47 protein-coding genes (1 of these 47 running past the window's edge) are annotated in these 57,671 nt (G+C 62.8%); 33 read left to right on the top strand and 14 right to left on the bottom strand.

Annotated features, from left to right (window positions below):
- The 19 genes from P4U43_RS05540 to nrdR form a co-directional block, all read left to right on the top strand.
- A protein-coding gene (locus tag P4U43_RS05540) for a UDP-N-acetylmuramoyl-tripeptide--D-alanyl-D-alanine ligase (RefSeq protein WP_277357824.1) crosses the window boundary here: on the top strand, nt 1–755 show its 3' end. It extends 769 nt beyond the left edge of the window; 755 of the gene's 1,524 nt are visible here — the last part of the coding sequence; its start codon lies off the left edge, out of view; it ends in the stop codon at nt 753–755.
- On the top strand, nt 752–1,855 hold the full coding sequence (gene mraY, locus P4U43_RS05535) for a phospho-N-acetylmuramoyl-pentapeptide-transferase (RefSeq protein WP_056547130.1): 1,104 nt from the start codon (nt 752–754) through the stop codon (nt 1,853–1,855). The genes P4U43_RS05540 and mraY overlap by 4 nt, the downstream gene beginning before the upstream one ends.
- Nucleotides 1,837–3,417: a UDP-N-acetylmuramoyl-L-alanine--D-glutamate ligase gene (gene murD / locus P4U43_RS05530; RefSeq protein WP_277357823.1), complete on the top strand. Its 1,581-nt coding sequence runs from the start codon at nt 1,837–1,839 to the stop codon at nt 3,415–3,417. The genes mraY and murD overlap by 19 nt, the downstream gene beginning before the upstream one ends.
- The gene (ftsW, locus tag P4U43_RS05525) at nt 3,417–4,787 is read left to right on the top strand and encodes a putative lipid II flippase FtsW (protein WP_277357822.1); all 1,371 of its coding nucleotides are present in this window, start codon (nt 3,417–3,419) and stop codon (nt 4,785–4,787) included. Before murD ends, ftsW begins: the two co-directional genes overlap by 1 nt.
- Before the next feature lie 17 nt (nt 4,788–4,804).
- Nucleotides 4,805–5,920 (top strand): undecaprenyldiphospho-muramoylpentapeptide beta-N-acetylglucosaminyltransferase, encoded by a 1,116-nt coding sequence (murG, locus tag P4U43_RS05520; RefSeq protein ID WP_277357821.1) that lies wholly within the window; start codon nt 4,805–4,807, stop codon nt 5,918–5,920.
- Nucleotides 5,917–7,320, top strand: a complete 1,404-nt coding sequence (murC, locus tag P4U43_RS05515; protein ID WP_277357820.1) for a UDP-N-acetylmuramate--L-alanine ligase — start codon at nt 5,917–5,919, stop codon at nt 7,318–7,320. The genes murG and murC overlap by 4 nt, the downstream gene beginning before the upstream one ends.
- Nucleotides 7,317–8,219: a cell division protein FtsQ/DivIB gene (locus tag P4U43_RS05510; RefSeq protein ID WP_277357819.1), complete on the top strand. Its 903-nt coding sequence runs from the start codon at nt 7,317–7,319 to the stop codon at nt 8,217–8,219. Before murC ends, P4U43_RS05510 begins: the two co-directional genes overlap by 4 nt.
- Before the next feature lie 178 nt (nt 8,220–8,397).
- On the top strand, nt 8,398–9,597 hold the full coding sequence (gene ftsZ, locus P4U43_RS05505; protein ID WP_056547145.1) for a cell division protein FtsZ: 1,200 nt from the start codon (nt 8,398–8,400) through the stop codon (nt 9,595–9,597).
- A 3-nt stretch (nt 9,598–9,600) separates the two neighbouring features.
- Nucleotides 9,601–10,317, top strand: a complete 717-nt coding sequence (locus P4U43_RS05500) for a polyphenol oxidase family protein (RefSeq protein WP_277357818.1) — start codon at nt 9,601–9,603, stop codon at nt 10,315–10,317.
- A complete protein-coding gene (locus tag P4U43_RS05495; protein WP_277357817.1) occupies nt 10,310–11,059 on the top strand; it encodes a YggS family pyridoxal phosphate-dependent enzyme in 750 nt (249 codons plus the stop codon). Before P4U43_RS05500 ends, P4U43_RS05495 begins: the two co-directional genes overlap by 8 nt.
- Nucleotides 11,060–11,171: 112 nt before the next feature.
- Nucleotides 11,172–11,687, top strand: a complete 516-nt coding sequence (locus tag P4U43_RS05490) for a cell division protein SepF (RefSeq protein ID WP_056547770.1) — start codon at nt 11,172–11,174, stop codon at nt 11,685–11,687.
- Nucleotides 11,688–11,744: 57 nt separating this feature from the next.
- Complete coding sequence (locus P4U43_RS05485; protein WP_056547155.1) at nt 11,745–12,038, top strand: YggT family protein; 294 nt, start codon at nt 11,745–11,747, stop codon at nt 12,036–12,038.
- 152 nt (nt 12,039–12,190) lie between these two features.
- Entirely contained in the window at nt 12,191–12,847 is a 657-nt protein-coding gene (locus tag P4U43_RS05480; RefSeq protein WP_056547157.1) for a DivIVA domain-containing protein, read from the top strand.
- A gap of 120 nt (nt 12,848–12,967) precedes the next feature.
- Nucleotides 12,968–13,570 (top strand): signal peptidase II, encoded by a 603-nt coding sequence (gene lspA / locus P4U43_RS05475; RefSeq protein WP_277357816.1) that lies wholly within the window; start codon nt 12,968–12,970, stop codon nt 13,568–13,570.
- Nucleotides 13,554–14,492, top strand: coding sequence for an RluA family pseudouridine synthase (locus P4U43_RS05470; protein WP_277357815.1), 939 nt, complete (start codon nt 13,554–13,556; stop codon nt 14,490–14,492). Before lspA ends, P4U43_RS05470 begins: the two co-directional genes overlap by 17 nt.
- A 56-nt stretch (nt 14,493–14,548) precedes the next feature.
- On the top strand, nt 14,549–18,118 hold the full coding sequence (gene dnaE, locus P4U43_RS05465) for a DNA polymerase III subunit alpha (protein WP_277357814.1): 3,570 nt from the start codon (nt 14,549–14,551) through the stop codon (nt 18,116–18,118).
- Nucleotides 18,119–18,143: 25 nt separating this feature from the next.
- Complete coding sequence (locus P4U43_RS05460; protein WP_277357813.1) at nt 18,144–18,665, top strand: hypothetical protein; 522 nt, start codon at nt 18,144–18,146, stop codon at nt 18,663–18,665.
- Between the two features lie 46 nt (nt 18,666–18,711).
- Nucleotides 18,712–20,073, top strand: coding sequence for a histidinol dehydrogenase (gene hisD / locus P4U43_RS05455; protein WP_404800707.1), 1,362 nt, complete (start codon nt 18,712–18,714; stop codon nt 20,071–20,073).
- Between the two features lie 169 nt (nt 20,074–20,242).
- Complete coding sequence (nrdR, locus tag P4U43_RS05450; RefSeq protein ID WP_277357811.1) at nt 20,243–20,743, top strand: transcriptional regulator NrdR; 501 nt, start codon at nt 20,243–20,245, stop codon at nt 20,741–20,743.
- Between the two features lie 52 nt (nt 20,744–20,795).
- Here the strand turns inward: nrdR and ppgK are convergent, their stop codons facing one another.
- Both ppgK and map read right to left on the bottom strand, forming a co-directional pair.
- Nucleotides 20,796–21,623 carry a polyphosphate--glucose phosphotransferase gene (gene ppgK, locus P4U43_RS05445; protein WP_277357810.1) on the bottom strand — a complete coding sequence of 276 codons (828 nt, stop codon included), beginning with the start codon at nt 21,621–21,623 and terminating at the stop codon, nt 20,796–20,798.
- 75 nt (nt 21,624–21,698) lie between these two features.
- Nucleotides 21,699–22,577 (bottom strand): type I methionyl aminopeptidase, encoded by an 879-nt coding sequence (gene map / locus P4U43_RS05440; protein WP_277357809.1) that lies wholly within the window; start codon nt 22,575–22,577, stop codon nt 21,699–21,701.
- Nucleotides 22,578–22,642: 65 nt separating this feature from the next.
- Here map and P4U43_RS05435 point away from each other — a divergent pair, with 65 nt between their 5' ends.
- On the top strand, nt 22,643–22,807 hold the full coding sequence (locus tag P4U43_RS05435) for an SPOR domain-containing protein (protein WP_157359053.1): 165 nt from the start codon (nt 22,643–22,645) through the stop codon (nt 22,805–22,807).
- A 15-nt stretch (nt 22,808–22,822) separates the two neighbouring features.
- Here P4U43_RS05435 and panB read toward each other — a convergent pair whose 3' ends face one another.
- A complete protein-coding gene (panB, locus tag P4U43_RS05430) occupies nt 22,823–23,686 on the bottom strand; it encodes a 3-methyl-2-oxobutanoate hydroxymethyltransferase (RefSeq protein ID WP_277357808.1) in 864 nt (287 codons plus the stop codon).
- Nucleotides 23,687–23,876: 190 nt separating this feature from the next.
- Between panB and glnA (P4U43_RS05425) the strand changes: the two genes are divergently transcribed.
- Both glnA (P4U43_RS05425) and P4U43_RS05420 read left to right on the top strand, forming a co-directional pair.
- Entirely contained in the window at nt 23,877–25,217 is a 1,341-nt protein-coding gene (glnA, locus tag P4U43_RS05425; protein ID WP_056547176.1) for a type I glutamate--ammonia ligase, read from the top strand.
- 18 nt (nt 25,218–25,235) lie between these two features.
- Nucleotides 25,236–28,253 carry a bifunctional [glutamine synthetase] adenylyltransferase/[glutamine synthetase]-adenylyl-L-tyrosine phosphorylase gene (locus P4U43_RS05420; protein ID WP_277357807.1) on the top strand — a complete coding sequence of 1,006 codons (3,018 nt, stop codon included), beginning with the start codon at nt 25,236–25,238 and terminating at the stop codon, nt 28,251–28,253.
- A gap of 86 nt (nt 28,254–28,339) precedes the next feature.
- Here P4U43_RS05420 and glnA (P4U43_RS05415) read toward each other — a convergent pair whose 3' ends face one another.
- A complete protein-coding gene (gene glnA, locus P4U43_RS05415) occupies nt 28,340–29,764 on the bottom strand; it encodes a type I glutamate--ammonia ligase (RefSeq protein WP_277357806.1) in 1,425 nt (474 codons plus the stop codon).
- Nucleotides 29,765–30,069: 305 nt separating this feature from the next.
- Here glnA (P4U43_RS05415) and P4U43_RS05410 point away from each other — a divergent pair, with 305 nt between their 5' ends.
- Nucleotides 30,070–30,507: an RDD family protein gene (locus P4U43_RS05410; protein WP_277357805.1), complete on the top strand. Its 438-nt coding sequence runs from the start codon at nt 30,070–30,072 to the stop codon at nt 30,505–30,507.
- Here P4U43_RS05410 and P4U43_RS05405 read toward each other — a convergent pair.
- From P4U43_RS05405 to lipB, 3 genes are all read right to left on the bottom strand, one after another.
- Entirely contained in the window at nt 30,504–31,277 is a 774-nt protein-coding gene (locus P4U43_RS05405) for a DUF4191 domain-containing protein (RefSeq protein WP_277357804.1), read from the bottom strand. The two genes, P4U43_RS05410 and P4U43_RS05405, sit on opposite strands and share 4 nt — an antisense overlap.
- Nucleotides 31,278–31,367: 90 nt before the next feature.
- On the bottom strand, nt 31,368–32,369 hold the full coding sequence (lipA, locus tag P4U43_RS05400; protein ID WP_056547190.1) for a lipoyl synthase: 1,002 nt from the start codon (nt 32,367–32,369) through the stop codon (nt 31,368–31,370).
- Nucleotides 32,366–33,088: a lipoyl(octanoyl) transferase LipB gene (gene lipB, locus P4U43_RS05395; protein ID WP_277357803.1), complete on the bottom strand. Its 723-nt coding sequence runs from the start codon at nt 33,086–33,088 to the stop codon at nt 32,366–32,368. Before lipB ends, lipA begins: the two co-directional genes overlap by 4 nt.
- Before the next feature lie 104 nt (nt 33,089–33,192).
- Between lipB and P4U43_RS05390 the strand changes: the two genes are divergently transcribed.
- A complete protein-coding gene (locus P4U43_RS05390; RefSeq protein ID WP_277357802.1) occupies nt 33,193–34,983 on the top strand; it encodes a serine/threonine protein kinase in 1,791 nt (596 codons plus the stop codon).
- Between the two features lie 32 nt (nt 34,984–35,015).
- The gene (locus tag P4U43_RS05385) at nt 35,016–38,426 is read left to right on the top strand and encodes a S41 family peptidase (RefSeq protein ID WP_277357801.1); all 3,411 of its coding nucleotides are present in this window, start codon (nt 35,016–35,018) and stop codon (nt 38,424–38,426) included.
- 76 nt (nt 38,427–38,502) lie between these two features.
- Here the strand turns inward: P4U43_RS05385 and P4U43_RS05380 are convergent, their stop codons facing one another.
- From P4U43_RS05380 to P4U43_RS05365, 4 genes are all read right to left on the bottom strand, one after another.
- On the bottom strand, nt 38,503–38,934 hold the full coding sequence (locus tag P4U43_RS05380; protein ID WP_056547199.1) for an OsmC family protein: 432 nt from the start codon (nt 38,932–38,934) through the stop codon (nt 38,503–38,505).
- 154 nt (nt 38,935–39,088) lie between these two features.
- Nucleotides 39,089–40,882 (bottom strand): 2-oxoglutarate dehydrogenase, E2 component, dihydrolipoamide succinyltransferase, encoded by a 1,794-nt coding sequence (gene sucB, locus P4U43_RS05375; RefSeq protein ID WP_277357800.1) that lies wholly within the window; start codon nt 40,880–40,882, stop codon nt 39,089–39,091.
- Nucleotides 40,883–41,010: 128 nt separating this feature from the next.
- Nucleotides 41,011–42,393: a dihydrolipoyl dehydrogenase gene (gene lpdA, locus P4U43_RS05370; protein WP_277357799.1), complete on the bottom strand. Its 1,383-nt coding sequence runs from the start codon at nt 42,391–42,393 to the stop codon at nt 41,011–41,013.
- Between the two features lie 172 nt (nt 42,394–42,565).
- Entirely contained in the window at nt 42,566–44,116 is a 1,551-nt protein-coding gene (locus P4U43_RS05365) for a leucyl aminopeptidase (protein ID WP_277357798.1), read from the bottom strand.
- A 288-nt stretch (nt 44,117–44,404) separates the two neighbouring features.
- Between P4U43_RS05365 and P4U43_RS05360 the strand changes: the two genes are divergently transcribed.
- The 4 genes from P4U43_RS05360 to P4U43_RS05345 all read left to right on the top strand — a co-directional run bounded on the left by P4U43_RS05360 (nt 44,405) and on the right by P4U43_RS05345 (nt 49,719).
- Complete coding sequence (locus P4U43_RS05360; RefSeq protein ID WP_277357797.1) at nt 44,405–45,463, top strand: proteasome assembly chaperone family protein; 1,059 nt, start codon at nt 44,405–44,407, stop codon at nt 45,461–45,463.
- A complete protein-coding gene (locus tag P4U43_RS05355) occupies nt 45,453–46,796 on the top strand; it encodes an MFS transporter (protein WP_277357856.1) in 1,344 nt (447 codons plus the stop codon). Before P4U43_RS05360 ends, P4U43_RS05355 begins: the two co-directional genes overlap by 11 nt.
- Before the next feature lie 96 nt (nt 46,797–46,892).
- Nucleotides 46,893–48,146 (top strand): DUF4192 domain-containing protein, encoded by a 1,254-nt coding sequence (locus P4U43_RS05350; protein WP_277357796.1) that lies wholly within the window; start codon nt 46,893–46,895, stop codon nt 48,144–48,146.
- 328 nt (nt 48,147–48,474) lie between these two features.
- Nucleotides 48,475–49,719 (top strand): RNA polymerase sigma factor, encoded by a 1,245-nt coding sequence (locus P4U43_RS05345; protein ID WP_277357795.1) that lies wholly within the window; start codon nt 48,475–48,477, stop codon nt 49,717–49,719.
- 124 nt (nt 49,720–49,843) lie between these two features.
- On the opposite strand, the gene P4U43_RS05340 is transcribed toward P4U43_RS05345, so the two are convergent.
- Entirely contained in the window at nt 49,844–50,068 is a 225-nt protein-coding gene (locus tag P4U43_RS05340) for a DUF7455 domain-containing protein (RefSeq protein WP_056547219.1), read from the bottom strand.
- Nucleotides 50,069–50,319: 251 nt separating this feature from the next.
- On the opposite strand from P4U43_RS05340, the gene P4U43_RS05335 reads away from it, so the two are divergent.
- Nucleotides 50,320–52,416, top strand: a complete 2,097-nt coding sequence (locus tag P4U43_RS05335; RefSeq protein WP_277357794.1) for a DNA gyrase/topoisomerase IV subunit B — start codon at nt 50,320–50,322, stop codon at nt 52,414–52,416.
- A gap of 69 nt (nt 52,417–52,485) precedes the next feature.
- On the opposite strand, the gene P4U43_RS05330 is transcribed toward P4U43_RS05335, so the two are convergent.
- Both P4U43_RS05330 and P4U43_RS05325 read right to left on the bottom strand, forming a co-directional pair.
- The gene (locus tag P4U43_RS05330) at nt 52,486–53,478 is read right to left on the bottom strand and encodes a M56 family metallopeptidase (protein ID WP_277357793.1); all 993 of its coding nucleotides are present in this window, start codon (nt 53,476–53,478) and stop codon (nt 52,486–52,488) included.
- A 5-nt stretch (nt 53,479–53,483) separates the two neighbouring features.
- Nucleotides 53,484–53,855 (bottom strand): BlaI/MecI/CopY family transcriptional regulator, encoded by a 372-nt coding sequence (locus tag P4U43_RS05325; protein ID WP_056547226.1) that lies wholly within the window; start codon nt 53,853–53,855, stop codon nt 53,484–53,486.
- Nucleotides 53,856–54,066: 211 nt separating this feature from the next.
- Between P4U43_RS05325 and P4U43_RS05320 the strand changes: the two genes are divergently transcribed.
- The 3 genes from P4U43_RS05320 to P4U43_RS05310 form a co-directional block, all read left to right on the top strand.
- Nucleotides 54,067–55,641 carry a cytochrome ubiquinol oxidase subunit I gene (locus P4U43_RS05320; RefSeq protein ID WP_277357792.1) on the top strand — a complete coding sequence of 525 codons (1,575 nt, stop codon included), beginning with the start codon at nt 54,067–54,069 and terminating at the stop codon, nt 55,639–55,641.
- A 39-nt stretch (nt 55,642–55,680) separates the two neighbouring features.
- Nucleotides 55,681–56,703, top strand: a complete 1,023-nt coding sequence (gene cydB, locus P4U43_RS05315) for a cytochrome d ubiquinol oxidase subunit II (protein ID WP_277357791.1) — start codon at nt 55,681–55,683, stop codon at nt 56,701–56,703.
- 32 nt (nt 56,704–56,735) lie between these two features.
- A partial coding sequence (locus P4U43_RS05310; protein ID WP_277357855.1) for an ABC transporter transmembrane domain-containing protein occupies nt 56,736–57,671 on the top strand: 936 nt, incomplete at its 3' end.

Genomic DNA, 57,671 nt, shown 5'->3' with positions numbered 1-57,671 from the left:
TTGACGAGCCGGGCAGCAGTGTCGTCCGTGCTGCGGATGTAACGCTCTCCGTCGAAGGTAATCCGTGTTTCACCCTGCACCTCCCGGACGGTGGTCGTCACGAGGTTCGGCCGCTGCTGATCGGACGGCATCATGTCGCCAACCTCCTCGCGGCCGCTTCCGCTGCCCACCTCCTCGGGATTCCGGGGGATCGAATCGCTGCCGGACTGTGCACCGCCCGGGCGGTCAGCCGCTGGCGGATGGAGCGTACCGACAGGCCGGACGGCGTGACGGTGATCAATGACGCCTACAACGCCAACCCGGAGTCGATGCGTGCGGCGCTTGCGACGCTCGCCGAGCTGGGGCGCGGCCGTCGCACCTGGGCAGTACTCGGTGAGATGCTCGAGCTGGGCGAGGACTCCATCACTGCCCACGATGCACTTGGCAGGGTGGTTGTCCGGCTCAATATCTCCAAGCTGCTGGTTGTCGGGTCCGGGGCCAAAGCACTCCACACCGGAGCAGTGCTGGAAGGATCATGGGGAGACGAAGCGGTCTTCGTTCAAGATGTCTCCCAGGCCGAGGAAATCCTCGATCGGGAACTGCAGCCGGGTGACCTTGTCCTCGTGAAATCCTCGAATGGTGCCGGTCTCCGCCATCTGGGTGATCGGCTAGCATTGGCGTCAGACAACTCGTCGGCGGTGCCAGAAGCAGCCCCGGGATCACAGGCTGAATTGAATGGACCCGGTCCAATGAACCAAGGGGGGCCCTCGCTGTGATTGCGCTGTTGATTGCCTCCGCCTCCGCATTGCTTCTTGCACTTGTCGGCACACCACTTTTCATCAGGCTCCTCGTCCGAAAGAGCTACGGCCAGTTCATTCGCGACGACGGCCCAACGGCCCACCATACAAAGCGCGGGACGCCCACCATGGGCGGTGCCGTCATCGTCGGATCGGTTGTTCTCGCTTACTTCGCCACACACCTGATCATGATGGCGGCGGGTGGCTCCGACGGGCCGACCGTGTCCGGTCTCCTGCTGCTGATGGTCACCGTAGGCATGGGAGTCGTCGGCTTCTTCGACGACTACATCAAGATTTCAAAGCAGCGAAGCCTGGGACTCAGCGCACCGGCGAAGATCATAGGGCAAACCCTGGTGGGTGTTTTGTTTGCCGTGCTGGCCCTGAACTTCCCGGATGAGAATGGACGCACGCCGGCGTCGACTGCTATCTCCTTCGTCAGGGATACAGCAGTCGACCTGGCATTCGCCGGTTCGATTATCGGCGCCATCCTCTTCGTTCTGTGGTCCATTCTCATCATTACCGCCGCAACGAACGGCGTGAACCTGGCGGACGGCCTGGACGGACTGGCCACCGGTGCATCAGTCTTTGTCTTCGGCGCTTACATGCTGATGGGCATCTGGCAGTTCAACCAGAGGTGCGCATCGCCGGAGGTTCCAACCAACATCTGTTACGAGGTCCGCGACCCCCTGGACCTGGCGCTGATCGCCGGTGCGATGTGCGGAGCTCTGGTGGGATTCCTCTGGTGGAACACCTCACCGGCCAAAATTTTCATGGGAGACACCGGATCGCTCGCGATCGGCGGAGCAATTGCGGGATTCGCTATTCTCTCCCGCACCCAGCTTCTCCTGGTCATCATGGCGGGGCTGTTCGTCATGATCACGCTGTCCGTGATCATCCAGGTAGGCTTCTTCAAACTGTCCGGAGGCAAGCGGGTCTTCAAAATGGCGCCGCTCCAGCATCACTTCGAGCTCAAGGGGTGGCAGGAAGTCACGGTGGTTGTGCGGTTCTGGATCCTTGCCGGACTGTTCGTCGCTGTCGCGCTCGGTATCTTCTACGCTGAATGGGTTGTACTTCTGTGAGTGGTACAGGTGCCCAGGAGAGCTCTGACCGCCTTGAAAGCCTGACGTCGTGGGACGCTGACTGGGCAGGGCTACGCGTCGTGGTAACGGGGATCGGCCTGTCCGGTTTCTCTGCCGCTGACACGCTGATCGAACTCGGTGCACGGGTTGTGGTGTGCGACTCCTCGGATTCCGAAGAGAACAGGGCGAAGGCGGACACCCTTCGCATCGTCGGGGCAGTGGACGTCCTGCTCGGGGCCGAGGCCGCTGCTACGCTCCCACAGGTGGACGGCGAAGCGCCCGAACTGGTGGTGACCTCTCCCGGTTGGCGTCCTGATCAGCCCCTGCTCGCTGCGGCCGCCGCTGCCGGAATCCCGGTATGGGGTGATGTCGAACTCGCATGGCGCGTACGAGTGCGCCGGGGCAGGTCCACCGCTGAGTGGTTGACCATCACCGGAACCAATGGCAAGACAACCACTGTCACCTTGGCGGAATCGATGCTCCGCGCCGGAGGCCTTCGCGCCATCGCCGCGGGGAACGTCGGCACGCCGCTGCTCGACGCCATCCGGGACCCGCAGGGCTACGATGTGATCGCCGTCGAACTCTCAAGTTTCCAGCTGCACTGGAGTTCGAGCCTCGCGCCGCTCGCCAGTGTCTGCCTGAATCTGGCCGAAGATCACGTGGACTGGCACGGAGGATTCGAAGCCTACCGGGCGGCCAAGGCAATGATCTACGAGAACACCCGCGTGGCCTGTGTGTACAACGCCGAAGACGAAGCCACCGAGCGGATGGTGGAGGATGCTGATGTCCAGGAAGGCTGCCGGGCGATCGGCTTCACCACCAATACCCCTGCCATCAGCATGCTCGGGGTTGTAGACGGTCTGCTGGTGGATCGTGCGTATATCGAACAGCGGAAGGATTCAGCGGCGGAACTGGCCTCGGTGACGGACCTCGGGGAAGTGGTTCCCCGCCACCTCGTTGCCAACGCCCTGGCAGCGGCGGCCCTGGTGCGGGCAGCGGGCGTCCCGGCGGCCGCTGTGCGTGAAGGCATCCGTAACTACCAGCCGTCCGGGCATCGAATCGAGCTTGTTGCGGCACGGGACGGCGTGCTCTGGATCAACGATTCCAAGGCAACCAATCCGCACGCGGCACACGCAGCCCTGTCCTCCTTCTCCAGTGTCGTCTGGATTGCGGGTGGGCTTTCCAAGGGCGTCGACTACAACAGCCTGGTCAGGGATAACGCAGCCCGCTTCAAGGCGGCTGTCCTTATCGGCCGCGACAGTTCTGACCTAGCCGCTGCTCTCAGCCGACACGCGCCCGATGTTCCCGTGATAGTTCCAGCCGCGGGTCACACTGGTAGAGACGAGCTGCCGTCCCAGCACTCGAGTTCAGACGGCGTTCAGGCAATGCGCGCCGCTGTCACCGAAGCGCTGCGTATCGCCGTTGACGGCGACACTGTTCTCATGGCGCCGGCAGCAGCGTCGATGGACCAGTTCCCTTCCTACGCTCACCGTGGCACCGCATTCATCGAGGCGGTTCGCGGGATTGTGGAGGGGCAGGGATTCACCGCTAAGGAGTTGTAATGGTCAGCACGCCCACCCGGCATCCGCGCCGGAGGCCGGCGGCGCGGCAACACTCCGGCAGCAGGGGCTCGTCCCGGGTCAACGCTTCTGGCAATCCTGCGGCGGATGCCATTGCGGCGCGCCCGGAGCGCAAGGGCGTTCTTGGTGCCTTCGGACGCATGTGGCGCTTTCTCGAGGGTTCGGACCGGCAGACCAGCGGCTCCAGCTATTACATGATTCTCGGCGCCACGCTGGCGCTGACGGCCATCGGGCTCATGATGGTGCTCTCGGCGTCGTCTGTTGAATCGATTGCCAATGCAGCATCCACGGTCGAGCCAACTGATGAGGGCGCGATCGTCTTTGACTTCTTCTTCAAACAGAGCATGTATGCGGTGCTCGGCGTGGTGCTGATGCTCGTCCTGTCCAGATTGGGGCCGCGGGTTTTCAAGTTCCTTGCGTGGCCGGGGCTCGGCGTCGCTATTGTCCTGCTGGTACTGGTGCTGCTCATTGGCGAGAACATCAACGGAAACCAGAACTGGATCCGGATCGGCAACCAGTCTCTTCAGCCTTCAGAACCCGCAAAGCTCGCACTCGCGTTGTGGTGCGCCACGGTCCTGGAACGCAAGCGCGGCCTGATCCGTGACTGGAAGCACGCGCTCATACCTGTAGCACCGCTCGGAGGAGTCATCCTCCTGCTCGTGATGCTGGGCGGTGACCTCGGTACAGCGATCATCCTCGGAATGATCATGGCAGCAGCGCTGTTTTTTGCCGGCGCACCAATGAAGCTGTTTACGCTGGTCGGCCTCCTCGGAATTGCCGGCGCTTTCGGCGCCATCCTCCTCAACAGCACACGAAGTACCCGCATCCAGGCCTGGCTCAGACTGAACTGCGAAAGCGCGACGGATCCCTGTTTTCAAACGAACCAGGGGCTTTTCGCACTGGCGTCCGGGGGCTGGTGGGGAGTGGGAATCGGCCAGAGCCGGCAGAAGTGGAACTGGATCCCGGAAGCGCACAATGACTTCATCTTCGCCATCATCGGTGAAGAATTCGGGTTGATCGGTACCCTCGTAGTGATCGCGCTTTTCGGAATCCTCGCGGTGGCAACCCTCCGGGTGGCACGGCGTTACACCGACCCCTTCGTGCGCATCCTCATGGGCTCCATCCTCGTGTGGCTGATCGGCCAGGCCTTTGTGAACATCGGCATGGTCACGGGCGTTCTTCCCGTCATCGGTGTGCCGCTGCCGTTCATCTCCTACGGCGGTTCTGCCCTCACCTTCACGCTTGCCGCCGTCGGTGTGCTCCTTGCCTTTGCGCGGCGGATGCCGCCCGCCGTGCCTGGCACTGCCGGACCGGCCGTCAGCTCCAACCAGACTTCTGCAAGCGACAAGTGAAAGATCAAGAGAACCCATTGACTGAATCCGCTGCCCTGTCGGTCGTGCTCGCCGGCGGGGGAACTGCCGGGCACATCAGCCCATTGCTAGCCATTGCACGAGCTCTGGTCGAGGCCCGCCCGGACGCCCGGGTGCTTGCCGTCGGAACGGCCGCCGGAATGGAGACCCGCCTTGTTCCTGCGGCCGGTTTCCGGCTGGAAACCATTGAACGGGTGCCCATGCCCCGCCGTCCGTCCGTCGATCTGTTGAAACTGCCGGTCCGTCTGGTCCGAGCCGTGCGGCAGGCGCTGAAGATTATCGACGCGGCGCAGGCTGACGTCGTCGTCGGGGTTGGCGGGTATGTGTCCACGCCGCTCTATCTTGCGGCCTGGATCCGCCGCGTTCCCGTGGCCATCCATGAAGCTAATGCCCGCCCCGGCCTGGCCAACCGGCTTGGCGCGCGTATTGCCCGGAGCGTTGCGGTGGCATTCCGCGGCACCGGACTGCCGGACGAGCAATGGGTGGGCATGCCCATGCGGCGGGAGATTTCCACCCTGGACCGGGCGGCCGCCCGTCGGAAAGCGCGGGTAAGCCTTGGGCTGGACCCGGATCGTGCAACGCTCATCGTGACCGGCGGTTCCTCCGGCGCTGCGAGCATCAACCGGGCGGTCGCCGCAGCGGCGCCAAAAATGGTCGATGACGCAGCGCAGGTACAGGTGCTTCATATCACCGGACGCGGCAAGCAGGTTCCCGGCCCCGACGGCGCGCTCCTTGCTGCCGAGGGGTACCGGCAGGTCGAATATGTGGACGGTATGGAGAATGTCTACTCGGCGGCAGACCTGCTGTTGGCGCGTGCAGGCGCAGCAACCGTCTGTGAAGTTGCGGCAGTCGGGTTGCCCACTGTGTTCGTGCCCTTGCCGCACGGAAACGGTGAGCAGCGGCGAAACGCTTCGGGGCTGGTGGACGCAGGCGCCGCCCTCATGATCGAGGATGCGCAGCTTACTGGTGACTGGCTGCTTACCGAAGCCCTGCCGCTGGTGCAGGACCCTGTGCGTCTCGAGAACATGTCCCGGGCCGCGGCGCCGCTCGGTGTGCGCGACGCGGACGTCCGCATGGCGGAGCTCATCATCGACGCCGCGGGAGGCCGCTCATGAGTGCAGTTATCCAGGATCTCGGCCGGGTCCATTTCATTGGGCTCGGCGGAGCGGGCATGTCCGCTGTGGCGCGGGTCCTCCTCGGCCGCTCAGTAGCGGTGTCAGGGTCCGATGCCGCTGACTCGCGCGGTCTGCAGGCTCTCGCCGCGCTGGGCGCAACGGTGCACGTCGGCCACGAGGGAGCGAACGTCGGTGCCGCAGATACCGTGGTGGTTTCCAGCGCAATCCGGGAGACCAACCCCGAGCTCGTTGAAGCAAAAACGCGCGGCCTGCGCGTCCTGCATCGTTCGGAAGCGCTTGCTGCCGCGATGGACGGGCGGAAAGTGGTTGCTGTTGCCGGCACGCATGGCAAAACCACGACGACGGCGATGATCACCGTCATGCTGCAGGCCGCCGGAACCCGTCCATCGTTTGCGATCGGTGGGGACGTCGCGGCGCTTGGAGTCAACGCTGAATGGGCGGAGGGGGAAGTCTTCGTGGCGGAGGCAGATGAGTCGGACGGCTCTTTCCTCAACTACCGTCCTCACGTTGGCGTTGTCACCAACGTCGAGGCGGATCACCTGGACCACTATGGGTCCGCTGCTGCAGTGTACGAATCGTTCGATCGGTTCGCTGCGCTGCTGCCGGCCGACGCCGGCGTGTTGGTAGCATGCCGTGACGACGACGGCGCTGCCGCCCTGGCGGCGCGAATCGCCGGTTCCCGCCGGGTGCGGACCTACGGCTACTGTGCCGGCGCAGACGTTCGAATCAGCAACACCCGCGCGCTCGGCAGCACGTCGAACAGCGTCCTTTCCTTCTCTATCGATGGACTCGACAGCCAGCAGGAACTCCAGCTGGGGGTGCCTGGGCGGCACAATGTCCTGAATGCGGCAGCGGCGTTCAGCGTCGGGTTGGAGTTGGGCGTGGATCCGGCTGCTGCTGCCGCGGGCCTCGCATCCTTTTCCGGTGCTGCCAGACGGTTCGAGGCTAAGGGTGAAGCAGGCGGTGTGCGCGTCTTCGATGACTACGCCCATCACCCCACGGAGGTGGCGGCCGCGCTGGGCGCTGCCCGGACCGTCGCGGGAGACCACCGCGTGCACGTCCTGTTTCAACCGCACCTTTTCTCCCGCACTCAGGAGTTTGCCAAGGAGTTCGCCGGCGCTCTGTCACTGGCTGATACGGTGCGCGTGCTTGACATCTATGCCGCAAGGGAAGACCCGGTGGAGGGAGTGACGAGCCGGCTCATCAGCGACCGGCTCACGGTTCCGGGCGGGTACGCGCCCGATGCAGACGAGGCACTGCGGGAGATGGTCATTACGGCGCAGAGCGGTGACATCATTCTGACGGTCGGAGCAGGCGACGTTACCCGCTTCGGTCCGCTGCTGGTTGACCTCCTTGCAGGAAAGGGGCATCCACAGTGACAGCACGTCCTCCGCGCAAGCCGGGCAGGGCATCGACGCCGGCCAACACAGCGTCGGGAAATGAAACCATCACCGCCGAGAAGCAGGTGCATCCTCCTCAGTCCAGCAGAATGCGGGGAAGCAGAATATCCGCATCGAAAGAAGCACCTGTTGCCCTGTTGGACCGCGAGGACGACGACGGCACGGTCATTGCTTTTCCGGAACCTCCCGGCCGCCGGCGCAGGAGGTGGTGGCTGACGGGCATCATCTCAACGGTGCTGATCGTCGCGGGCGTAATCGCCTATCTGGTGTTCTCACCGGCGCTTGCAGTACGTTCCCTCGAGGTGCAGGGGAACCAATTGGTACCGGAGGACCAGATTACGGCGGCACTGGAGCCGCTGATGGGAAGGTCTCTGACCCAGATCGGGGACGACGACGTCCGCACACTGCTAGAAGGGTTCGCTCCGATCGAGAATATCTCCGTGGCCGCGGCACCACCGTCCACCCTGAGCGTGACTGTCACGGAGCGCACCCCTGTTGCAATCCTTGAGAGCGGCGGTAAGTACATCCTCATAGACGCAGAAGGCCGGCAGCTCACCACGGTCACTGACAGGAAGTCCGTTGCCTTGCCCCTCATCGACGGAGGTACGAATGCCGTCAACAGTGCGGTCTTCTCGTCAATTACCGATGTCCTTGCCGCCCTGCCCGCAGCTATCCGGGAGCGCCTGGTCCACGCATCGGCAAAGTCAATCGACTCCGTTGAGCTGAAGCTGACGGACGGGAAAACAATTTTCTGGGGGAGTGCCGAGGAGAACGAGGCAAAGGCCCGTGTCATCGCCGCGCTGCTTACTCTTCCGCAGCAGGATGCGCCGGTTAGCGTCTACGACGTAAGCACACCATCGAGGCCGGTAACCCGATGAGTTTTCCGACACGCGGGAGTGGTCATTGCATGCCGGTGGCCGGGCACCTAGCGTCTCAATAAGAAACTACTTGACATAACATTAACTTTCAACCTGAAGGTGAATGTTAGCAAGTTGAAGGTTGGAACCTCCAGCCCATAACCCAACCAGCGCACAGATCGAACAAGGGACACAGGACGTGGCAGCACCGCAGAATTACTTGGCCGTCATCAAGGTCGTCGGCATCGGCGGCGGTGGCGTGAACGCCGTCAACCGAATGATCGAGGTTGGCCTGCGCGGCGTGGAGTTCATCGCCATCAACACTGACGCGCAGGCACTACTCATGAGTGACGCCGATGTGAAGCTCGACGTCGGACGCGAACTCACCCGTGGACTGGGCGCCGGAGCTGATCCGGAAGTGGGCCGGAAGGCGGCCGAAGATCACGCCGAGGAGATTGAGGAAGTCATCCGCGGCGCGGACATGGTGTTCGTGACCGCAGGAGAAGGCGGCGGCACCGGTACCGGAGGCGCACCCGTTGTCGCGCGGATTGCGCGTTCTCTTGGTGCGTTGACCATCGGCGTAGTGACCCGGCCGTTTACGTTCGAAGGTCGCCGGCGCTCCAACCAGGCAGAAACCGGTATCGACACACTTCGAGATGAAGTCGACACCCTGATTGTCATTCCGAATGACCGTCTTCTGTCCATCAGCGACCGCAACGTTTCCATGCTTGACGCGTTCCGCTCAGCGGACCAGGTGCTGCTCTCGGGTGTCCAGGGCATCACGGACCTCATCACCACGCCGGGCCTGATCAACCTCGACTTCGCAGACGTGAAGTCGGTCATGCAGGGCGCAGGTTCGGCTCTCATGGGCATTGGCTCCGCCCGCGGTGAGGATCGTGCAGTCAAGGCAGCGGAACTGGCGATCGCCTCGCCGCTCCTCGAAGCTTCCATCGACGGCGCCCACGGCGTTCTGCTGTCCATTCAGGGCGGATCGGATCTCGGGCTGTTCGAAATCAACGAGGCAGCGCGCCTCGTGCAGGAAGTTGCGCACCCGGAGGCAAACATCATCTTCGGTGCGGTGATCGACGACGCACTGGGAGACGAGGCGCGGGTCACGGTTATCGCAGCAGGTTTCGATCAGGTGGATGCCACGTCGCAACCAGCAGCACCCGCGGCAAAGCCGGCCTCAGCTCCCGCCATCGGGCGCGAGTCCGCACCGGCTCCGCAGACCGTCGCGGCAGGAGCAGGCTACGGTTCGTGGTCGCAGCACTCGTCCAACGGACGAGGCAACGATGTTCCGGGTGATGCCGGGTTCGATGTGGACCTGCCGGCCGTCGTCGAGCCTGACTACTCGACCGGACGTTCCGATGACCTGGACGTTCCCGATTTCCTGAAGTAGCCGTTGTTCTTCTGGACATCGCTCGTAGCGCCCGGTATCCGGGTTGCCTTCACTGATCGTGGCGCGGGAAACCTCGCTCCGCGCATCGGGGGCAACCCGGATGCCGCCGTTCGTTCCAGGCAGGCGCTGGAGCTTGAACTCGGAACTGGCCCTGGTTCACTCCGTTTCATGAACCAGACCCACTCGACCGTCGTAGCAGAGGCAGGATCCCAGGACGTGCCCGAGGCTGATGCCCTGGTGAGCCCGACCGGCACGGACCCACTCGCCGTCCTCGTTGCTGACTGCGTTCCGGTGGTGCTCGTCGGGTCCGCTGCCCGTCATGAACCCGTGACGGCGGTCATCCACGCCGGACGAAGAGGGGTTGAAGGAAACATAGCCGGACGCACAGTTGCTGAACTGCAGCGCCACGGGGCGGAATCCATTTCAGCGTGGATCGGGCCGTCCGTGTGCGGCCGGTGCTACGAGGTGCCGGCGGACATGCGCGAGGAGGTTGCCCAGGCCGTGCCACTGACTCACTGCAGCACACATTGGGGGACACCTTCGCTCAACCTTCCCGCCGGTGTTCGCGGTCAACTCGAGGCACTCGGAGTTTCCGTGCAAGATCTCGGCGGGGGCGGCAATCCGTGCACGCTTGAGAACGAAAGTCTGTTCTCCCACCGTGCCGTCCGGCAGGGTAGGCCGGCGGGCCGTCTGGCAGGGTTGGTGTGGCGGGATGGCTGACACCTCGGGAAGGCGCGCTGAACTGGAGGCCAACCTTCAGCGGGTCAACAAACGGATTGATGACGCGATGGCGGCATGCGGAGGCAGGAACAGACCTACGCTCATTGTCGTGACCAAGTTCTTCCCGCCGCAGGACCTTCTACTGCTCCATGAGCTCGGGGTTCGGGACGTCGGTGAGAACCGCGACCAGGAGGCTGCTGTCAAAGCCCGGGAGGTTCCGGATCCGGAACTGCGCTGGCACTTCATCGGCCAACTGCAGACCAACAAGGCCCGGTCGGTTGTGGGCTACGCCCACTCCGTGCACTCCGTCGACCGCAGCTCCCTGGTGAGCGCTCTGGAAAAGGCGATGGCAGGTCGCGCCGAACACCCTGATTCGCCTGCGGGAGGAACTACGCGCGGCCGTCCTGCAGTGTTGGACTGCTTCGTCCAGGTCAACCTGTCAGCCGAGGGCACCGGTCGCGGAGGAGCTCATCCTTCCGATGCGCTTGAAGTTGCCGCACGGATTCATGACAGCGATCATTTGCGCCTGGCGGGAGTGATGGCCGTTGCGCCGCTTGGCGGGGACCCCCGCGAAGCCTTCAGCCGGCTCGCTGGCCTATCCTCGGAGCTCGTCTCCCGTTATCCGGCGGCAAGCGGCATCTCGGCTGGGATGAGCGGTGACCTTGAACATGCTGTCGCGGCCGGTGCGACACACCTTCGCGTCGGCTCAGATGTCCTCGGTGCCCGCCCGCCCGTGGGGTAGCGTCAACGCTGTAACCGCGGGGAATCTCAGGAGGTGCCTGGGCGGTGTTGAATCACACCTTGCTTTACATTCTGCATGACGGATGCAGGACGAAGGACTGACAGGAGCAACCATGGCTGGCGCACTGCGCAAGACAATGATTTACCTTGGGCTCGCCGACGGTGACGAGCACTACGAGCCCGAGCCAAAGACATCCCACAGCAGGAATGAGGACTACTCCGTGGACTACGACCGTGACGAGCGCCATGTCGAGGCCGCGCCGGCAGCAAAGGCGGCTCCGGATGAGTATCGCGCTCCGGTCACGCCTATCAAGCGGGCGCAGTCTGCACGCGAGGACGCTTCATCGCTTCGCCAGATCACCACGGTGCACCCGCGCTCCTACAATGACGCGAAGATCATCGGAGAAAGCTTCCGCGACGGCATTCCTGTGATCATGAACGTCACGGACATGGGCGAGGGAGACGCCAAGCGGCTGGTGGACTTCTCGGCCGGACTCGTCTTCGGCCTTCATGGGTCGATCGAGCGTGTCACCAACAAGGTATTCCTGCTATCGCCGTCCTACATCGAGGTCCTCGGGGAGGATCAGAAGACCAGCGACGGTCAAGCGAGTTTCTTCAATCAAAGCTGACACTGTTTACTGGTACTCGTAACTATTCCGTTCATGCCAGAGGACTGTGACTGACACGTGAGCTTGGTCTTCGCCCTGATCTACCTGGTGCTGATGCTGTTCCAGCTCGCGCTGATCATTCGTATTGTTTATGACGCCGTTCAAATGTTTGCCCGTAATTGGCGCCCCAGACGGCTGGCGCTTGTTCTTGCATCCATGGTGTACGCGGTGACAGATCCGCCTATCCGGCTTTTTCGCCGGCTCATCCCGCCGCTCCGGTTGGGTGGCGTTTCGCTCGACCTCGCATTCATCGTGGTGTTTCTGGGGGCTACTATCCTCAAGGCAATTGCAGGTTCATTGGCAACGGCTTGATCCGGTTAGTTTTCGAGACCTAAAAGATATACGCTGAATCACATATTGGTGTGAAGCAGGAGGTTTTGCCTCCACAAGCATGTCCACAATTCGGTAACGTTGTCAGGTCTGCTCGACAGGCGGCTTCGACTAAATCCATATGAGGTGACCAGATGGCCCTGACGCCAGAAGATGTTGTCAACAAGCGGTTTCAGCCCACCAAGTTCCGTGAAGGCTATGACCAGGACGAGGTGGACGACTTCCTCGACGAGATCGTCGTGGAATTGCGTCGTCTGAACCAGGAAAACGACGACCTTCGCCGCCAGCTCTCGGAAGTTTCCACGGGCACAGCGCAGAACGCCGCCGTCCCTGCTCCGGTGGCCGCCAGCACCGCTACCGAAGAGGTCCGCGAGGAGGAAAAGCCTGAGGAGCCCAAGGTGGAGGCACCGAAGGCTGAGGAGCGCCCGGCTGCCCAGCCGGTTGCCGCCGCTGCACCTGTCCAGCAGGGCGGCACCGCGGAGTCTGCGGCGGGTGTCCTCGCGATGGCGCAGAAGCTTCATGACGAGTACGTCAACGCCGGCGTTGAGCAGCGCGACAAAATCATCGCCGAAGCGCAGATCGAAGCCAGTGGCCTCGTCAATGACGCTCAGGAAAAGAGCCGGAAGGTACTCGGCGCGCTGGAGCAGCAGAAAGCAGTCCTCGAGCGCAAGGTCGAGCAGCTGCGTAGCTTCGAGCGTGACTACCGGTCCCGTCTCAAGGCATACATCGAAGGTCAGCTCCGGGACCTTGATTCCCGCGGTTCCGTTGCATCTGAAACTGCAGACGCCTAAGCAGGATCCAAAGCTCACGAGGCCAGTCGCCGGTTTATCCGGCGGCTGGCCTCTGCCGTACCCTGAATAGAGAGCCAAGCGTCCACTGCCGCCTCTTCGGCGCGTACAACTGAAAGCACCATGACCGAGCATCCTTCCGTCTCAGGCCCCGATTCGGGCCGGTCGCACCGCAAGCACGGCAAACGCATCGGAGCCCGCTACGCGCTGCTTCTGGTTGCATTCGCACTGGTCGCCTACATCATCGATCAGCTGACCAAAATCTGGGTCGTTTCCACCATGGTGGAGGGTCAGATCACCGAGGTGCTGCCGCCCGTGCTGAGCTGGCATTTCATTCGCAATTCCGGGGCGGCGTTTTCCATCGGAACAGAGATTACTTGGGTCTTCACCATCATTCAGGCCCTCGTATCCATAGCGATCATCACGCAGATCGGTAAGGTCGCTTCAAAAGGCTGGGCTGTTGCACTGGGATTGGTATTGGGCGGCGCCGTCGGGAACCTCACGGACCGGTTGTTTCGTGAGCCCACATTTGGTCAGGGGCATGTCGTCGACTTCATCGCGCTGCCGAATTTCGCTATTTTCAACATCGCCGACATCGCCGTGGTCAGTGGAGTCATTCTCATTTGTCTGCTGACACTGCGGGGCATCGGCATGGACGGCCTACGCAGCAACGAGGAGCGGGAGGACCCGGACACTGCCGAGGTGGTGGATGATGAGCGTCCGTAGTACTACGTTCGACATTCCGGAGCCGGCTGCGGGTCAACGCATCGATGCGGTGTTGGCAGGGTTGACCGGGGTATCCCGTTCGGTCGCTGCCGGATGGTGCAGCGGGGGGAACGTCACCATGGACGGTGCACCCGTCCAGAAGTCAACCCGTGCCGTCGCGGGCGGATCACTCACCGTCGTTGTACCGGAGAAAATTGATCCCTTGCGGATCGTGGCCGAGCCGGTTGACGGAATGGGCATCCTTTTTGACGACGATGACCTGGTCGTCATCGATAAGCCGGTGGGAGTTGCGGCTCACCCGTCCCCTGGATGGGTGGGACCCACTGTCGTGGGAGCGCTGGCGGCTGCCGGGTACCGGATTTCCACGACCGGTGCACCTGAGCGGGTAGGTATAGTCCACAGACTCGACGTTGGGACCTCCGGAGCGATGGTGGTTGCCAAGAGTGAGCATGCCTATACCGTGCTCAAGCAGGCTTTCCGGGATCGGACCGTAGACAAGCAGTATCACGCGCTGGTCCAGGGGCTACCGGATCCGCTCCAGGGAACTATCGAGGCGCCCATCGGCCGCCACCCGGCGCACGACTGGAAGTTCGCCGTCATGGAGGACGGCCGTCCATCGGTGACCCACTACGCAGTGGAGGAAGCGTTCGGGAAGGCAAGTCTCGTCAAGGTCCGCCTGGAGACCGGGCGTACGCATCAGATCCGCGTGCATTTCTCCGCTCTGCGCCACCCATGCGCCGGTGACCTGACGTATGGGGCGGACCCCCGGCTGGCGGCGGAGCTCGGACTCACCCGGCAATGGCTGCACGCCAGCATGCTTTCGTTTGACCATCCGCGCAGCGGCGAACGGGTAGCCGTTGAAAGCGGGTTCCCCATGGACCTGCAGTATGCACTCGATGCGCTGACCGGCGGAACGGTCTGAGACCGACACCCGCTTGCAGGCGCGCGGGAAGCGTCCCCGGCGCTCGCTAGAATGAGTTGGTGGTTTCCTCAGCTCCGTCCTCATCCCCAGTGGCCCCGGCTTCGTCGCGGGACTCCTTCGTCCACCTTCACAACCACACCGAGTACTCGATGCTCGATGGCGCTGCCCGCCTGAGTGATCTCTTCAGCCATACGGCGGAGCTTGGCATGAACGCGTTGGCCACGACCGACCACGGGTTCGTGTTTGGGGCCTTCGACTTTTGGAACAAGGCCCGTGATGCGGGAGTGAAGCCGATTGTCGGAGTCGAGGCCTATCTGACGCCCGGCACCGCCCGTGCGGACAAGACTCGTGTCAAGTGGGGAGGAGGCGGACGCGATGACGTATCGGGTGCGGGCGCGTACACCCACATGACCCTGTGGTCGGAAACCACCGAGGGCATGCACAATCTCTTCCGGATGTCCTCGCTGGCTTCGCTGGAGGGCTATCTGTACAAGCCGCGCATGGACCGCGACCTGCTGCAGACCTACGGCAAAGGGCTGATTGCAACCACCGGTTGCCCCTCGGGAGAAGTCCAGACAAAGCTGCGCCTCGGCCTGTACCGGGAGGCAGTTCAGGCGGCATCCGACTTCCGCGACATCTTCGGTCGCGAAAATTTCTTCTGTGAACTCATGGACCATGGGTTGGATATTGAGCGGAACGTCCAGGCGGACCTCATCAAGCTCGCCCGTGAACTGGGCCTTCCCCTCGTGGCCACCAATGACCTCCACTACACCCATGCAGAGGATGCCAAGGCGCACGCGGCGCTGCTGTGCGTGCAGTCCGGTTCCACCATGGCGGACCCCAAGCGCTTCAAGTTCGACGCCGATGAGTTCTACCTCAAGTCGCCGGCCGAGATGCGGGCAATTTTCCGTGACTTCCCTGAGGCTTGCGACAACACGCTGCTTATTGCCGAGCGGTGTGACGTCGAGTTCAACACCAAGGCGAACTACATGCCGCGCTTTCCGGTTCCCGAGGGTGAGAACGAGCAGTCCTGGTTCGTTAAGGAAGTCGAGACGGGCCTGCAGTACCGCTACCCGGCCGGCGTACCCGACGACGTCCGCAAGCAGGCGGAGTTTGAGGTCGGCGTCATCACGCAGATGGGCTTCCCGGGCTACTTCCTGGTTGTGGCCGACTTCATCAACTGGGCCAAGAACAACGGCATCCGGGTGGGTCCCGGGCGCGGATCCGGTGCCGGTTCCATGGTGGCGTACGCCATGCGCATCACGGACCTGGACCCCCTGAAGCACGGCCTCATCTTCGAGCGGTTCCTCAACCCCGAGCGCGTCTCCATGCCGGACTTCGACGTGGACTTTGACGATCGCCGCCGCTCCGAGGTCATCCGGTACGTAACTGAAAAGTATGGCGACGAGCGCGTCGCCATGATCGTCACTTACGGCACCATCAAGGCCAAGCAGGCACTCAAGGACTCCTCGCGTGTGATGGGCTATCCGTTCTCCACGGGGGAGCGCCTCACCAAGGCCATGCCGCCGGACGTCATGGGCAAGGGGCTCGCATTGGCGGACGTGCACAACAAGGACGCCAAGCGGTTCTCGGAGGCGGAGGAACTGCGGGAACTCCTGAAGACCGATGCCGAGTCTGCGAAGGTATTCGAGACAGCCCTGGGACTGGAGGGGCTGAAACGCCAGTGGGGTGTGCACGCGGCCGGGGTCATCATGTCCTCCGACCCGCTGATCGACATCATTCCGATCATGCGTCGTGATCAGGACGGCCAGATCATCACGCAGTTCGATTACCCCACGTGCGAGGGTCTCGGCCTGATCAAAATGGATTTCCTCGGTCTGAGGAACCTGACGATCATCACCGACGCCGTTGAGAACATCAAGGCCAACCAGGGCGAGGACCTCGTTCTGGAAGACCTCGAACTCGACGACCGGGAGTCTTATGAGCTGCTGGCGCGTGGCGACACCCTTGGCGTCTTCCAGCTCGACGGCGGGCCCATGCGCTCGCTTCTGAAGCTCATGCGCCCCGACAACTTCGAAGACATTTCAGCGGTCCTCGCTCTCTACCGCCCTGGTCCCATGGGCGTGAATTCACATACGAACTATGCCCTGCGCAAAAACGGAATGCAGGAGATCGAGCCGATCCACCCAGAACTCGAGGGACCACTGGAGGAGATTCTCGGCGGCACCTACGGCCTGATCGTGTACCAGGAGCAAGTTATGTCGGCCGCACAGAAGCTGGCGAACTTCACATTGGGCCAGGCGGATATGCTGCGCCGCGCCATGGGCAAGAAGAAGAAGTCCGAGCTGGACAAGCAGCAAGCGGACTTCTTCGCCGGAATGAAGGCCAACGGTTATTCACAGTCGGCTATGGACAAGCTCTGGATCGTGCTTGAGTCATTCTCCGACTACGCCTTCAACAAGGCTCATACCGCGGCGTACGGACTGGTGTCCTACTGGACCGCGTTCCTCAAGGCGCACTACCCTGCCGAATACATGGCGGCACTGCTGACCAGTGTCGGCGATGACAAGGACAAGCTGGCCATCTACCTCAACGAGTGCCGACGGATGGGCATTACAGTGCTGCCCCCGGACGTCAACGAGTCGAGCGTCAACTTCACTCCGGTCGGGACTGATATCCGCTTCGGGATGGGCGCAATTCGCAACGTCGGCGCAAACGTGGTCGGCGGGATGGTGGCTGCTCGGGAGGAGAAGGGTGCGTTTGAATCCTTCTCCGACTTCCTGCAGAAGGTGCCCGCCGTCGTCTGCAATAAGCGGACGATCGAGTCGCTCATCAAGGCCGGTGCCTTCGACTCTCTGGGTCATCCCCGCCGCGCACTGGCGATGATCCACGAGGAAGCCGTGGATTCCGTCGTCGTGCTCAAGCGTAATGAAGCCGCCAACCAGTTCGATCTCTTCAGCGCCTTCGATGATCCGGGCGTCGGAACCGGGCTTTCGGTCGAGGTTCCGGACCTGCCGGAATGGGCAAAAAAGGACAAGCTCGCTTTCGAGCGGGACATGCTGGGCCTCTACGTATCCGACCATCCCCTCCAGGGCCTGGAAGGCTTGCTCAGCCAACATGCTGATTCCGCCATCACCTCCATTATCGGCGAAGACGGCCCGGCCGACGGCGCCCCCGTGACCATTGCCGGAATGATCACCTCTCTCCAGCGCCGCATCGCCAAGAATAGCGGAAACGCCTACGCCAGGGCCGAAATTGAAGATCTTGGCGGATCGATGGAAGTGATGTTCTTCGGGCAGGTCTACGGACCGATCGCGTCGGTACTCGAGGAGGATTTAATCGTGGTGGTTCGCGGACGCCTGCAACGGCGCGACGACGGCGCGGTCACCCTCAACGCCCAGGAACTTTCCGTTCCGGATCTAACGGAGGGCCACTCCGGCCCGGTGGTCATTTCCATGCTTCACCACAGGGCTACCGAACCCGTAATCCATGAACTCGGCTCAGTGCTGAGACAGCACCGGGGCAACTCCGAGGTGCGGCTGCATGTCCGTAAGGAACGCCAGATGTCAGTGCTATCGCTGCCGGTTGACCTTCGGGTCAACCCGACGCCGGCGTTGTTCGGGGACCTCAAGGTGCTTCTTGGACCAACGTGCCTCGATGCATGAGTTCCGACAGATTGGGAACGGTTAGATGAGACGGACGCAGGAATCAGCAGCGGAGCCGGGTACGTATCCACCAGCGGTCTATGCCGGTCCCGCCGCGGAGACGGCGGTGCCGCCGTCGTCGTTGCTCTGGTGGGCCGCGGCAACGACTGTGCTCGGACCGGTGCTCGGCGTCCTCTGGTGGTTCGCGTCGCCTGGTGGCGGATTCTATGGAGACAGGGCCAACGCTGAGTCCTGGCTGATCCGGGACCTTGTGCTCGGCGGATTGCAGTTGCTGGCCGGCGTCGTCGTCGGATGGCTGTTGACTAACCGTATCGACCTGCCCGGCGCGTGGCAGCGTGTGTGCGCGGCCGTGGGCGGAAGCATGGTGGGATCCGTCCTTGCTGTGTTGGTTGGGCAGGGGCTTGGAGCCCTGTTTTCCGGCGGTGACGGCGAATTTCCTTTTGTGCTGCGTTCGCTCGGTGTGGCATTGGTCTGGCCCGCAGCCGCAGCGTTGGTGGTTTTCCTGGCCTCGCTGCTCGGGCTGCTGCTTATCCGGCGGAATCGGTAGCGCACCCTTTCCGTCGTGGGCAGAAGCCAGGACAGCCGCCGGTAGAATTGCGGCTGTGACTGCTCAGACCGCTCCCGGATCATTCGACGCCTTCCGCACGATCGACCTGCGCGGGACACATCTATCCACCGCCGAACTCCGTGCCGCGATGCCGAGGAGCACCACGTCGTCGTTCGAATCGGTCGCCTCCCGCGTTGAAGACATTATTGTTGCTGTCCGGTCACGCGGATTCGACGCGCTCAGCGAGCTGGCGCAGCGGTTCGACGGCGTTGAACAGTTCCACCCGCGGGTGCCGGCTGAGGCTTTAAGTGAGGCACTTCGGGCGCTCTCGCCTGACGTGCGGGCCGCGCTGGAGGAGTCCATTGACCGCGCCCGTGTCTTTGCCCTGGCGCAGAAACCGCAGGACGTCGTCGTCGAGATCCGACCTGGAGCTGCCCTGACGCAGCGGTGGGTGCCCGTTGGCAGGGTGGGGCTCTATGTCCCCGGTGGGCTTGCGGTCCTCGCCTCGTCGGTCATCATGAATGTTGTACCTGCACAGGCTGCCGGCGTTCAGTCCATTGCACTGGCATCGCCGCCGCAGAAGGAATTCGGGGGACTGCCGCACCCGGTGATTCTTGCCGCGGCGGAACTGCTCGGTGTCAAGGAGGTCTACGGCATCGGCGGTGCCCAGGCGATTGCCGCCTTCGCACACGGTGTGTCAGGCGAGGAGGATCGTACCGCGATTGAGCCGGTGGACGTTGTCACGGGCCCGGGGAACATCTACGTCGCCACAGCGAAGCGGCTGGTCAAGGGCATGGTCGGGATCGACGCTGAGGCCGGCACCACGGAGATCGCTGTGTTGGCAGACGGGACGGCGCAGCCGCGACTGGTTGCCGCGGACCTGATCAGCCAGGCCGAACATGACCCGAACGCCGCCTCGGTACTGATCACGCCTTCGGTTGAACTGGCTGCTGCCGTCCGGGCGGAGCTGTCGATCCAGGCGAAGTCCACCCGGCACCGCGAGCGGGTCGAAACTGCGCTGGGCGGGCCTCAATCGGGCACCATCCTGGTGGACAACATTGACCACGGTATTGCGGTATGTGACGCGTATGCCGCGGAACACCTGGAGATCCACACGGATCAGGCGCCAGCAGTAGCGGCGCGTATCAAGAACGCGGGGGCGATCTTCGTGGGCGACTACAGTCCGGTGAGCCTGGGCGACTACTGCGCGGGCTCGAATCACGTCCTGCCCACAGCCGGCACGGCGGCGTTTGCTTCCGGGCTGAGCGTGTTCACCTTCCTGCGGGCAATGCAGGTGATCGACTACAGCGCAGACGCCCTGCGGGAGGTGAGTGAGCATGTTGTTCAGCTTGCTCAGGCTGAGGATCTGCCGGGACACGGCGATGCGGTGCGGGTGCGCTTTTCCTGACGGGTACTCCGGCTGACCGCTCCTGTCCCTGAGTGCCAAACCACCACATCTAGTAATGACATGGTTGTAGTTTCACTACATCTAGTTCTAGAATGGTTTCCGGACGCCGTTGAAAAGTTGCGTCGTATCCGATGAATACGCTGTTCGCCAGAGTTGAAACGAGGGTGGAGTGCACTGTCCGTTCTGCCGCAGTTCCGACTCGCGTGTCGTTGACAGCCGTCTCACCGATGATGGATCAGCGATCCGCCGTCGGCGCCAGTGTCCCGAATGCGGCAAGCGATTCACTACCGTGGAAACCACCAGCCTGTCGGTCATCAAACGGTCCGGCGTTGCCGAGCCCTTCAGCCGCAGCAAGGTCATCAGCGGCGTGCGCAAGGCCTGCCAGGGGCGGCCTGTCACTGAGGATGACCTCGCACTGTTGGCGCAGGACGTCGAGGAGGCTGTTCGTGCAAGCGGCGTCGCTGAAATCGACGCCCACGAGGTTGGGCTGGCTATTCTTGGGCCGCTCCAGAAGCTGGACCAGGTAGCCTACCTTCGCTTCGCCAGCGTGTACCAGGGCTTCGACTCCCTCGAGGACTTCGAGAAGGCTATCGAGAAGCTCCGCCTCGAAGCGGAGAATGCGGCGGCCCGGGTCTCATCGGGTAAGCAGCGGCCGCTCACCGCCACATAATCTCCGGTGGTGGCTGCGGAGGGGAAGCCGCCGCCACCACCGGCACCACCCGCTATTTCGCTTCGACCGGCTGGCTCTTGAAGTGAAGCGCCGCTTGAAGCGCTGCTCCCACAATGCCGGCGTGATTCCGGAGCTCGGCAGGAATGATGGGCGTTCGCAGGGAAAGATTGGGAAGGAAGTCCTTGCTTCGCTTCGAAATGCCGCCGCCCACAATGAAGAGTTCAGGCGAGAACAGGAATTCGACGTGGGAGAAGTAGCGCTGCAGCTTGACGGAGTACTCATCCCAACTCAGTCCCAGTCGTTCGCGGGCTACGGCTGAAGCCTGGGTCTCGGCGTCGTGCCCGTCTATTTCAAGGTGGCCAAGCTCTGCGTTCGGAACCAGCTTGCCGTCGAAGATGAAAGCGGAACCAATCCCGGTACCGAGTGTGATGACAAGGACCGTACCGTTGACGCCCTTGCCCGCGCCGTACTGAACCTCTGCGAGGCCGGCGGCGTCAGCATCATTGATAACGTGCACGTCGCGTCCGAGGACCTTGGTAAACAGTGCGTCCACATCGGTGTCGATCCAGCTCTCATCGACATTCGCCGCCGAGCGCGCCACACCGTGCTGGATGATGGCCGGGAAGGTCACCCCGATCGGCAGGCCTGCAGGCGGCGCTCCCTCCCGGACGGACAGTTCAGCAACAATGTCGGCGACGACGACGGCGACAGCCTCCGGTGTAGCCGGCTGGGGAGTCTCCACCCGGAACCGATCACCGACGATGGCCCCGGCGGTGAGGTCAACAATGCCGCCCTTGATGCCGGTGCCACCGATGTCGATTCCGATGACCGTGGCAGGCAGGTTCCTGCCGCCCTTCGTCTTGCCGCTGTTCTTGCCCATGTTTCTCCAGTAATTCTCTCGGGTGTGTTTGGTCCGCGCCTTGCCGGTAATGCGCGGAGGTGGTGCTTGGTCTTGCTAGGGAAGCGTCAGGACTTCGGCGCCGGTCTCAGTCACCACGAGCGTGTGCTCGAACTGCGCGGTGCGCTGACGATCCCGGGTGACCACAGTCCAGTCATCAGGCCACATATCCCACTCAATGGTTCCAAGCGTGAGCATCGGTTCGATCGTAAATACCATCCCGGGCTCGATGACGCGGTTGTAGGCCGGCGCGGCATCATAATGCGGGATGATCAGCCCGGTGTGAAAAGCCTCTCCGACTCCGTGACCCGTGAAGTCCCGCACAACACCGTAGCCGAATCTCTTCGCGTAGGACTCAATGGCACGGCCGATGACGTTAATTTCCCGTCCCGGGGCAACCACCTTGATAGCCCGGTTCAGAGCCTCCCGGGTGCGCTCCACCAGCAGGCGGGAATCCTCGTCGACGTCGCCGACGAGGAAGGTGTAGTTGGTATCCCCGTGCACACCGTCGATGTAGGCGGTGATGTCGATGTTGATGATGTCTCCGTCGCGGAGCTCGGTGGAGTCAGGTATGCCGTGACAGATGACCTCGTTGAGCGACGAGCACAAAGACTTCGGGAATCCGCGGTAACCGAGGGTGGAAGGGTACGCCTTGTGCTCGATCAGGAACCGGTGCCCAACGGCGTCGAGCTCGTCAGTGGTGACGCCGGGGGTAATGTGCCGGCCGACTTCCTGGATGGCTTGCGCGGCTATCTTTCCTGCCCGGCGGATTTTCTCGATGGTGTCAGCCGACTTGACCTCGGATCCCTCGAACCGGGCAGGTCCGGGGCGGCCGACATACTCCGGACGCTCAATTGACCGCGGCACCTTACGGGGAGGACTGATAGTCCCCCCGATGAGCGTGCCGACGGGTGCGGAGGAGGAATGCTGGGACATACTCTTGATCCTATCGGTGTGGAACCACCGAAGCCGAAAGTGAAAGCAAGACCAAGGAGGCCGCGATGGTGCAGTACTGGTACAACGTTCGGACCCACGAGGTTGAAGAAGATGCCCAGTCCGACTGGAGCCAACTCATTGGTCCCTATCCCACGCGAGCAGAAGCGGAACGCGCGCCGGAAAAGGTTCAGGAGCGCAACCGTGCGTGGGACGCACAGGACGAGGAGTAGCTTCTGCGGAAGCTGCTAGAAGCTGTGCTCGGGACCGGGGAAGCTTCCGTCACGGACCTGATCGCCGTAGGTGCGAGCGGCATCGGAAAGCACGGATCTAACATCTGCGAACTGTTTGACGAACTTGGCCTGCTTGCCCGAGCGCAGGCCCGCCATGTCCTGCCACACCAGTACCTGGCCGGTGGTCGCCGAGCCTGCACCGATGCCAATGGTGGGCACGCTGACCGCGCGGTCCACCTCAGCCGCTACATCCGCCGGCACCATCTCCATGAGAATGCAGAAGGCGCCGGCCTCCGCGAGTGCTACGGCGTCATCAATTACCTGCCGTCCGGCCTCACCCCTGCCCTGGACCCGGTAGCCGCCCAGGGAGTGCTCGCTTTGCGGTGTGAAGCCGACGTGTGCCATGACGGGAATGCCTGCGCGCACAATAGCGCGGACTGTTTCCGCATAGTGCGCTCCGCCCTCCATTTTCACCGCATGAACTAGGCCCTCCTTCATCAGACGGACGGAGGATTCCACGCCCTGGGCAGGCGAGACCTCATAGCTGCCGAAAGGTAGGTCCGCAACCACTAGAGAGCGGCTCGCTCCCCGCGTGACGGCGCGGGAGAAAAGGATCATTTCGTCGAGCGTGATCGGCAGTGTGGTGGCGTGCCCGAGCACATTATTCGCAGCGGAATCTCCAATAAGCAGCACCTCTATGCCTGCAGCATCGAAGATTTCTGCTGCGTACTGGTCGTACGCGGTCAGCATGGCGAATCGTCGGCCGCTGTCTTTCGCCGCCTGGAGATGGTGTGTCCGGATCCGCGGGACCGGCTGGGACGGTGCACCACCGGCCTGTGATCCGGTTCCATAGGGGGCTGGAGTTTCCGCGGAATTCATGACCACGAGCCTACTTCACGGGTAACGCCGTCGTAACACAAGCCGGACATACTATACGGGTGCGGCTCTCCGCACGCCGGTGCCCGCGCTGACGGTCCATTGTCAGTAAAGTGAGCAGCGGACCGGGGAGTAGGCACCTGGTTGTACGGGAGGTCGGAAAGACAACGGGATGAGTGGGAAAGAGGTTGGAATGGATCGGCAGCAGGAGTTCGTCCTACGCACCATCGAGGAACGCGACGTCCGTTTTGTCCGGCTGTGGTTCACCGACGTCGTCGGCTCGTTGAAGTCGGTTGCCCTTGCTCCCGCGGAAGTCGAGGGTGCTTTCGAGGAAGGCCTCGGCTTCGACGGTTCCTCGATTGAGGGCCTCGCCCGGGTTTTCGAGTCCGACATGCTTGCCCAGCCGGATCCCTCGACGTTTCAGATCCTGCCCTGGCGCGGTGAAAAAGAGCAGACATCCAGGATGTTCTGCGACATCCTGACCCCGGATGGCCAGCCGTCATCAGCTGACCCGCGCGGCGTGCTGAAACGGACCCTCGCTAAAGCGGCGGACATGGGATTCACTTGCTACACCCACCCGGAAATCGAGTTCTACCTTCTCAAGTCTGACGAGCTCGGCGCAGACGGTCAGCCTGTTCCGGTGGACCAGGCGGGTTACTTCGATCACGTACCGGGCGGCGTGGCGCAGGATTTCCGGCGGACCGCGGTTGCGATGCTCGAATCTGTCGGAATCTCGGTCGAGTTCAGCCACCACGAGGCCGGTCCGGGGCAAAATGAGATCGACCTGCGTTACGCCGATGCGCTGCAGACTGCCGACAACATCATGACATTCCGCACAGTCATCAAAGAGGTAGCGCTGACGCAGGACAGCTACGCCACCTTCATGCCCAAGCCTTTTTCCGATCACCCGGGCTCCGGGATGCATACGCACTTTTCGCTCTTCGAGGGGGACACCAACGCGTTTTTCGAAGCCGGCGCCGAGTTCCAGTTGTCCAAAACGGCACGCCAGTTCATCGCAGGCATCCTTCGCCACGCACCGGAATTCACGGCAGTCACCAATCAGTTCGTCAACTCCTATAAGCGTCTCTGGGGCGGCGGCGAAGCACCAAGCTACCTTTCCTGGGGTCACAACAACCGTTCCGCGCTGGTGCGCGTTCCGCTGTACAAGCCGAACAAGGGGCAATCCGCCCGCATTGAATACCGCGGTATAGATTCCGCAACAAACCCATACCTCGCGTACTCCGTGCTGCTGGGTGCCGGTCTGAAGGGAATCGAGGAGGGCTACGAACTGCCGCCGGGAGCAGAGGATGACGTCTGGAGCCTGACAGCCGCGGAGCGGCGCGCCATGGGTCACGATCCGTTGCCGGCGAGCCTTCACGACGCCGTGCGGGCCATGGAGGATTCGGAACTTGTGGCTGAGATCCTCGGCGAGCAGGTCTACGAGAATTTCCTCCGCAACAAGCGTGCGGAGTGGCATGACTATCGAATCCAGGTAACCCCCTACGAGCTCAGGCGCAACCTCGGCATCCTCTAGGCATAAAGGAAGTTGTCCATGAGCCTGAACAGGGAACTGATCAGCAGGGGTTTCACGGACCTCGACAAGAGCACCCGGTTTCTGGCTGCGGCAGAACTTGCGGATATACCGGAGGACCGGCTCTTCAACGGGCTCACTGTCGCGGCTAATCCGGACCTGGCACTTCAGTCCCTCGTTCGCCTTCTCGCGGTCCAACCCGAACTGGCCGACCTCGTGCGGCTTGGGGGCTCCGGCGCTGAGTCCCTCTTCCGGTTGCTCGGGGCCTCTGAAGCGCTCGCTGAATTCCTCATGCGCCATCCGGAGCACTCCGATGTGGTCCGGGTTGGGACAAGTGCAGAGCCCGGGCGGGTGGACGCGGCGGTGCTGCGGCAATCGCTTTTGCGGTCTGTCGGTGCTGACGCGGGAGATGCCAATCCCGTCGCGGCGGTATCCGGCGAGGACGCATACCGCGCCCTGCGCACGGTCTATCGCCGGCACCTTACCGAGCTGGCCATACGGGACCTCGGTGCGGCATCACCCACCGATTTTCTCCCCACGGTCGGCCAGGAGCTGTCCGACCTTGCCGCAGCGGCACTCGAGGCAGCCCTGGCGGTCTCGCGCGCGGAACTGGCGACAACCTTCCCGACTGCACACGTGGCGGCCGTCAAGTTATCGGTGATCGGAATGGGTAAATGCGGAGCCGGAGAGCTGAACTACATCTCGGATGTCGATGTCATCTACGTCATCGACGCTGAGGGCCTTGAGGAAGAAACCGCCGTGCGCGTCGGGACCGCATTGGCCGCCGGCATTTCTCGGGCGGTGACGTCGGCCGGACGGGAACCGGGACTGTGGGAGGTGGATGCAAATCTTCGCCCTGAGGGAAAGGACGGCCCGCTTGTCCGCACCCTGGACTCCCACCTGACCTACTATGCGCGCTGGGCCCGGACCTGGGAGTTCCAGGCGTTGCTCAAGGCACGTCCAATCGCGGGGGATCCGGCATTGGGCGAGCGTTATGCCCAAGCGGTGTCCGACCTCGTCTGGACCTCATCGGAACGCGATGGATTTGTTGAATCCGTTCAGGCGATGCGCCGGCGGGTCACCGACAACATCCCCTCCCACGAGGTCAACCGGCAGCTGAAGCTCGGGGCAGGAGGACTGCGCGATGTTGAGTTCACGGTGCAGTTGCTCCAGCTGGTCCACGGGAAAGTTGACGAAACGCTCAGGACCCGCGCCACCACGACGGCCATCGCCGCACTGAGCTCAGCCGGCTATATCGGCCGGCGGGATGCCCAGCAATTCGACCAGGCCTACCGCTTCCTGCGCGTCCTCGAGCACCGCATCCAACTGGTTCAGATGCGCCGCACCCATCTCATGCCCGACGACGAAGCGAGCCTGAAGGCGCTCGCCAAGTCATCAGCCAGCTCTCTGCTGGAGACCCGGCCCACCGCAGCTGCGCTGACCGAAGAATGGCAGCAGACCAAACGCCTGGTACGACGCCTGCATGAGGCCATCTTCTACCGGCCGCTGCTCAACGCGGCGGCGAATCTCAGCGCTGACGAGGTCCGGTTGACTCCGGAGGCAGCCAGCGCTCGTCTTGCTGCCCTCGGTTATCTGGATCCACGCGGGGCCCTGCGACATATTGAAGCACTAACAACGGGAATCAGCCGAAGATCGGCATTGCAGCGGCAACTGTTGCCCGTCCTGCTCGACTGGCTCGCTGACGGTGTGGATCCGGATGCAGGGCTGTTGGGTTTCCGACGCCTGAGCGAAGCACTGGGGGAGACGCACTGGTACCTCGGAATGCTTCGGGACTCCAAGGCAGCGGCGGAGCGGTTGTGCCACATCCTGTCCTCCAGCAGATTCATCACCGATCTGCTGGAGGTCTCTCCTGAATCAACGAAATGGCTCGGCTCGGACAAGGAGCTGAGGCCCGTTGCGTTCGAAACACAATGGCAGGAGATCCAATCGAAGATGTCCCGCCACCCCGCACCAAAGGAGGCGATGCGCCTCATCCGATTGATCCGCCGTCGTGAAATTCTGCGGATCGCCATCGCGGACAGTTCAGGGTTGCTCAAGCAGGAGGACGTCGGGCCTGCACTCGCCGATGCGGACCGGGCCGCCGTTCTTGGCGCTCTCAACGTAGCGGAGGCGGAGGTGTATGCCGGGGAGCAGGCGCTGACCGACGTCGTCGTTATTGCCATGGGTCGCCAGGGCGGACGGGAGATCACTTATGGCTCCGACGCCGACGTCATGTATGTCCACCGGCCGCGGGATGGAGCTGATCCAGCTGCTGCGCAGAAGCAGGCCGAGCAGATCGTCGGCAGGCTGCGGCAGTTCCTACAGCAGCCCTGCTCGCCTCCGATCATGGCGGAGCGTGTTTTGGAGATCGATGCAGACCTGCGCCCGGAGGGTAAGCAGGGCCCGATCGTTCGTTCCCTCGAATCGTTCCGCGAGTACTACCGGCGATGGTCCCTGGTCTGGGAATCTCAGGCGCTGCTGCGGGCCTCGCCGATGGCGGGAAACGATAGGCTGGCATCGGATTTCCTGCAGCTGATAGATCCTCTTCGCTACGAACGGGACGTGACAGAGGGTGACCTGCGGGAGATACGCCGCCTCAAAGCGCGGATGGAATCGGAACGGCTGCCGCGCGGTGCCGATCCATCACGCCAGGTCAAGCTGGGCAGGGGCGGTCTCAGCGATGTTGAGTGGCTCATTCAGCTCTTGCAACTGCAGCACGCGCACGGCTCGCCGTCCCTGAGGACAACATCGACGCTCGAGGCGATGGACGCGGTCGAGGAGCAGGGGCTTCTGCCTGCCGGCGACGTCGACACTCTCCGATCAAGCTGGCGGCTCGCCTCACGTGTGAGGGCTGCAAACACGGTGTGGGGCGGCAGGCAATCGGACCTGCTGCCCTCCTCCCGCCGAGACCTTGAAGCCGTTGCGCGCTGGTGTGGTTACGGTCCGGGGCAGGGGACGGAGCTTGAGGAGGACTACCTGCGCTTGACCAGGCGGAGCCGTGCAATTTTCGAGCGCTCGTTTTACGGGTATGGCGATTGACGGCGAGTGACCTTGGACAGCAGCAGTGAGACAGCAGCAGGGCCGCACCGGAGTGCGGCCCTGCTGCTGATTGAGGTGCGTGGTGCCTAAACGCCGTAGTACAGCTCAAACTCGTAGGGGTTCGGGCGTGCAGCGAGCGGAGTGATTTCCACCTCTCGCTTGTACGCAATCCAGGTGTCGATCAGGTCCTGGGTGAACACACCACCGGCCTGCAGGAACTCATTGTCGGCTTCCAAAGCCAGCAACGCTTCCTCAAGGGAACCGGGAGCCTTCTGGATATCCTTGGCCTCTTCAGCGGGGAGCTCGTAGAGGTCCTTGTCGATCGGGTCGGCCGGTTCAATGCGGTTTTTGATTCCGTCCAGGCCGGCCATCAACTGCGCGGCGAAGGCGAGGTACGGGTTGGATGAAGGGTCCGGAGCGCGGAACTCGATGCGCTTGGCCTTCGGGTTGGAACCGGTGATCGGGATGCGGATACCTGCGGAGCGGTTGCCCTGCGAGTAGACCATATTGACGGGGGCTTCGAAGCCCTTCACCAGGCGGCGGTATGAGTTCACGGTGGGGTTGGTGAACGCGAGCACGGCCGAGGCATGCTTCAGTACGCCGCCGATGTACCAGCGCGCAAGATCCGACAGGCCGGCATAACCGCGCTCGTCGTAGAACAGCGGCTCGCCGTTGCTCCACAGTGACTGGTGGCAGTGCATGCCGGAACCGTTGTCACCGAAGATCGGCTTGGGCATGAATGTTGCCGACTTTCCCCAGGCATTGGCAACGTTCTTGACGATGTACTTGAACTTTTGCAGGTCATCGGCAGCATGGACCATTGTGGTGAACTTGTAGTTGATCTCCGCCTGCCCCGCACCTCCCACCTCGTGGTGCGAACGCTCAACCTCAAGACCCACTGCATCCAGCTCAACGCAGATTGCGTCACGGAGGTCCGCCTGCTTGTCCACCGGGGCAACAGGGAAATAGCCGCCCTTGAACGGGGTCTTGTTGCCGAGGTTGCCGCCAACCTCCTCACGACCGCTGTTCCAAGGGGCTTCAATGGAGTCAACCTTGTAGAAGCTCCCTTGCGGGCTGGATTCATACTGGATGTTCTCGAAGATGTAGAACTCTGCCTCCGAAGCGAAAAACGCGGTGTCCGCGATGCCTGTAGAGGACAGGTATGCTTCGGCGCGCTCTGCGACACCGCGCGGATCACGATGGTACGGATCACCCGTGCGGGGGTTGACGATGGAGAAATTCAGTGCCAGCGTCTTCTCGATCCGGAAAGGATCGATGAATGCGGTAGTGACGTCCGGAATCAGCTGCATGTCGGATTCGGCGATGCCCTGAAACCCTCGGATCGAGGATCCGTCGAAGAGCTGACCGTGAACGAAGAAGTCGGCGTCAACCGATTTCGCCGGGACATTGAAGTGCTGTTGCACGCCGGGGAGGTCGGTGAATCGGACGTCGACGAACTTCACATCTTCGTCGACGATGTACTTGAGGACTTCGTCCGCATTCTTGAACATCGGATTATGCTCCTTACGCATATTCGGGAAGAGCGACCGGGGCCGGTAGCGCGGGGGAGACGCCACAAGGGTTGACCTGCTGCGGTCGCAACAGCCTCCACACTATGAATGCGCAGTTACCCACTGGTGTCGCAAATGTTTCCGGCATGTAACTTAAGCCGGCAGCTACGCATACGTGCTCTTGTTCCACCCTATCGGTAGCGCCCCCGCGCTACGAGTAGGACTGTATCGGGGGACTGCATCCAGTTGGACAGAGCAGGTCCACAGAGCCGGAATGCCCGAGTGATGCAGGATAGAGTGGAGCGGTGGTTGACCGCAGAGACATCAGTTCGTGGCTTGAAGGACCGCCGTCGCGGGGTGACGGCCACTGGCCGGGTCAGCGCCTGGGCCGGCCACGGAACGGCGCAGGTTCAATCGCCCGTCCTGGGCGCCGGCTAGGCGCTCTCGCTATCGACTGGGCGCTGTGCAGCCTGATCTCGGCGGCATTTTTTGGATACGACGGTACTGCAACGCTCGGCATCTTCGCACTCGAACAGATGCTGCTCGTCGGGTCACTGGGATATAGCGTGGGACACCGCGTCTTCGGCATGCAGGTGCAACGGCTGGAGGGCACGCCCGCAGGGCTGGGAGCAGCGATTGTGCGTACCCTGCTCATCTGCCTGGTGATTCCGGCAGTTGTCTTCGATGAGGATCAGCGCGGCTTGCATGACAGAGCCGTTCGAACCGCCTTGGTACGGATCTAGCGGCCCCGCATCGCCTTGCGATCCGGGCGGGCCTTGAACGGGTCCACTCCCTTGGGAATCGGCATCCGGGTACCCAGCGCGCTCAGCCGCTTGTCAACGGCAGAGACTTCCTGACGCGTGAGGTTCTTCTTCATCTTCTGCAGTTTCTTCGAGATGCGCTGAAGCGGAACCTGCCCCTCTCCGTTGCCGGCATGGACAACCTGAACCGGCACACCGGGCACAATCCTGTTCATTTTGACCCGTTCTGCGTTGACCAGCGGTTTGACGCGATTCACTGGCCCCTCCGCCACGAGGACGATGCCGGGCCGCCCGATCGCACGGAAAACGGCGTCCTGGGTACGAGCGTTCACTGCGACCGGCTCATCCTTCAGGATCCAGCCCCGGCGCAGGACACTGAGGGCCGCTCCTGATGCGCCGGGTTTCCCCTCGATCTGCGAGAACGCAGCGCGTTCAGCCCGTCTCGACAGGATGAAGAGTGCTGCGAGGAATGCCAGTGGGATGGCAATGATAAGCATGGTCACGACGTTGCGGATCAGGAAACCGATGAGCAGCCCGACGGCAACAACCGCCAGGAACGCCAGCACCATAATCCAGATAACGTTTGGATCGTTGCGCCGCGTCATTGCGAAGACCTCGCCGATACGCTTCAGCGTTCCCGGCTTTTTGGCCGGCTTGGCGGCCTTCGGCTTCCGTGAGAAGAGGCGGCGCCGCGAGCCCGATCCGTCTGGGTCCGAGGTGGCGTTTGAGCTGTTGTCAGTACTGTTGGCCATAGTGCATTAAGTCTACGGGATACCTAACGCATCGGACGTCCGCGCGCAGCGCGAACGTCCGAGCGAAGGTTTGCGCCTCGTGACGCTACGTCAGCCGGGAATGAGACTCGAAGCTTCCTGCAGAGTGCTTCCCGAATCCTCAATGTGAGCAAGCTCAGGAGGTAATTCAAGGCCCTTCTTTCGCATCGCCCGTGCCCAGAGACGGCCGGCGCGGTAGGAAGACCGCACAAGCGGACCGCTCATGACGCCGAGGAAGCCGATCTCGTCAGCCTCCTGCTGAAGTTCCACAAACTCCTGCGGCTTGACCCAGCGATCCACCGGAAGGTGCCGCTCACTGGGACGCAGGTACTGGGTGATTGTAATCAGGTCGCAACCTGCGGAATGAAGGTCGCGCAGTGCTTCCGAGATTTCCGCGCGGGTTTCACCCATCCCGAGGATCAGGTTCGACTTTGTCACCATGCCGTGGTCCCTGCCCTGCGTGATGACGTCCATCGACCGTTCATAGCGGAAGGCTGGACGGATGCGCTTGAAGATGCGCGGGACCGTCTCCACGTTGTGGGCGAAAACCTCCGGACGGGCGTCGCAAATTCCGGCGATGTGTTCCGGTTTGCCGGAGAAGTCAGGAATCAGGATCTCGACGCCGGTTCCCGGGTTGAGCGAGTGGATCTGACGAATAGTTTCCGCATAGAGCCACACCCCCTCATCTTCGAGGTCATCGCGTGCCACCCCCGTAACGGTGGCGTAGCGCAGGTTCATGGTCTGTACGGACTGCGCGACCTTGAAGGGCTCGCTGCGGTCCAGCGGTGCAGGCCGGCCTGTGTCGATCTGACAGAAATCGCACCGCCGGGTGCATTCTGAACCGCCGATCAGGAATGTTGCCTCCCGGTCCTCCCAACACTCGAAAATGTTGGGGCAACCTGCTTCCTCGCAGACGGTGTGCAGGCCTTCCTTCTTCACGAGGTTCTTCATTCCCACGAACTCGGGACCGATGTTGACCTTGGCCTTGATCCAGTCCGGCTTGCGCTCGACCGGGACTGCGGCGTTCCGTGCTTCGACGCGCAGCAGGCGCCTTCCCTCGGGGGCCAGGCTCACAGTAAGACTCCTTCCGGCCGGTCGTTGCCGACGGCCTGTGCTGTCTCGGCTAGCTGGCGATTGCCTTCGGGACCGAGCACCAGCGACGCCTCATTGTTGCGCAGTTCTTCTTCAATGCGCGAAACGATGTCGACCGGTGATACGGAGCGACCGATCTCCTTGGAGATGCTCGTGACACCGGCGTCAGTAATACCGCAGGGCACAATCTGCGCAAAGGGCGCGAGATCGTTGCTGCAATTGATCGCGAATCCGTGCATGGTTACCCGCCGGTTGATGCGGATGCCGATAGCAGCAATCTTCCGCGCCGGTCGTTGGGAATCACCTGATAACCAGACTCCGGATCTGCCTTCGATGCGAATTCCGGTGATCCCATAGTCGCTGAGGACCGCGATGATGACATCCTCGAGAATTCCGACATAGTCGGCAACGCGGGTGGGCTCAGGAAGGGCGAGGATGGGGTAGCCCACCAATTGACCCGGGCCATGCCAGGTAAGTTTGCCTCCCCGGTCAACCGGTACAACGGGGGTCCCATCGAACGGCTTTTCGTCTTCCTCGGTCCGTTTTCCTGCGGTGTAGACCGGCGAATGTTCGAGGAGGAGAACAGTGCTGGGCGACGTACCGGCAATCACTGACTCATGCAGCGTCTTTTGTCGGTCCCATCCGTCCCGGTAGTCGACGAAGTGGGGATCGAATCCGATTCGGGAGAACTCCAGCGTCATTCCTCAAGCGTAGACCCGGGTGGGCGGCGATCCCACATTCGTGAATGTGGACAGGGTGTGGATAACTTCTGCGCCGGGAGCGCGAGTAGCCAAGACTTGTCACCATGGACAACTTTCGACGCCAGACGGCCGCAGCACGGGAAGCGACTTCTACCGATCGTCCAGAGGCACAGCAGCCTCCCAGGCTCGGTGGGTATCGCACAGGAAGGCTACTGGGCGTCGGCAGTAGCGCTCATGTCTGGCTGGTCGAGGATCAACGCACGGGTATTTTCAGCGCTCTCAAAGTGTTCCCCACAACTACACCTCTTTCACGAGCAGAGCTTGAAGGCAGGGATGGGTCCCTAACTCCACTTGATCGGGAGCTCGCTGTTCTGGGCGCGCTGAAGCACCCTCATCTCCTGGGAATCCGCGACGTCGTCAGTACAGATCGTGGTCCGGGACTCCTGATGGACTATGCCGGCGGAGGATCACTCCTCAATCTGGTGACGGCCCGCGGTCGGTTGAGCGTCGGTGAATGCATCACTGTCCTTGGGCCGATAGGACAGGCACTGGCATACCTGCACTCCTCCGCCATTCAGCATGGCGATGTATCGCCGGGCAACGTGCTGTTCACGGCCGATGGAAAGCCGCTACTTGCTGATCTCGGCGTCGGACGCATGCTGGGGGAAGCGGCAGATCATGCTCGCGGCACGGCGGGCTTCGCCGAGGCGGGCCTGCTGCCAAGCCTCTCCGCCGGTTTTGCTTCCGACGTGTTCTCAGCTGCCGCAGTCGGGTGGTACTCACTGACCGGCAACCCACCCGACCGGGCCAGGGATCGGGCGCCGCTGAGCCTGCTCGTGCCTGGCGTGCCGGGCGAATTGCTCCATATCCTTGAAGCCGCACTGCACGACGACCACGGCGAACGCCCGAGCGCCAATGAGTTGGCGGATGCCGTGCTGCGAGCGGCGCCAGCACAGCCGCTGGACCTCGTCGCAGCCGTGCACCCTTCTGTGTTGCCCCAACTGCTCACCAGGTGCGCCACTGCCGATTCCACGAAGGGGACCCGGCGCCGGCTGCCCGAAGCCCTCGCGCGGATATACGCGACGAAGATCCCGACGACGCTCCGGAAGCAGACGAAGTCCGCACACCCATCAACCCGCACGGAGCGGTCGCGTCGCGCGGACGGTTCTCGCGGGAAGCTGAACCGACAACCTTCCAGGGCCCGGCGCCGGAGCGCGCGTAACTCGGAAGGAACGGGGATGGGTTCTGTCATCAGGGGCGCCGCCTCACTGCTGGTGCTGTGTGGAGTTCTGCTGCTCGGTCCGCAACTTCTGGACACCTTGGGCAGCAGTGTTCCTCATTCAGAACGTGGGTCTGCTGAATTCAAGGACACGCTGGATGCGCCCTCGGGTGTTCCGGCAAAGCCTGCAGCGGGAGGCGCTCCGGCGGACTCCATAAGCGGGAATGCCCCAGCGAAGGACACGGCACTCACTGACGAGATGACGCAGCGTCTGGCGGACGAAAACCCGGTAACAGCTCTGTCCGCCCTCGTTGCCGTGAGAGCTATGTTCCTCGCAACAGGGGAAGCGGGCCTCCTGCCGGTTGTGAACGTCAAGGATTCGGACGCTATGGCCGCCGACCGGCAGATCATGGCCGGGTTGCAGGAACGTGGCCACGTCTTCAATGGGTTGAGTATCCGTCTGGAGAAGGCCGCGCCGGCGGAGTCATTCCCCGTTCCGGAGGGCGCCACAGCGGTCACCGCGACGGCCGTCATGTCCGGCTACACCGAAATGGACGCTTCAGGTGCTGCCGTGCGCGAGGTCGCGGAATCGACGCTGCAGGACCTCGTTTTCGTCCTGGTTAGAGAGGAAGGAGTATGGAGAATCGCCAGTGTCCACAATAGCGACGCCGTCTGAGCGGGCGGTACGGGAGTGGTTATGATCGGATGATGGCTTCCTCTCACTACCTACGCTATCCGCATCTGTCCGGAGATCTCCTCACTTTCGCAGCGGAGAACGATGTCTGGGTTGTCCCGGTCTCGGGCGGGCGCGCGTGGAGAATATCGTCGCTCCAACAGCCGGTACGGAACCCGCGATTCTCCCCCGATGGCTCCACCATCGCTTGGACAGTGGTACAGGGCGCCGCACCGGAGGTAGTTGCTGCTGATGCAAACGGGGGGAACTTCCGTCGGCTTACCTACTGGGGGCATCAGAGCACCAGAGTGAAGGGCTTCACTGCAGACGGTCAAGTCATCGCGACGAGCGCTTTCCGGCACGAGGATCCCCGGCATACCTGGGCGTACACGCTTCCCGTGGATGGTTCCCCGGGTAACGTCGTGCCTTACGGACCGCTTGACGCCATTGTTCATGGGGAAGCTGTCGGGGACGAGCGCCCTGTTGTCATCGGCAGCGTCATGACTCGTGAACAGGCCTGGTGGAAGCGGTATCGGGGAGGTACCGCGGGCAAGCTCTGGATTGATTTGGATGGTTCCGGTGATTTTCGGCGCTTCCTGCCTGAACTCAACGGCAACCTGGCCGATCCGATGTGGGTCGGTGGCCGTCTTGCCTTCCTTTCGGACCACGAGGGGTACGGGAACCTCTACTCTGTGACGGCAAGTGGCCAGGATCTGAGGCGCCACACAGATAACGAGGCCTTTTATGTCCGTCATGCGAGCACGGACGGGAGCCGCGTAGTCTACGAATCCGCAGGGAAACTTTGGCTGCTCGAAGCCCTTGATGCGGAAGCGCGGCCACTCGATATCCAGCTTGGCTCAGCCTCCACCGGCAGGCGCCCACAGCCGCTCAACGTAGCGCGGCATCTCGCGGCCGCTGTTCCCGTCAAAGACGGCCGCGCCAGCGTAGTTGAATCTCACGGGACCCTGCATCTTCTGAGCCACCGGGATGGGCCCTCCCGCGTTGTGGATGCAACTGCGGGTGTGCGGGCACGGCTCGGTCGTCCGGTTGGCGAAGACCGGGTTGCCTACATTGCCGACCATGAGGGTGAGGAAGCGCTGTACATCCGCAGCGCGTTCAACGTCGATGTCCCTGTCACCACCGGTTCAACCCGCCCGGAAACTTTGGCAGCGGATGATGGTTTGCCCGCGCCGGTGCCGGCAGCGAAGCCGCACAGCACGAGCGAAGATCAGGAGTCGGGCGAAGCTGAGCCTGTTGAGCGTGGGGCGCCGGACGCCGCCGTCTTTGCCCAGGACCAGGCGGGCAGCACAGTTGTTTCCTGCATCCGGTTTGGAGACCGTTTCAGGGCAAGCAACCTCGCAGTGAGTCCCGACGCGAAAATCATCGCGGTTGCAGGTGAAATGGGCGAGATACTGATTCACGAGATTGGTACTGAAGGATTCTTCACCCTGTCCACCACCGCCCACGGCGCAATCGACGACGTGACGTTTTCACCCGACTCAGCCTGGCTTGCCTGGGCGGAGCCCGTCACGGGTGAAGGGGCGCGCACGCGCGTCCGGCTGAGCCGCGTACTTCAGAATACCGAGATCCTGAACGTCACCGATGGCCGCTTTCGGGACCATGCTCCGTCATTCACCCCGGACTGCAAATTCATTGCCTTTCTGTCCGACCGTAGTTTCGACCCGGTGTATGACACTCATCGTTTCGATCTCAGCTTCCCGGCCTCGACGAAACCGTTCCTGGTGGCTCTCGCGGCTGACACAGCGTCACCGTTCGGGCCTGCTGTGTACGATCGGCCGGCGCCGGCCGAGGAAAAAAAATCTCCCTCGCTGGTTGTCGAGGTTGATGCGGACCGCCTTGCCGAACGCATCATTCCCGTGCCGGTGACGCAGGGATCCTATGAGGGTATGCGGGCAGTGGAGAACGCGCTGCTCTGGACGGCAGCTGACACGATGGGGATCACCGGCGACGGCCGCGCCACCACGGATGCCAAAGAGCCGGCGAGGCGGCTCGAGCGCTTCGATATGGCCAAGCGTGAGACCTCCACACTCGTTCAGGAGGTGGACTCCTTCGAAGTCAGCGGCGACGGCAATCGTGCGGTAATAGTCCACGCGGGAGCCGTTACAGCGGTGCCCACCTCCGGTCCTGCGGAACCGGACTCTGCTGAGCGGGTAACGGTGGATCTCAACCGGATCCGTGTACTGCTTGATCCTCCCAGCGTTTGGCGGCAGGCGTTTGAGGATGCGTGGCGTCTGCAACGCGACTTTTTCTGGGCCGAAGACATGGGCGGCCTGGATTGGGAGGGCGTGCGCGAGCGTTACCGACCGCTGCTGGACAGTATCGGCTCGCACGATGATCTGGTCGACATCCTGTGGGAGCTGCACGGCGAACTCGGGACGTCCCACGCCTACGTCACTCCGGCCCTACCCAGCGAGGCGGGCGCGGGCGCCCAGGGTTTCCTCGGAGCCGAGCTCAGTCGAGCCGAGCGTGGTTGGAGGGTAGACCGTATCTTCGTCGGCGAGTCCTCCGACCCGCAGGCAGCTGCGCCGTTGGCAGCGCCAGGAGTGGCTGTGGAGCCTGGAGACATCATTCAGGCGGTGGACGGCGTGCCCGTGCCTCCGGAATTTGGTCCGGCCGTACTCCTCACAGGGGCAGGGGGGCGGCCCGTCGAACTCACCGTGGCACGGTACAACGATGACGGCGGCCAACCCGCCGTTCGCCGGGTCGCGGTTGTACCGTTGCGCAGTGAGGAACGGCTCCGCTACCAGAACTGGGTCAGCGCGAACCGTACGATCGTCCACGAAGCTTCGGATAGCCGGTTCGGCTACCTGCACGTTCCGGACATGGTGGCCAGGGGATGGGCGCAACTGCATAGGGACCTCGACCGCGAGACTGCCCGCGACGGTCTCATCATCGACGTGCGCCGCAATCGGGGCGGTCACACTTCACAGCTGGTAGCCGAACTCATCGGCCGTAAAGTGACGGCCTGGTCACTCCCGCGAGGTGAGCAGCCGGGTACCTATCCGGCACATGCACCGAGGGGTCCGGTCGTTGTCCTCACTGATGAGTTCGCAGGTTCCGACGGCGACATCATCACCCAGGTGGCGAAGCTTCGGGGGATCGGGCCGGTCATCGGCACCCGGACGTGGGGCGGTGTCGTCGGCATCGACGGTCGGTTCAGCCTCGCCGACGGAACCGGAGTCACACAGCCGCGCTACGCGTTCTGGATGACCGGAGGCATTGAGTGGGGCGTGGAAAACTACGGCGTGGACCCCGACATTGAGGTGCAGTTTCCGCCGCACGCGTACGCCGCACAGGAAGATCCTCAGTTAGAGCACGCCGTCGGAATTCTGCGCGAGATGCTTGAAGAGCTGCCCACGGACGTACCGCCGGCACGCAGGAACCATCCGCAGCTTGCACCGCTGCCCCTGCCGCCGCGCAGCTGATCTGTCGCTGGTAGCACTGTGCCCCGGTCACCGTAGTTGGTGACGGGGGCAAAGTGCTACCGGATGAAAGCAGGTATCAGGACTCCAGAGTTGCATCCAGCGAGATGTCCTTGACGCCGGCGAGTGCCTGGGAGACAGGGCACCCCGTCTTCGCTTCGTTGGCAAGGCGCTGGAAATCCTCCTCGTTCAGATCCGGCACCGATGCCTTTAGGGTGAGCCGGATGGCGGTGATGCCAACGCCTGGCTGGAAATCCACCTCGGCCTTGGTCTCGACGCGGTCCGGAGTCTTTCCTTCTCCGCCAAGAGCATGGCTGAAGGCCATGGAGAAGCATGCCGAGTGTGCTGCGGCGATGAGTTCTTCGGGGCTGGTCTTTCCTTCAGCCTCCTCTGCCCGCGCCTTCCAGGTGACGTCGTAGGTCCCAAGTCCGGAGGTGTCCAGAGAAACCTGTCCTGATCCGCTGGGCAGGTCTCCACTCCAGACGGTATGTGCTGAGCGTACTGTAGCCATCAGTTCTCCTCTTCAATGATTGAATCACGTGCACCGGACGGGCGCCCGGGTGTCTTGCGCATCAGGTGATGCGGAAGCGTTCTGCTGGTGCATCCTCAAAGGCAGAAGGCAGCGCACCCGGTCGTCGGAGCGCTGCCTTCTGCATCTGCGTGAACTACAGGCCGAGGTCGGCCTCGAAAGCGCCTTCCTCGAGGCGGGACTTCAAAGCCTGAAGGAACCTGCCTGCGTCCGCGCCATCCACCAGCCGGTGATCGTACGTGAGGGACAGGTACATCATGGAGCGGATCGCGATGGTGTCATCGCCATCTGCATCGGTGACCACTACGGGACGCTTCACGATTGCCCCGGTTCCCAGAATGCCGACCTGGGGCTGGTTGATGATCGGAGTGTCGAACAGGGCGCCGACCGAGCCGATGTTGGTGATCGTGAAGGTACCGCCCGAGAGTTCGTCCGGTCCGATCTTGCCGCTGCGCGTACGCGCACCGACATCGGCGATCTTCTTGGCAAGGCCCGCCAAATTAAGGTTGCCGGCATCGTTGATTACCGGAACCAGCAGGCCCTTTTCGGTGTCCACCGCGATAGCGAGGTGCTCGGCGTCGTGGTAGGTGACTTCCTTGGCTTCCTCGTCGAAGGACGCGTTCAGTTTGGCGTGCTGCTTCAAGGCCTCTGTCACTGCCTTGGCAATGAACGGCAGGAAGGTCAGCTTCGCGCTGTTCTGCGCCTGGAAAGTTTCTTTCGCCTTCGCACGGAGACGCGCAACGCGGGTCATATCAACTTCGATGACCTGCGTAAGCTGCGCTGAAACCTCCAGCGACTCCCGCATGCGTCGCGCAATCGTCTGGCGGATGCGCGGGGCCTTCTCCACGGTCCCGCGCAGCTTCGAAGCTGCAGGCGCGGCCGCGGGTGCGGGTGCAGGAGCGGAAGGAGCAGCACTCGGAGCGTCCTGCTGTGAAGCCTTCGAGGATTCGGCTGCCTCAAGCACGTCCTGCTTCCGGATGCGTCCACCCACGCCGGTACCCTTGATGGAGCTCAGGTCCACGCCATGCTGGTTGGCGAGTTTGCGGACCAGGGGAGTGACGTATACGGAATCTGAGCCTGTTGCTTCGTCGCTCGGTGACTTTGCGGGAGCCGGCGCTTCCTTTGCCTCAGTGGGCTCAGTGCTCCCGGACGGTTCCGGCTGTGGTTCGGGATCCGGCCGGGCTGCCTCCGGTTCTGCAGTAGGCTCTTCGCGCTCAGCCGACGGCGCCGCAGCGACGGGTTCGGCGCTCTTCGGCTCCGCCTGTGCAGGAGCGGCGCCGGCAGATCCAATGACAGCCAGTACGGAGCCAACTTCTGCGGTCTCATCTTCGTTGACCCGGATCTCCTGCAGGGTGCCGGCGACGGGGGAAGGGATTTCCGTATCTACCTTGTCGGTGGACACCTCGAGAAGCGGCTCGTCCACCTCCACGTCATCGCCGACTGCTTTGAGCCAACGCGTTACTGTACCCTCCGTCACACTTTCCCCGAGGGCGGGCAGAGTGACTTCGGTTCCCTGACCGCCGCCCGCGGCTTCCGTGGAGCCCTCGGCTTCCGTGGACTCCTGCGTGGGAGGGGTTTCTGCTTCTTCTTCGCTCTGTTCGACAGGCTGGTCCCCACCAGCATTTTCAGCTGCATCGCCCGAAGATGACTCCACACCTGAATCCCCACTGTCGGAACTGTCCGAGCCGCCTGAGCCGTCTCCGATCCTTACCAGCGGAGCGCCAACCTCGGCGGTCTCGTCTTCGGCGACGAGGATCTCCTCGATAACTCCGGCGATGGGGGAGGGGATCTCTGTATCGACCTTGTCCGTTGATACCTCGAGCAACGGCTCATCGACTTCGACGCGGTCGCCGACCTGCTTGAGCCAACGGGTGACGGTACCCTCGGTAACGCTTTCGCCGAGGGCCGGTAAGTTCACGGATTCAGACATGGTGTCCGGTTCTCCTTGTTCGTTCTACCTTCGACCGCCGGTACCGGGAACAGCCGGTCGGTTTGAGGTTGCCAGTGATGCTTTATGTGGAGTGTGGTGCAGCGGTGCAGCAGAGGGGCCGGAGCCGGTCAGCCGTGGAGCGGTTTGCCGGCGAGAGCAAGATGCGCTTCGCCCAGCGACTCGTTCTGCGTGGGGTGCGCGTGGACCAGTTGGGCCACATCTTCGGGGTAGGCTTCCCAATTCACGATGAGTTGGGCCTCGCCGATCTGCTCACCCATGCGGGTACCGATCATGTGGACGCCCACCACCGGGCCGTCCTTCTCACGCACCAGTTTGACGATTCCGCCAGTGCCCAGAATGGAGCTCTTTCCATTACCTGCGAGGTTGTACTCCTGGGTCTCGACCTTGTCATCACCGAGCTTCTCGCGGGCAGCCTTCTCGGTGAGCCCGACAGAGGCGATCTCGGGTTCCGAGTAGGTCACCTTGGGGATGTTGACGTCCTCGACGACGACCGGCTTGAGTCCGGCGATTTCCTCGGCCGCAAAGATGCCCTGCTGGTACCCGCGGTGTGCAAGCTGAAGTCCGGGAACGATGTCGCCGACAGCGTAGATGTTCCCAACGCCGGTATGCAGGCGTTCGTTGGTGATGACGAATCCACGATCGAGCGTGATCCCGGCTTCGTCATACCCGAGGCCGTCCGTAACGGGCCCACGGCCGACTGCGACCAGCATCAGGTCCGCCTCAAAGGTCTTGCCGTCGACGAGAGTCACCTTGACGCCGTCGTCGTTCTGCTCGACCTTGTCAAAGAAGGTGCCGGTGTTGAATTTGATGCCGCGCTTCTTGAAGGCACGTTCGAAGTTCTTGACGATGGAGGCATCCTCATTGGGAACCAGGGAGGGCAGTCCTTCGATGATCGTGACGTCTACGCCGAACGACTTCCACACGGAGGCGAACTCGCATCCGATCACCCCGCCGCCAAGAACGATTGCGCTGGAGGGAATCGTTTCCATGGTGAGGGCGTGATCAGAGGTGATGACCTTGCCGCCGATGTCGAGTCCGGGGAGGGACCGCGAATATGAGCCGGTCGCGAGAACGATGTTCTTGCCGGTGTACGTGGTGCCGTTGACCTCAACCGTGTTCTCACCGGTCAGCTTGCCTGCACCCTCGATCACGGTGATGCCCTTGGCTTTGATGAGTCCCTGGAGGCCCTTGAACTTGCCGGCGACGATGCCGTCCTTGTAGGCGTTCACGGCGTTCAGGTCGATCGACTCGAACGTTGCCTTGACGCCGTACTTCTCCGCGGAGCGTGCACTGTCCGCGACCTCGGCTGAGTGCAGCAGCGCCTTGGTGGGAATACACCCGTTGTGAAGGCAGGTTCCTCCGAGCTTCCCCTTTTCGATGAGCCCGACAGAGAAGCCGAGCTGAACGGCGCGAAGAGCGGCGGCGTAGCCCCCGCTGCCTCCGCCCAATACCAGGATGTCGAACTCTTGCGCAGTTGCCGTATCGGCCACGTGGACGCTCCCTCGCGTAATCGGTGACGCACTTAGGTTCGCGCGTCGATTGAGTCTGGCGGAATGCTTGGTGTGATCTGGGTTCACCCTATCGCCAGATCACACCATCAGCCACTTGATGAAGGCTGTTGCACACCCCTGTGTGTCGAGTGTCACCTCGTGACGGACGTGTTCAGGCTGAGTGCTTCTCGGCGCGCTCGATGACGTCTTCCACGTAGGCGAGGAGAGTGCGGACACCTACGCCGGTGGCACCTTTGGGGGTGTAACCGTACGCGCCACCCTCGTTGAAGGCTGGGCCGGCAATATCCAGGTGTGCCCACGGAATCTTCTTCCCGTCCATTTCTCCGACGAATTCACGGAGGAATACTGCAGCCGTCATCATGCCGCCGAACTTCTCTCCGATGTTCGCGATGTCGGCAACCGTGGAATCGAGGCTTGGACGCAGTTCCTCGGGCAGCGGCATGGGCCAGAACTGTTCGCCCACGCGATCTGCAGCTGCTTTCACGGCGTCCCTTACCCCGTCGTCGCCCATGACACCGGACACGCGCTTGCCAAGCGCAACCATCTGTGCACCGGTGAGCGTCGCGATGTCGATGATCGCGTCTGGATATTCCTGGCTCGCCGCAGCCAGGGCGTCGGCCATGACCAGCCGGCCCTCGGCATCGGTATTAAGAACTTCCACAGTGCGCCCGCCGAAAGTGGTCAGTACATCCGAGGGCCGCTGCGCTGTCCCGGAGGGCATATTCTCCGCGAGACAGAGCCAACCGCTGACGCTGACCGGAAGACCCAGCCGCGCAATCGCCGCAACGGCAGCAAGCACGACGGCGGCGCCTGCCATGTCCAGCTTCATCGTCTGCATCCCGGCGCCCGGCTTGAGGGACAAACCGCCGGAGTCGAAGGTAATGCCCTTGCCGACCAGTGCGAGGTTGATTTTTGACTTGGCGGGGGAGTACTCGAGCTTCACGAGCCTTGGCGGACGGGAAGATCCCTTCCCCACCCCAAGAATCCCGCCGTACCCGTCCTTCTCCAGTCTCTTTTCATCCAACACGGTTACTTTCACCGGTAGTCCCTTGACATGTTCCCGGGCGAATTGCGCGAACGATTCCGGGTAGAGGTGGCTCGGCGGCTGGTTGACAAGCGTGCGAGTCACATTGACTCCGCGTCCAAGTGTCTGTGCACGCTCAAGTGCCACCTTCAGCGTCCGGTCCTGCGCGGCGGGAGTGAGTAACACGACTCGCGAGAGAACGGCGGCGGAGGGCCGCGGCGCCTTGCCGCCAACTGCCGAATAGTGCTCCGTGTAGGTGTAGCTTCCCAAGAGAATGCCCTCGGCCACCGCGGCGGCCTGTGCAACCGTGGCGGCGGGGAGGGCAACAGCCAGGCTCTCAACTCCGCCCAGCTGACGCGCAGCGGCTCCTGCTGCCCGGCGTAGCGTCTCCTCTGACAGCGGGGTCCCGGCGACGGTGCGTCCCGTACCGGAAAGAACGAGTACGTCTGCGCCGGTTTCAGGTAGTCCGGGGAATCGACGCACTTCGTCAGCGGCTCCGGTTACTCCCAGCGAGGGGAGACTGTCGGTGAGGGCGCGGGCAGATTTAGCCGAGAGCGGGTTTTCCAGAAGCACGGGACCATCCGGGCTTTGGCCGGTGCCGATCACCAGGACCTCGCACGCGGATTTCTTGATGTCCCGGGAGACTGCGGTCAGGTGAATATCGCTGGTGTTGCTCACGAAGGTTCTTCCTCGCTTCCGATGGCTGGGCAGTGCTGCAGCGGGCGTGCGGGTCTGGTGACGCCCATGCTTTCCTATCGATCGTAGTCGCAGCCTGTGACATGCGTCCTACGGACAGGCCGCGGGAATGAGAGGAGCGACCTGGGGTGTTACACACACCGGGCACGCGATGGTGCATCAACTAGGGTTGACGCAACGGCGCAGCGCTGGAGTGAACACTGAAAAAGCCGCCGGGATGACGCGCGCTGCACTGCCCGCAGTGTCTTGATACGAATTGAGGAGGATGAAATGTTGGAGCCGCAAAGCCTGTACAACGTCAGCAGCTCGATTCGTCATGATCCTTCCCTTCGGGGGCTACCCCTTATTGCAGGTTTCACCGGGTTCGTCGATGCGGGGCAGGTGGTTGCGCAGGTGCGCGATGAGCTGCTCGGAACGCTCGACCACGAAGTCCTGGCCGTGTTCGACGTTGATCAGCTCATCGATTACCGGAGCCGTCGGCCCCGAATCACGTTCGAACAGGATCATCTGCGGGATTACCAGCCGCCTGCCCTTGAGCTCCGGGTTCTCCAGGACGGTCTGGGCGAAAAATTCCTCTTCCTGAGCGGAATGGAACCGGACTTGCAGTGGGAAAGGTTCTGCTCCGCCGTCGCACAACTCGTTTCCCTGTTCGAAGTGCCGTTGGTTTCCTGGGTCCACTCGCTCCCGATGCCCGTTCCACACACGCGTCCGCTCGGTGTAACCGTTCACGGAAACCGGGGAGACCTGATCGAAGGGATGGGTTCCACCTGGCGGCCCACCGCGGAACTGCAGGCCTCCATCGGACACCTGCTGGAGTTGCGTCTCTCACAGTCCGGGCACGACGTCGTCGGATACGTGGTGCACGTTCCCCACTATTTGGCGGAAGCGGAGTATCCGCCTGCCGCAGTGACGGCGCTGGAGTACCTCGGCGCATCCATCGGCCGTGTTCTGCCCACTGACCGGCTGCGGGAAGCAGGCCGTGACGTGGAGCGGCAGATAGCGCGTCAGGTGGACAACTCGGCCGAGGTGCAGGGCGTCGTGTCATCGCTGGAGAAACGCTACGACGAGCACTCCGACGGCGCGCGTCGGTCACTGCTTGTGAAACAGAATATGGAGCTGGCCGACGCCGAGGAGCTGGGTTCGGCCGTGGAGGCCTTTCTCGCAGGTCCGCATGCGGCCGACGAGCTCGCCGCGACGCTGGACGAGGACGCCCCGCAAAGTGACGCAGCAGGCGGAGAAAGCGGCACGTCCGGCAGCACAGGGTCTGGACGCAGTGGCGACGGCGCGGCGGGTGACACCGAAGACGGAGGCAAACAGACTGGGCGCTGATCCGGCTGCCGGAACGGACCGGCGCGCCTGGCTGGTATGGGGCGCCGGGGTACTGGCCTACCTCATAGCAGTTACGCAGCGCACCTCCTTCGGTGTTGCAGGAGTCGAGGCGACCGAGCGGTTCGACGCAACAGCGTCTGCTTTGGCTGTCTTCACGGTCGCGCAGCTAGTGGTCTACGCCGGACTGCAGATTCCGGTGGGCGTCCTGGTCGACAGATTCGGCCCGCGCATCATGATCGTCAGCGGCGCGGTTCTGATGGCGCTTGGCCAGACTCAGCTTGCATTCGCCGAGTCCATCACGGCAGGAATAGTGGGCCGGCTGCTGGTTGGCGGCGGTGACGCAATGACTTTCGTCGCGGTTCTCAGGTTGCTGCCGGCATGGTTTGAGACCCGGAAAATTCCCGTGCTGACCCAGCTCACGGGCATCCTCGGGCAGCTCGGCCAGATTCTCAGCGTCATCCCATTCCTGGCCGTCCTGCATTTGGCCGGCTGGAGTACTGCGTTCCTGTCAGCGGCCAGCCTGGGAGTTCTCTCGGCCGTTCTCGGTCTTGCCCTGATCCGGGATCATCCGGAAGGAAATGGCCAGCGAAGCCGCGCATCGCTGCGCCAGACTGGTGTCTCCCTCACCGAGGCGTGGAAGCAGCCCGGGACCCGCCTCGGCCTCTGGTGCCACTTCACTACGCAGTTCTCAGGCACGGTTTTCGTTCTGATGTGGGGCTACCCCTATCTGGTGAGTGCTGAGAAACTCGCCGCAGGGACGGCTTCGGTGCTGATGACCCTCTTTGTTGTAGTGGGCATGATCTGTGGGCCACTCCTGGGAGTGTATGTAGCCCGGCACCCGCTGCGCCGCTCGACCATGGTTCTGGCAATTACCGCGGCGACTGCGCTCGCGTGGTTGGTGGTGCTGACCTATCCGGGAAAGGCACCCGTCTGGCTGCTCGTGCTGTTGGTCGTGACGCTTGCCGTCGGCGGACCGGGGTCGATGATTGGTTTCGACTTCGCCCGCACGTTCAATCCTGCCTCGCGGCTCGGTACCGCGACCGGCATTGTCAACATTGGCGGATTCACGGCAGCGCTTCTCACCATGTTCGCCGTAGGCCTGATTCTGGACCTGCTCCTGGCGAGCGGATTCTCCAACGGTGACCTGTATGCACTCGAATCATTCAGGATCGCTTTTGCTGTGCAGTTTGTGGTTCTCGGAATTGGAACCGTCGCAGTCCTGGTGCTCCGGCGCCGCGTGCGCGCCCAGCTGGCTCGTCAATCGATCATCGTGCCGCCACTGAGGCAGGCAATTGCGAGGGAAATACGACGACGGCGCGAAGTGCAGAGGTAGCGACCCTCCCTCCACATGCAGCCGAATCTCGAGGTTTACCCACATAGCGCCTTTTGAAAGGCCACAGGCGGGTGCATGAGCGTCACAGTCGTATTCATGACAGCAAACGCACCTAACCCCGAAGCCCCCATCAAGGTCAGCACGCCGGCCGACATCCTCAGTTACGTTCCCCATATCCTTGGCTTTCAACCGCGGGAGAGCCTCGTTTTCCTCACAATGTCGGGCAAACGCATGGGCGCCACACTGCGTCTCGACCTTCCGCCGGCGGACTCTGATCCACTGGACTATGCATCCACGGTGCGCGACTACCTCGAATCGGACTCTTCGGCCGACGGAGTGTTGATGGCGGTGTACACCGACGCCGAGTGGGCCGAGCCGGGCTCCCCGCCCTACGCTCCGTTGATCCACTGCCTCGACCTGGTGCTCGACGCCGCAGGACTGCCGCTGTTGGACGGATGGCTCGTCAGCTCAAGTCATTGGCGGGACTACTTCTGCGAGGATGCGTCCTGCTGTCCCTGGCCGGGCCACCCGCTTGCCCGGATCACCGAAAGCGTCCTCAACGCGGAGCTGGTCTATCAGGGGAGTACCTATGCCGCTTCCCTGGCAGCCGCGGTCGGAACACCCGACCCCGGGCACAGCGAAGAAATCAATCAACTGGCGGCCTCCTACGTGGAACAGTGGTGTGGAAGGTGGGACAAGACAAGCCTTGGCCGTGATTCCCTCATCCTCTGGGACGCGTTTCTTTCACGCACGGCAGATCCGCAGGAACCGGCAGTTTCGCCGCAGGTTGTTGCTTTCCTTTTGGCCGGTCTGACTAGCGCGCCCGTGCGGGACAGCCTCATAGTGCTGGCAGCCGCGGGTCCGGACGCTGCGCAGGAAGCCGCAGTCGCAGCCGGCGTGCTGCCGGCGGATCCGGAGGAGGAGGAACTTCCGTACGCCTGCAACGCCCTGATGACGCGCCTGCAGGCTCTGCGACCGACGGGAGGTCTTCCGCGACCCGCAGACCAGGAGGACAACGAGGATCCCTCAACACTCTTTCGGGATGTCTTCCTTGCCACGCTCAGCGTGCCGGACTGGGATCGCCTTGATGCAGCGCACACCCGCTTTCTCGGGTTGACCGCAGTGGCGAGCGGGGAGCCGCGGGCGGCTCTTCTCAGTATTCTGGGTTGGCTCGAATGGGCACGTGGCAGGGGGTCGCGTGCTCATCACTATCTGCAGGAGGCTTTGGACGAAGCTCCGGGATACACCCTCGCTGAACTCCTGATGGCGCTGGTCGGAACCGGTTCCCTTGCACCGTGGGCTCGTCGGCGCGAGACCGCCTGGACCTCCGAATCCCGCAGCGTGGCCTGAACCGTACACGGACTCGTTGAGGAAAGAAGAGCGGGATTCACCGGAAGCACCGGCTGTCGGTTCGGAATTTACGTGAGGTTCGCAAAGCGTGCGACAATGGAAACGAGACCCGGTTGGGTTCGTGTTTCAGATCGACGCGTTTCAGGCACTTCGGATGTTGGTATTCACACCACCACACGTCCGCAAGGGGAATAGCGCACTCGCCAGAGCTGTTGTACGTACGAACAGTTCCCGTTGATAGGTCTGATTTCAAACACGGACTTGACAGGGTCATAGTGGTGTTGCCCTCCTTGGCGGCGCCGCAAACCGCCGTATGAAAGGTTCTTGAGTGTCGGCCAAGAAGACAACAGCACCGGTGTTAACAGAACCCGGTACAACTGCAACCAAGCGCAAGACCGCCGCTGCTAAGCCGGCATCGAAGACCGCTACCGCTCGTGGCGCCAAGCCCGCGGCAGCCGAAGGCAGCGTAGACACGAAGGCCCCGGAGGGCAGCCCCGCAAACGTTCCTGCAGAGCAGGAGACCGCGCCGGGTGCCGCAGAAGTCGAAGGTGCAGACACTGAGGCTGCAGAGCCGGAGGCGGCTGAAGCTTCGACTGGGAGTGGGTTTGTCTACTCGGATGCTGACGACGACGATGCACCGGCACAGCAGGTCGTTTCCGCAGGCGCTACTGCGGACCCGGTCAAGGACTACCTGAAGCAGATCGGCAAGGTCGCCCTTCTCAACGCCGAACAGGAAGTAGATCTCGCTCTGCGCATTGAGGCGGGCCTGTTCGCCGAGGAGAAGCTGGCGGCGAATGAGAACATCGATCCCAAGCTGCGTCGGGAACTTGAGTGGGTCATCCATGACGGGAAGCGCGCCAAGAACCATCTTCTCGAGGCAAACCTCCGTCTCGTGGTGTCGCTGGCCAAGCGCTACACCGGCCGCGGAATGCTCTTCCTGGACTTGATTCAGGAAGGCAACCTGGGTCTGATCCGTGCTGTAGAGAAGTTCGACTACACCAAGGGTTTCAAGTTCTCCACCTACGCAACGTGGTGGATCCGCCAGGCCATCACCCGTGCCATGGCAGACCAGGCCCGCACCATCCGTATTCCGGTACATATGGTCGAAGTCATCAACAAACTGGCCCGCGTCCAGCGGCAGATGCTGCAGGACCTCGGCCGGGAACCCACACCGGAAGAACTGGCACTTGAACTCGATATGACGCCTGAAAAGGTCGTCGAAGTTCAAAAGTATGGCCGCGAGCCCATCTCCCTGCACACTCCGCTCGGCGAAGACGGTGATTCCGAGTTCGGCGACCTGATCGAGGACTCGGAAGCAGTCGTCCCTGCGGATGCGGTGAGTTTCACACTTCTGCAGGAGCAGCTTCACTCCGTCCTGGATACGTTGTCGGAGCGGGAAGCAGGTGTGGTCGCCATGCGGTTCGGTCTTACTGACGGCCAGCCGAAGACCCTCGATGAAATTGGCAAGGTGTACGGCGTCACCCGTGAGCGCATCCGCCAGATAGAGTCCAAGACCATGTCTAAGTTGCGGCACCCGTCACGTTCGCAGGTACTTCGGGACTACCTCGACTAGGAACGGCGGCAGCAGGCACATAAATAGGAAGAACCCCCTCCGCGGAGGGGGTTCTTCCTATTTATGTGCCATCCGTTCAGGAGGCTCCAACTATGCTGCGCTTCGGCGGACGGCCTGTGCGCGGCTATGCCTCTACAGTGCTCTGCGCCTTTTCGGTCAGCCGGGCGGTTTCATCCTGCCACTCTGACGTCTGCGGCCGGAGAGTGCTCTCAACGGCGCGGGCGTGGTGCCCGCAGAAGAGAAGCTCACCACCGGAGGACTGAAGGACTGCGCGCACATAGGCCTGGGCCCCGCACCGGTCACAACGGTGCAAAGCGGTCAGCTCACGGGTTGCTGTAGCTGTTGTCATGGATGCCTCCTTAGTGGTTCCTGTAGTTCATATAACCACTATTCGTTGCCGTTTCTTCGCAAGCTGGGTGTGCTTTCGCTGAGCGCGTACGCTCGCGGGGAGGCATCCGGCAGGGACGAACCGCGCGCCCGAGGGCCCGGCATGCCTGCCATCCACAGCGGGGACAAGGGAATATGCTTGGGAGGGTGCGCCGCTCCCGGCTCGCCGACGCTCGCCGAGATAGACCGCAATCCCAAGGAGTTTCCAAGGAAGTGGCACCCCGCTCTGAATACACAGCCCGCCATCTTTCCGTCCTCGAGGGGCTTGAGGCGGTTCGCAAACGTCCCGGCATGTACATTGGCTCCACTGATTCCAGGGGGCTCATGCACTGCCTCTGGGAGATCATCGACAACTCGGTGGATGAAGCACTTGCGGGACACGGCCAGAGCATCAAGGTCATCCTCCATGCCGACGGTTCCGTTGAGGTGCATGACGATGGGCGCGGCATTCCGGTAGACGCCGAACCCAAGACCGGGCTGAGCGGCGTGGAAGTCGTCTTCACGAAACTGCACGCCGGCGGCAAGTTCGGCGGCGGCTCTTACACCGCGTCCGGTGGGCTCCACGGCGTCGGCGCCAGCGTGGTCAACGCGCTGTCCGCGCGCCTCGACGTCCAGGTTGACCGTGGCGGCAAGACGTACCAGATGTCCTTCCGGAGAGGTGAGCCCGGGCGGTTTGCCGATGAGCGCAAGCCGTTGCCTACAGCGGAGTTCTCCCCCTTCGTCGACAGCTCCCGCCTCGAAGTCGTCGGGAGCACCAAACGCGGCGTCACGGGAACGAGGATCCGGTACTGGGCGGACCGGCAGATTTTCACTCCTGATGCCAAGTTCTCCTACGAAGAGCTGCAGGCTCGTGCGCGGCAGACTTCATTCCTGGTACCGGGACTAAGCATTACGCTTCGCGATGAGCGTGCCTTACCCGGCACGGACGGGGTAGTCGAAGAAGTCTTCCATCACGACGGCGGAATTTCCGAGTTCGCTGAGTTCCTGGCGATTGACCACGCCGTCACTGATGTGTGGCGCCTGCATGGGTCCGGCCGTTTCAAGGAGTCCGTTCCCGTCCTCGATGATCAGGGGCACAGCCGGATCGCCGAGGTCGAGCGTGACTGCGAAGTGGATATCGCGCTGCGCTGGGGGATCGGTTATGACACCACGGTAAAAAGTTTCGTCAACATCATTGCTACGCCCAAGGGCGGAACCCACCAGTCGGGCTTCGAACAAGCGCTCCTGAAAACCTTCCGGAAAGTGGTCGAGGCCAATGCACGCAAGCTCAAGGCGGGCAGCGACAAGCTGGAGAAAGACGACGTCTTTGCGGGTCTCACCGCGGTTCTGACCGTGCGGCTCGCGGAGCCGCAGTTCGAAGGCCAGACCAAGGAGATCCTCGGAACGTCCGCCGTCCGCGCCATCGTCGGCAAGGTGGTGGAAACGCAGATCCTTGCGAAACTGAATTCATCGGCCCGCGCAGACAAAGCGCAGTCTGCGCTGCTGTTGGAGAAGGTTGTCGCCGAGATGAAGTCCCGCGTATCGGCGCGCGTTCACAAGGAAACCCAGCGCCGGAAGAACGCGCTGGAGACATCATCCATGCCAACCAAGCTTGCAGACTGCCGCATTGACGATTCCGAGCGTTCCGAGCTGTTCATCGTTGAGGGTGACAGCGCGCTGGGGACCGCCAAGCTGGCGAGGTCCTCGGACTACCAGGCGCTGCTGCCCATTCGGGGAAAGATCCTCAACGTGCAGAAGGCCTCGGTGGGTGACATGCTCTCCAACGCCGAGTGCGCCGCGCTGATTCAGGTTGTCGGCGCAGGGTCGGGCCGCAGCTTCTCTCTTGATGCGGCCCGCTACGGCAAGGTCATCCTGATGACGGACGCCGATGTCGACGGCGCGCATATCCGTACCCTGCTGCTCACGCTGTTCTTCCGGTACATGCGTCCCCTGGTTGATGCCGGGCGGGTCTTTGCGGCCGTTCCGCCGCTGCACCGGGTGGAAATACTCAACCCCGGCAGCAAAGCGAATGAAACCGTCTATACCTATTCCGACCAGGAGCTTCACCGGCTGCTCACCGCCCTCGAACGTGAGGGCAGGCGCTACAAGGAACCCATTCAGCGGTACAAGGGACTGGGGGAAATGGATGCCGGACAGTTGGCGGAAACCACCATGGATCCGCGCCATCGCACCCTGCGTCGAGTACGGATTCAGGAGGCCGAATCGGCTGAGCGGGTCTTCGACCTTCTCATGGGCAGTGACGTTGCACCGCGCAAGGACTTCATTGTGGCCGGCGCCGCGTCGCTGGATCGCGAACGCATCGACGCCTAGTACAGGGACATAGTCTGCACAGCCAGCTTGCGCAGGAGCTGAATCAGGGAGCCCTGGAAGCCCGCCGCGTCAGCCCAGGAAACCGGGCGCGATCAGCAGGGCGGTAGGCACGGTCAGCAGCAGCGCCGATGTGGCGAGGGCCGCGAAGGTCTGTGCGGGGGTGAGCGGCGCCTGCGGCTCGAGCAGGCGGCGCAGCCGGTGAACCGTTGAGAGCGAGGCATCATCCTGCTCGGGATCCTGCGCTGCTGCGGCATCGGTCAGTGCATGATCCGGTGTCTCGCCCGAACGCCCGTGTGAAACAGACGGACCGTGCGAGCCCGTCGCCACAATGGCTATTGCTCCTACAAGGGTCTCCTGGTCCACTTCCTTGACGGCCTCGTCGTCCGCGAGCATCTCGATCAGCTCATTGACCGACCGCTGCGCCAGGCGCGACGTCGGCAGCCACGGGAGCGCTGAACGCCAGGCCGCAAAAGCCCAGAGCAGCAGGTGATGCCGCTGGCTCAGATGGGCACGCTCATGCACGAGAACGGCCCGCAGTTCATCTTCGGAGAGCAGCCCCATCAGTCCGTCGGAGAGGACCGTCACGGAGCGCGCGCCGCCGGGCAGGCAATAGGCAACCGGGGCCGGGTGCTTGATCACCAGCGTGGAGGGGTTGGTGTGTGAGGGTGAACTCAACAGATTCAGCAGGTTGCGGTGCCGCCGTCGTTGGCCCTTGATCCGCGCATAGGTGATCAGCAGGGTGAACACGAGGTGCGCGGTCAGGAGGCTTGCGGCGCTGAGGGCGAAGACGTGGACGAGGCCGAGAGTGTCTGCCGGGCGGTTATTCACCAGGATGTCCCAGAGGCCCTGCAACGCTTCGAGCAGATTATCTCCCAGCGGTTCCAGTCCCCACACCAGCATGGCGCCGATCATTGACAGACCTCCGGCGAGCGCGATTGCCTGCCACAGGATCATCGCGGTGAACGGCGAGCGTGAGGGCCACTGTGCGCGGGAGAGGGCGATCGGTGCGGGCCATGCCAGAATCACGGCCAGCGCCGCCAGGAAGTGGGAGGCCCAGAACATGGCGGCTAGTTGCTGCCCAGGAGCCGCCGGAGTGTGCGGGCCTCGCTCTCAGAGACACTGCCGATGAAGCGTGCCAGTACAGCTTCGCGGTCAGGAGCGGTTACCAGTACCTCATGCATGAGCTCCGCCGTGTGGTCTTCGCGGCTGGTCACGGCGCGGTAGCGGTGAGGGCGGGTGTCGCGTTCACGCTCAACCAGGCCCTTCTTCTCGAGCCGGGACAGGACGGTCAACACCGTGGTGACCGCGAGTTCCTTGCCTTCCGCCGTACCTTCAGGAGCTAGCGCCAATGCATCACGAAGAGTGTTCGCGGTCATGGCCTCCTGGGTGCCCCACAGCAGGTCCATCACTGTGCGTTCGAGTTCACCGAGCGTGGCCATTCTTATTCCTTTGTTGATCCTGATCTGCGGCTGGACGGACTGATTGCGGTGCAACACCACTTCCAATCTCTCTTAATCTACAGCTTTTTCGCGCAAGGTTCTACGTCATGTAGAAGTGTGCGGGAAAGTTGTTCTACGATATGTAGAAGAACGTTTCTACAAAGCGTAGAAATCGCTCACACATCGCCAGTGCTTGAGGAATTGAGGACCTGTGGAAGCACTTGAAATTGCACGGTGGCAGTTCGGTATCACCACCGTGTACCACTTTCTGATGGTGCCGCTGACGATAGGGCTTGGCCTCGTTGTCGCTGTCATGCAGACCCTCTGGTACCGGACGGGCAAGGACCATTACCTGCGGATGACGAAGTTTTGGGGGAAGCTCTTCCTCATCAACTTCATCATGGGGGTTGCAACCGGACTGGTGCAGGAGTTCCAGTTCGGGCTCGCGTGGAGCGAGTACAGCCGGTTCGTAGGCGATGTCTTCGGTGCGCCGCTTGCCATGGAAGCGCTGCTTGCGTTCTTCGTCGAATCGACCTTCCTGGGCCTGTGGATCTTCGGTTGGCAGCGGCTGCCGAAGGTGCTGCACCTTGGAGCGCTGTGGGCCGCAGTCGTGGCGTCGGTATTCTCTGCCTACTTCATCATCGTGGCGAACTCCTGGATGCAGCATCCCGTGGGCGTCGAGCTCGTGGACGGCCGTGCCCGCATGGTGGACGCCTGGGCAGTGTTCACCAACAACACCGCCCTCGTCGCCTTCACCCACACCATCTTCGGTGCCCTCGCTGTTGCGGGCGGCTTCCTGCTCGGTATTGCCTGGTACCACCTCTGGAAGCGGCGCCATGACGGGCTGGACACGGTCGACGGCGACGGGAAGGTCGTCGTCGGAACTGACGCTTCCGGTTCCCGCGGAGTGATTGACCACCAGGTGTGGCTGCGCTCAGCGCGGATCGGCGCCGTCGTCGCGTTGATTTCCTTCGCCGGAACCGCAGTGTCAGGTGATCTGCAGGCAAAGCTGATGTTTGAGCAGCAGCCCATGAAGATGGCGGCAGCGGAAGCCGCCTGCCACGATGGAACCGGCTTCTCGGTCCTCTCGGTCGGCAACCTGGGATCGCAGGACTGCGACGACATCGTTGCGGTTTTCGAGGTTCCGGGCCTGCTGTCCTTCCTTGCGAACGGTGACTTCACTACCGAAGTCAAAGGCGTGAACACGCTCCTGCCCGAGTACAAGGAGCAGTACGGACAGACACTGCCGGACGATCCGATGTACGGCGAGCGCGCCGGCATGAGCATCGACTACCTGCCGGTCATGGAAGTCACCTATTGGGGCTTCCGCATCATGATCGGCTTCGGCGCACTCGCCGCCTTCGCTGCGCTGGTAGCCCTGAGGATTCTGCGGAAGGGGACGGTCCCTGAGTCCCGCTGGCTGATGCGGCTTGCGGTGTTCGGAATCCTCGCGCCTTTCGGGGCCAACTCCGCGGGCTGGATCTTCACGGAAATGGGCCGCCAGCCGTTTGTCGTGGCGCCCAACCCTGACCCCAGCGGCATCGACGGCGTCTTCATGTTCACGGCCGCCGCAGTGTCGCCGGGGGTATCGCTCGCCGAACTCGTCTTCTCGCTGGTCGCACTCACTCTGGTCTATGCCGTCCTGCTGGTCGTCGAAGTGAAGCTGCTCTTCACCTACGTGCGCGGCGGGGTTGCCTCCGCCATGCCGGAGTTGGCTGCCAGGCACGACGACGACAGTTCCTCACGCGGAAAGGACGACGACGATGTGCTCGCCTTTGCCTACTGAGCCGAACTCCACTGCGCCGCGCGGAAAGGAACCACGCACATGACCGAGCTCCTGCCCACGATCTGGTTCATCCTGATCAGCGTGCTGTGGACCGGCTTTCTCTTCCTTGAGGGATTCGACCTCGGCGTCGGCATGCTGATGAAGCTGTTCGCGCGAACCGACCGGGAACGGAGGGTCCTCCTCAACACGGTTGGGCCGGTCTGGGACGGCAACGAGGTCTGGCTCGTCACCGCGATAGGTGCAACTCTCGCCGCCTTTCCGCTCTGGTATGCCTCGCTGCTTTCCACGCTATACCTGCCCTTCATCCTGGTGCTCCTCGCACTCATTTTCCGGGCAGTCGCCTTCGAGTACCGCGGAAAGATGAACAGCGACCAGTGGCGCCGCCGCTGGGATCTGGCAATCTTCCTCGGCTCCTTCACCGCAGCGGCTGGAATCGGCGCCGCCCTCGCCTTGACCACCTCCGGACTTCCGCTCAACGAGAACGGTGACCGGGTGGGCGGGCCATTCGTCTGGGTTACGTTTGACGCCTTCCTTGGCGCGGCCGCCGTCGTCCTCTTCTGCCTCGCCCACGCTCTGGCGTTCCTGGTGCTGAAGACCGACGGGCCCATCCGGGAACGAGCGAGAAAGCTCCTGATACGGCTGCTGCCGCTCGCCGTCGTGCCGTTGCTGCTGTGGGCAGCGACAGTGCACCTCGCCGGCGGAACGGTGTGGACCGGTCTTATCCTTGCCGTCGCCGTAGCTGCGGCGGCTGCGTCCTGGTTTGCCGAGTGGTCCTCACATGATGGCTGGGGTTTCATCTGGCTGGGTGCCGCGCTGGCGGCTTCGCTGGCATGCATCTTCGGCTCGGCCTATCCGGTCGTGTTGCCGTCGACGCTCAGTGACGCCTTCAACCTCACGGTGGAGAACGCTTCGAGCTCGCCATACACCCTCGGATTGATGAGCATCGTCGCCGCTATCGGGGTGCCCCTCGTGCTCGCCTACCAGGGCTGGACCTACTGGGTCTTCCGGAAGCGCGTCACCGAAAAGAGCATCCCCGACGCACACTCGGTGAGCCCCCTGTGATCGACCGGCTCCTGGCCCGCGGTCCCGCCGGCATGTCCGTTCCGGTTCGTCCCGTGTACCTCCTCGGTGTCCTTGCTGCGGTCAAGGCAGTGGGGCTGGTCCTGATCGCGGAAGCAATCGCCCGCGGCATCGCGGCGCTCGCCGGCGGTGCCCTGCCGTCAGCAGACCTGTTGGAGGTCGGGGTGGCCGGTGCAGTGCTGCGCGCAGGCGCTGCCTGGGCGCAGCAGGGAACCGCTCAGCGCCTGGCATACGGGGTGAAGGAGCGGCTGCGGCGGGAGGCGCTTGAGCGGGTGCTTGCCGACGGCGGGACCACGAGTGGGAAGCAGGGTACGGGCGCGCTCAGCGTGCTCCTCACCCGCGGGTTGGACGGCCTCGACAAGTACCACACGCAATACCTCCCCGCGCTCATCACCTGCGCAGTGGTTCCCCTCCTGGTCGGCGCGCGCATTCTGGCTGCGGATTGGGTGAGCGCCGCCGTGATCGTCCTGACCATCCCGCTGATCCCGGTCTTCATGGTGCTGATCGGTTGGCACACGCAGGACAGAACAGCCGAGGCGAGGGCATCGCTCGATCGGCTCTCGGACCATCTGCTGGAACTCGCAAAAGGGCTGCCCGCCCTCGTTGGCCTCGGCAGGGCAAGTGCCCAGACGCGTGCGCTGGAGGATATCGGCGCCGGCTACTCCCGCCGGACCATGGAGACACTGCGCATCGCCTTCCTGTCATCCCTCGCGCTCGAACTGATCAGCACGATTTCAGTGGCGGTCGTGGCCGTGTTCGTGGGCGTGCGGCTGATCCACGGTGATGTGGGGCTTGAAGTGGGCCTGCTCGCCCTGATCCTCGCGCCGGAGTGCTACCTGCCGCTGCGGGACCTGGGGGCGGCGCACCATGCGAGCGATGACGGGCTCGAGGCAGGACGGGCCGTGCGGCACATCATCGATGCGCCACGGACGTCCGCCGCCGTGCCGGTC

It is taken from the genome of Arthrobacter vasquezii (assembly GCF_029455255.1).
Lineage (GTDB): Bacteria > Actinomycetota > Actinomycetes > Actinomycetales > Micrococcaceae > Arthrobacter_D > Arthrobacter_D parietis.
This window is presented reverse-complemented; position numbering and strand designations above follow the sequence as displayed.

Excerpts from the sequence above, each read along its gene's own strand:
- murD (WP_277357823.1), top strand. The coding sequence starts at position 1,837 with ATGGGTTGTACTTCTGTGAGTGGTACAGGTGCCCAGGAGAGCTCTGAC.
- ftsW (WP_277357822.1), top strand. The coding sequence starts at position 3,417 with ATGGTCAGCACGCCCACCCGGCATCCGCGCCGGAGGCCGGCGGCGCGG.
- murC (WP_277357820.1), top strand. The coding sequence starts at position 5,917 with ATGAGTGCAGTTATCCAGGATCTCGGCCGGGTCCATTTCATTGGGCTC.
- P4U43_RS05495 (WP_277357817.1), top strand. The coding sequence starts at position 10,310 with ATGGCTGACACCTCGGGAAGGCGCGCTGAACTGGAGGCCAACCTTCAG.
- P4U43_RS05490 (WP_056547770.1), top strand. The coding sequence starts at position 11,172 with ATGGCTGGCGCACTGCGCAAGACAATGATTTACCTTGGGCTCGCCGAC.
- P4U43_RS05480 (WP_056547157.1), top strand. The coding sequence starts at position 12,191 with ATGGCCCTGACGCCAGAAGATGTTGTCAACAAGCGGTTTCAGCCCACC.
- lspA (WP_277357816.1), top strand. The coding sequence starts at position 12,968 with ATGACCGAGCATCCTTCCGTCTCAGGCCCCGATTCGGGCCGGTCGCAC.
- P4U43_RS05470 (WP_277357815.1), top strand. The coding sequence starts at position 13,554 with ATGATGAGCGTCCGTAGTACTACGTTCGACATTCCGGAGCCGGCTGCG.
- P4U43_RS05460 (WP_277357813.1), top strand. The coding sequence starts at position 18,144 with ATGAGACGGACGCAGGAATCAGCAGCGGAGCCGGGTACGTATCCACCA.
- ppgK (WP_277357810.1), bottom strand. The coding sequence starts at position 21,623 with ATGGGCAAGAACAGCGGCAAGACGAAGGGCGGCAGGAACCTGCCTGCC.
- map (WP_277357809.1), bottom strand. The coding sequence starts at position 22,577 with ATGTCCCAGCATTCCTCCTCCGCACCCGTCGGCACGCTCATCGGGGGG.
- P4U43_RS05435 (WP_157359053.1), top strand. The coding sequence starts at position 22,643 with ATGGTGCAGTACTGGTACAACGTTCGGACCCACGAGGTTGAAGAAGAT.
- panB (WP_277357808.1), bottom strand. The coding sequence starts at position 23,686 with ATGAATTCCGCGGAAACTCCAGCCCCCTATGGAACCGGATCACAGGCC.
- glnA (WP_056547176.1), top strand. The coding sequence starts at position 23,877 with ATGGATCGGCAGCAGGAGTTCGTCCTACGCACCATCGAGGAACGCGAC.
- P4U43_RS05420 (WP_277357807.1), top strand. The coding sequence starts at position 25,236 with ATGAGCCTGAACAGGGAACTGATCAGCAGGGGTTTCACGGACCTCGAC.
- glnA (WP_277357806.1), bottom strand. The coding sequence starts at position 29,764 with ATGTTCAAGAATGCGGACGAAGTCCTCAAGTACATCGTCGACGAAGAT.
- P4U43_RS05405 (WP_277357804.1), bottom strand. The coding sequence starts at position 31,277 with ATGGCCAACAGTACTGACAACAGCTCAAACGCCACCTCGGACCCAGAC.
- lipB (WP_277357803.1), bottom strand. The coding sequence starts at position 33,088 with ATGACGCTGGAGTTCTCCCGAATCGGATTCGATCCCCACTTCGTCGAC.
- P4U43_RS05390 (WP_277357802.1), top strand. The coding sequence starts at position 33,193 with ATGGACAACTTTCGACGCCAGACGGCCGCAGCACGGGAAGCGACTTCT.
- P4U43_RS05385 (WP_277357801.1), top strand. The coding sequence starts at position 35,016 with ATGGCTTCCTCTCACTACCTACGCTATCCGCATCTGTCCGGAGATCTC.
- P4U43_RS05380 (WP_056547199.1), bottom strand. The coding sequence starts at position 38,934 with ATGGCTACAGTACGCTCAGCACATACCGTCTGGAGTGGAGACCTGCCC.
- sucB (WP_277357800.1), bottom strand. The coding sequence starts at position 40,882 with ATGTCTGAATCCGTGAACTTACCGGCCCTCGGCGAAAGCGTTACCGAG.
- P4U43_RS05360 (WP_277357797.1), top strand. The coding sequence starts at position 44,405 with ATGTTGGAGCCGCAAAGCCTGTACAACGTCAGCAGCTCGATTCGTCAT.
- P4U43_RS05350 (WP_277357796.1), top strand. The coding sequence starts at position 46,893 with ATGACAGCAAACGCACCTAACCCCGAAGCCCCCATCAAGGTCAGCACG.
- P4U43_RS05340 (WP_056547219.1), bottom strand. The coding sequence starts at position 50,068 with ATGACAACAGCTACAGCAACCCGTGAGCTGACCGCTTTGCACCGTTGT.
- P4U43_RS05330 (WP_277357793.1), bottom strand. The coding sequence starts at position 53,478 with ATGTTCTGGGCCTCCCACTTCCTGGCGGCGCTGGCCGTGATTCTGGCA.
- P4U43_RS05325 (WP_056547226.1), bottom strand. The coding sequence starts at position 53,855 with ATGGCCACGCTCGGTGAACTCGAACGCACAGTGATGGACCTGCTGTGG.
- cydB (WP_277357791.1), top strand. The coding sequence starts at position 55,681 with ATGACCGAGCTCCTGCCCACGATCTGGTTCATCCTGATCAGCGTGCTG.